Source organism: Aliidiomarina shirensis (assembly GCF_003987345.1).
GTDB classification, from domain to species: Bacteria; Pseudomonadota; Gammaproteobacteria; order Enterobacterales; family Alteromonadaceae; genus Aliidiomarina; species Aliidiomarina shirensis.
In genome coordinates this window covers 748,433-806,103 of record NZ_PIPP01000001.1, presented here as the reverse complement: position 1 = coordinate 806,103, position 57,671 = coordinate 748,433, and the positions used below count along the sequence as shown (strand labels likewise).

The window sequence follows — 57,671 nt, the reverse complement described above, 5'->3', positions numbered from 1 at the left end:
TGTGATATACTTCGCGACGAGATGACTGCAAGAAGCGCATCTTCCGATGCGCTTTTTTCATGTTGATGGTTCAACAATAGCTGGTGGAAAGAGTAAAACGATGCTCGATAGGATACGTGAGGGCACACAGGGCCCGGTGGTAAAAACCATCCTGTTTATAATTATTCTTGCTTTTGCGTTTACTGGGGTGAGTGCTTACCTCGGTGGTAGTGTTGATGATTACGCTGCTAAAGTGAACGACAAAGAAATTTCTCGTGCTGATTTCGACCGTGCTTATCAAGGCCAACGGGCGAGAATGGAACAGCAGTTCGGTGAAATGTTCGAAATGCTTGCTGCAGATGAAACCTACATGCGTGAAATGCGTGTTGGTGTGCTCGAACAGATGATCGAAGAAGAGCTAGCTGTACAACTTGCCAGCGATATGAACTTATCGCAATCAGCCGACGCGCTGCGAAATGCAATTCGGCAAATGCCTGAATTTCAGATTAACGGTCAATTCAGCAATGATGCTTATCTTCGTCAGTTGAATTCAGCTGACTTTACACCAACTGCGTTCCGTGACTATCTGCAGTTGCAAATGAATCGCGTTGCATTAATGCAGGGCGCATTTGGTAGCGAGTTTGTATTAGACAATGAAAGCGAACGCTTGCAAGTACTGCAAAATGAACGCCGGAGTGGCCGCTACGCTTTAGTTTCAGCAGATGACTACATGGATCTTGTGGAGTTAAGCGACGCTGAAATCGAAGAGTTTTATTACGAAAACCAAGATGCTTTCCGTCAAGAAGAACGCATTAAGTTAGCTTATGTAGAGCTTAGTTTCACCGATGTTCTCGAATCAATTGATGTCGATGATGCAGAAGTTCGCGCTTACTATGATGCTAACCCAGCGTCTTTTCGTAGTGAAGAATCGCGCTCTATTGCACATATCTTGGTAGAGTTTGGTGACAATGAAGATGCAGCATTAGAACGCATTCGTGAGATTCAATCGCGCTTAGAAGCAGGTGAAGACTTTGCTGAATTAGCGGCAACCGAATCTGATGATATATTTTCAGGTGAAGATGGCGGCGAATTAGGGTTATTGGAGCGTGATACATTAGATCCTGACCTAGAAGACGCTGGCTTTGCGCTTGCAGCTGAAGGCGATGTATCTGATGTGGTTCGTTCAGAATTTGGTTTTCATTTAATCAAACTGACTGACCTTACTGAAGCAGAAAGCACAAGTTTTGCCGACGTAGCGGATGATATCCGCGCTAATATTGCGCAAGCAGAAGCTGAACGTGTTTACTTTGAGCAACAGCAAGAATTGGCTCGGATTTCTTTTGAGGTGGATAACACCTTAGATGAAGCAGCGGCAGCGCTTGGCTTAACTGTGCAAACTTCACCTTGGATTAGCCGCAATGAACCAGTAGAAGGTTTCGACGACGCTAACCTACTTCAGCAAGCATTTTCTGACGATGTAAGTGAGCGTGGTTTGAACTCAGAGCTGATTGAGTTGGACGATCGAAGCCTTGTGGTGCGCTCATCGGAGTATCTAGCACCGCAAGTACTTGCTTTAGAAGATGTACGTACTGATATCGAAGCGTATTTAAGCGCTGATAAAGCAGAAGCACTCGCCGCGGAACGTGCCCAAGAAATTTTGGCGATGGTAGAGGCTGGCGATAATGTGGCAGATATCGAATTTGTCGATATTGAATCAGCTTCTCGTTTTGGTAGTAACTTGCCGGGTGCGGTACGTCAGCAATTATTTAGAATGCCTGTGTCTGATAGCCCAGTATACGCGCAAGTAACCCTTAGTAATGGTGATGCTGCGGTTATCGAGTTAACCAATATGCAGCCAGGCGTTGTCGACGCAGAGGATGCTGAGCGTTCTAAGCGTCAATTAGAAAGCCAATATGCTGAATTAGCTTATCGTGCGGTTATGGATGCGTTAAAAGCTAAAGCTACTATTGAGCGCCGTCTGTAATTGGATTGTTGGCCGTTAGCTAGTTGTGCCGTGGATGTTCATTGAACCGAGCACAATATAGATAGCATTGGCAATTACATCAGCGATCATGAAAAGGGCCCGATACATGAAAATGTATCGGGCCCTTTTGTATTGGTGAAGAATAGATTACGTGTTGGGATATAAACTGGGGAGCTCTGATTCCGGTCCAGTTTTAACCTGATGTAACCGTTGAATTTCAGACCATAGCGCTTTGCCGGAACTCCAATCCTGAGTATTTTTACTATAGAGTGCCGCCTCTAACTCTTGAATACGCTGATGCAAATCTGAACTTTCGAATGATTTGGCTACTGCGAACAAACCATGGACTGTTTTCCCAGTTCTGGCATGATGCCAAGCAAGTAACGCGCTTCGTGCTGCCGCTGCATTATTGGTGCGGCAGGCCTGCTTAAGTTCGTGCAAAGGCTTTCTTACCTGCTGTGGTACCACAGGTAGAGAGCTTGGTACCTTGGAATTCATTCTATTTTTGTACTTTAAGCGAATAAGCCATATTAAAGTTAGCAGCCAGAGCGTGCCGAATGCTGCAGCCGCATACTGCCAGTAGGTGAGCAACTTCTGCTGTTGCGCCAATTGCGCTTCATACTCCGAAATAGCTACCGTTTGAGCGGGTTGCTCGGTGTTCTCGGAATCCGTTTCAGTAAGCTCAGGTTCGCTTTGCATTGTTCCTGGTACCGTGAGCCCTCCGGGCGGCGATAGTACCTTTACCGAGCGCTCAGGAAGCTCTGCGTACTCTATTTGGTTGGTACGAGTATTCCACCATGGAACTTGTATCGCCGGAAGTACAAATTCCCCTGCGCTCGCAGGCACGATAGCTGTTGTATAGCTAGCGCGTGCAACCGATTTTCCACGGATCACACTTGCTTCGGTTTGCCCTCGATCTGGATAAACACGAAGCTCCGGCGGATACTCTAAATTAAGCTCAGGTAATTGCTCTGGCCGCACGCCAACAGCAGTTACTACAACTCTTCGGGTAATGGGTTCACCAACCGTAAAACTCGAACTATCTGGATCCCAGTGTTCTTCAATTGTTACTTGCTCGCTTGGAAGCCACGTACCTGTGTAATTGCTAGGGCGCGGTTGAACATTGATGTTGATGTCGTCTGAACGTGCGCTAACCGGCTCAATTCTCCCTAATGCGCTAAACCCAGAGGTCGGCATGCGCCGCACCTGACCATCAAAACGTACACCGGGAATAGTTAACTCACCGCTGCGCCTTGGGGTTATTCCATAAGTACGAGTCAGTACTTGAAATCGTCGACCGTCGATAACTTCTTGCGATTGTCGGTCTTGCCCGAGTTGCTCGACGGTGACATGTTCCATACTTGGAAAACCTAAGCTTCCGCTTTCTAATTGGTCAGCGACATAGAGCTTTACCGTGTAAGTGAGTTGCTGTTGTACATAAACAGAATCGCTATCCAGAGTGGTTTCAATAAAATAATTCCGTTCTTCCGGAGCTTGTTCGCTTGCCGCGATCACTCGCACTTGAATCGGAGCTGTTTGCGCATTCCCAACGGTAATTGCAGGGATTTCGTAGGTACCGGCGGCGGGCGCCACCAAAGAAACACGCCATTCAATAGAGCGAGAAACTTGATTATTAATAGTTGTTGCACTGCTATTAACCGCAGTGCCTCTAATTTCAAAATCACTAATCCAACGCTCCGGTGAAAATGTATTGGGAGCTAAACGTTCATCGCTGGTAATCGTAAGCACCAGTGCGCCATATTCAACAACTGGATTTTTATCAACACTCGCCGTTGCCTGTTGTCCGTAACTAGGCAAGTTAAAAAGTAGGAGTGCTATAACAGCGATATTTTTTTTCATGTTCCAAACCTCTAATGCGATATCTCGCAATGTCGTGATACAGCAAAAAATAGAATACTGCGGCTGCGGATTAACAGTTTAATTACTCCGCGGCGGATTTCTTAAGCGGCGCCGCTGAGCTTCGAGCAATAGTCGGTTCCGCAACAATATAGCGGGGTCATCGTCAACCTTGCGCAATAGCTGTTCAAGTTCTTCAGCCTCCTCAGTCGATAATGCTTCAAGTTGTGCGGCTAAAGCTTCTTCCTCGCTTAGCGCTTCATCAGTATCAGGTAAAACCCCTTCACGTTCTTCCGCACTGCTACCTTCTTGCTCGTCAGTGCCGCGGTTGTCTGCGTCCGCTTCATCGCTACTATCAGGTTGATTTTCTTGCTGATTTGATTGTTGTTCACTATCGGTAGTTTCGTTCTCGCTACCGTCTTGCTCGCCCGATTCTGATTCTTCAGCGTTAGGCTCTCCATCTTCAGAGCTTTCGTTACTATTTTCTTGCTCTTGCTGTTCTAACATTTCTTTGGTTAGCGCTAGGTTTTCACGTGCTTCTGTCCAATCAGGGCGTTCAGCTATTGCGTTTTCATAAGCTGCGATAGCAGATTCTAACTCACCTAAATTTACCAATGCATTGCCTAAGTTGAAGTCGCCTTCGGGTGTTCTTACTTGGGCAAAACTCTCTGCGGCGTTGGCATAATCTTCAGCCCGATACCATGCCATGCCTTGTGCCATGGGATCGGTATAATTTTCCGCTGCAACTCGATAATTGCCAGCTCGAAATTGCTCTTCGGCATATTGTGCACGGTTGCTAAACGGGAGCTTCCAACCCGGAACACGCTGTTGTTTATCGGTATCTGGTGCATCAGCTACTGATTGCGCAATAACAGGTTCAGGTGCGAACAGGAACGCCAAAAGTAGAGCCCAGAGAACGCCTTTGCGCGCCGCAAGTATTACCAAAGGTATCAGTAATAAAACGAACCAAGGCCCCGCATCACGCCATTGCTCTCCTTGTTGAACCGATTCCGAGGTGTCGTTTTGCTGTCGGGAAAAATCCATGATGGTTGTTACGTCGCTACCATCTACGGTAGCTAACACATAACGGCCTCCGGTTTCAGAACTAATACGCTGTAGATATTCTGGTATTAACCGGGCCAGAATTACACGACCAGAATTATCACGCAGTAATTCACCTTCGCTATCACGAATCGGGGCGCCATCTTCAGTACCCGCAGCTAGAATCGAAACTCGATAGTTATTGGTGCGGAAAAATTGCCGTAAATCTTCCATATCACGTTGGTCAATACCACTGGTGAGCCAGATTATTTCGCCTTCTGCATAGCCCGCCGCTGAAAGTAATCGAGCGGCTTCTTGCATGGCCAAAAGCGGATCATTTCCCGGCGTGGGCATAATTTCCGGAGTGAGAACCTGTAGGCTTTGCAAAATGGTGGCACTATCGCGCGTTAGCGGGGTTACGGTAAACGCATCACCGGCATAAGCGATAAACCCCAGTTGCCCAACATTGAACTGATTAACAATATCGGTAGCTTTAAAGCTCAAGCGGGTAAAGCGATCTGGGTTGGTATCCTGGGCTCGGGTTTGCATGCTCGCATCTAATACGATCACTGCACCTTGATCTTGGTTAAAAAGCGGCACAGAAATTCGCTGCCAGCTTGGCCCAGAAAGGCCGATGATAGTGATCAACAAACCGCTAATCAACGCATAAAACGGCCACTGCGAGGTTCGAGAGGTGCTGCCTTGCATTAACCGTTGGCTCAGGTGTGATGCAATTAAATGCTGCCAATTGGCGCGTTTGTGCATGTAAGTACGCAGCCACGGTAAGCAAACGAGCCAAGGTATCAAGAGCCAAAGCCACTCAGGGCGAAGAAAATGAAATTCACTCATTTACTACCACCTGCTAATCGTTGCCAAACTAATTTGCCCCACGTAATACCAATAATGTGGAAAAGGAACAGCAGTAATCCAATAGCCAATGGCCAGTGAACTAAGCTGGTGTGGGGGCGAAAGAACTGTTCATCGGCAGCTATGGGTTCTAAGCTATCAATAGCTGCATAGATTGATTCCATATCACTTTCACTTTTTGCGCGAAAATACTCGCCGCCGGTGGTTTCGGCAACAGTTGCCAAAAAACTCTCATCTAAATCACTACTCGGATTTATTCGCCGCTCGCCAAATAATCCTCTTACCGTTACTTCTTCCGCGCCAATTCCGATAGTATGAATTTTCACATCGTGATTTTGTGCTAAATAGATGGCTTGGTCGGCGGTAATATTCCCAGAATTAATCATGCCGTCGGTAATCATGAGCACCACACGTTCTGAGGTTTCCCGTTCTTCAAAATAGCGAATTGAAAGCGCAATGGCATCACCGAGTGCTGTGCGTTCGCCAGCTAGCCCTATTCGAGCCTCTTCAGCTAACTGCGCTACGGTTTCTAAATCACTAGAAATAGGAACGTAAACATGTGCCGAATCAGCGTATACAATCAGGCCAATACGATCGCCTTGTCGGCGCCGAATGAAATCTGCCAGAATTTTGTGGGCCGCCTCCAAGCGTGTGGCTCTGCGGCCGTTATAGGTCATGTCGTCCATTTCCATGCTCCCGGACAAATCGAGCGCGATCATGATTTCTCGGGCTTCCGGATTCACAGGAATAGGCTCATCAAGCCACCGGGGTTGTGCTGCCGCGGCAAGTATCGAAACCCAAACGAGTAGGGGCAGTAACCACAAGCGATGCTGGGCCTGAATTGCTGAGCTGTCAGTAGGGCGTAAAAATTGTGCCTGCGGCAACCAAAGCGATGCGTTTGCTCTTTTTGCGGCGGGCAACAGCCAGCGCGCAAGCAAAGGTAGTGGCAATAGTAGAAAGATCCAAGGCCAAGCAAACTCAAACATGCGGCCTCCGTTTTGGCGCTACTTTCGGTAATCCAAACTGTAACCATTGGTGAATGAGTGCCCGGTACGCTTGCACATTATCGCTACTTTCTGGTTGATACATGCGCGCGGTAAATGGTTGTAAACTTGCAGCAAAGGCTTCTTGTTTATGTTTCGGCATGGTTTTTATCAAGAAGCGATGCCAATCGGCACCTTGTAAATGAGCCACTTCTTCTTGCGGCCACACTTGCAGCGCTGCGCGTTTCGCAACACTATTTAATGCACTTAAACTTGCATGTGAGCGTGAAATTTCTACTAGTGCAGCTTTACTGATACGATTCCGTTGCCGATGTTGGTGGCGAGCATACAAAACACTTACTATTAACACTAGTAAAGCTATGGCAATAGCCCAGTATCCCCATGGTAAAGGCCACCAATGAGCGCTTTCTGCCGGTACAATATCATTTAGTTCAGGTAATGCGTTCATCAGTGCTTACCTCGATGAAACCACTGCATATTTGCTGGCAGAGCAGCTGATACAGTTGCTACACGAACGCCAGCTCGGCGCAAACCCTGTTCACGTTCGGATTGCCATTGAATAGCTTGCCGCTGCCATTTTTTATGGTAGTCAGGGTTCGAAAGAAACAACGTATGTTGCTCTTTACCATCATAAATATCGATATCTCGAAACACATTTTGCGGTAAGCGTTCTTCGAACGGATCGGTAATCATGATAGCGGTAACGGTATGATGCTTGCGTAAACCTTGGAGCAACTTGATCGTGGCCGAATCCAACTCACTAAAATCGCTAATAATAACGATATCAGCGCCGGGCCGGCATAGCTTCATCAATCTCCGCAGTTGTTGCCCTAGATCTTGTTGGTTATTGCCGAGATTTGTATTGGAATTATCAGGATTGTTTTCGCTTTCTGCTGGAGCCATTTCCGGATGCAATGCGATGAGCTGCTTTAAGAGCAACAAAGCACCGTGTTGCCGAGCTTGCGGTTTAATTTCGATGTGCTGATGGTTATTGTAAATCAAACCACCAACCCGATCGCCGCGTTGTACGGTATGCCAAGCAATTCCAGCGGCCACGTGTGCAGCTTGCAGCGATTTTAAAAGGAGTTGTGAGCCAAACCACATGCTGTTACTAAAATCGACACACAAAAAAACCGGCCGTTCTTTTTCTTCCCGAAATAACTTGGTGTGGGTTTGTCCTGTACGTGCAGTTACTCGCCAATCGATAGCGCGTACATCATCACCTGCTTGGTAGTGACGCACTTCATCGAATTCCATACCTCGGCCTCTCGTTTTGCTCAATCGTTGGCCTGATTGAGCTGAGTTACCACTGGCTTTGGGAACAGGTAAACGTAAAGGTTGATAGCGATACTTCAGCAATTCGGCCATGCACGGGTATACGCCATCGCTATGCGATTGCATTAGCCACTCGGTCACTTCTTTTGCGCTGAAACTGCTTACTGCTTGCTTTTGCATCATGGATTACGGAGCCGGAACCAATTCAAGAATACGATCGATAACGCGATCACGGCTAATACCTTCTGCTTCTGCCTCATAGCTCAAAATGATTCGGTGGCGGAGGACGTTATGTAGCAGCGCCGCAGCGTCATCGGGAGTAACGAAATCTCGGCCATCTAACCAAGCTCTAGCACGAGAACTGCGATCCAGGGCGATAGTGGCCCGAGGGCTAGCGCCGATCGCGAGCCAACTCGCTAACTCTGCATCATAGTGTTCAGGCTTACGTGTAGCCATAATAAGGGCGACCAAGTATTCCTCAACAGCATCATCCATATGCAATGTGAGTAATTCTTTGCGGGCGGAAAAAATGGCATCTTGCGTGAGCGGTTCTGCCATCTTGCTGGTACCTTGAATACGCTCGTTACGAGTAAGGCGTAATATTTTTTGTTCGGTTTCCGCATCTGGATAATCCAGACTCAAATGCAATAAAAATCGATCAAGTTGTGCTTCCGGTAGCGGGTAGGTACCTTCTTGCTCGAGAGGGTTTTGCGTCGCCATTACCGTGTATAAAGCGGGTAACGGGTAGGTGGTGCTGCCCACACTAATTTGTCGTTCCGACATTGCCTCAAGTAATGCACTTTGCACTTTTGCCGGTGCACGATTGATTTCATCAGCTAGAATAAGATTATGAAATAAGGGGCCTTGCTGAAATATAAACTCGCCGCTTTCAGGGCGATAAATATCGGTACCCGTTAAATCAGCTGGCAGCAAATCGGGCGTGAACTGTACCCGTTGAAAATCGGCTTCAATACCATTAGCTAGCGCTTGCACTGCGCGTGTTTTAGCCAGGCCGGGAGGGCCTTCAACGAGTAAGTGACCATCCGCCAAAATGGCAATTAACAAATGCTCAGTTAGTGTGGGTTGACCTAACACTTGAGTTTCGAGATACGATTGTAACTGCCTAAATGCAACCACTGCTGTCATAACACCCTCATTTATTTCTAACGTGCGAAGTGCTTATCTTACGTCTATGGTTTTATTTTTCTACATTTGTAAGTAGAATCATGAGATAAATTGTGGTCAGACCACTAATTACAGAGGTAATCTATGTCATCTTTACAACAGAACTTACGTACTCCGAAGGGTGATCGTATCGCCATTGTTGCAGGTTTACGAACCCCTTTTGCTAAACAAGCAAGCTTTTTCCATGGCGTTCCAGCACTTGATATGGGTGCAATGGTGGTGCAAGAGTTGATTCAAAGAACAAATCTTGATCCTAGCTTGGTTGAGCAGCTCGTTTACGGTCAAGTTGTGCAGATGCCTGAAGCCCCAAATATCGCTCGGGAGATTGTCCTTGCAACGAGCCTGCCCGTCAATACCGATGCGTATAGTGTAAGCCGTGCATGCGCTACGAGTTTTCAATCAGCGGTAAATATAGCCGAAGCCATGTTAGCGGGTTCCATTTCGGTGGGTATTGCCGGAGGCGCTGATTCATCCTCGGTGTTGCCGATTGGTGTTTCAAAAACGTTGGCGCGAGCTCTTGTTGATTTGAATAAAGCGCGCAGCCTCGGGCAGCGCCTAAATATTCTAAAACGGTTGCGGTTAAAACATTTAATGCCAGTTCCGCCAGCTGTTGCTGAATATTCAACGGGGCTCAGTATGGGGCAAACCGCTGAGCAAATGGCGAAAACTCATGGGATTAGCCGTGCTGATCAAGATAAGCTTGCTCACCGCTCGCATCAACTCGCTCACGAAGCTTGGGAGTCAGGCAAGTTAGCGGATGAAGTAATGGTTGCGCATAGTGCGCCTTATAAAGAATTTATGGAGCGCGATAATAATATTCGCGCTAATTCTGACGTAGCCAGTTATGCAAAATTACGCCCTGTATTTGATCGCAAACATGGCACAGTAACGGCTGCTAATGCTACGCCATTGACGGATGGAGCATCAGCGGTACTGATGATGACCGAGAGCCGGGCCAAAGAATTAGGTTACAAGCCACTTGGCTACATCCGTAGTTATGCATTTGCGGCAATTGATGTATATGAAGATATGTTAATGGGGCCTTCGTACGCAACTCCGTTGGCGCTAGATCGAGCCGGTATGACACTTGCGGATTTAGATATTATTGACATGCATGAGGCCTTTGCAGCGCAAACGTTAGCAAATATGAAGATGTTTGCGAGTAAGAAATTCGCCCAAGACAAGCTGAACCGTAGCAGTGCAATTGGCGAAATTGATGAATCGAAGTTTAACGTTCTGGGCGGATCGTTGGCGTATGGCCACCCATTTGCAGCAACGGGAACGCGAATGCTTACACAAGTATTACATGAGCTTAATCGCCGAGGTGGCGGAACCGCATTAACCACAGCTTGTGCTGCCGGTGGTTTGGGTGCAGCAGTAATCGTGGAGACAGAATAATGGAACAGAATCAAAAGAGCGCATTTAGTTTAGACATTCGCGATAACGGCATTGGTATTATTACCATTGATGTGCCGGGTGAGAGTATGAACACATTGAAATCAACTTTTGCCGATGAAGTTGCGAAGTTGATGGAAAATATAGAGGGAAATCGTGAGCTCAAGGGGATTGTTTTTATAAGCGGTAAGCCCAGTTCGTTTGTTGCTGGTGCCGATATTCGTATGATTAACGATTGCGAAACCGCAGCTGATGCCGAGAGTTTAGCGCGCCAGGGGCAGGCGCTGTTCGATAGAATCGAAGCGTTGAAAATACCAGTGGTTGCCGCAATTCATGGGCCAGCGCTTGGCGGCGGCTTAGAACTTGCGTTGGCATGCCACGTGCGTGTTGTGAGTGATTCGGCAAAAACGGTTCTTGGTCTCCCTGAAGTTCAGCTTGGTTTGTTGCCTGGTTCGGGTGGTACGCAACGTTTACCTAGGCTTGTTGGCGTGCAACAAGCGCTAACCTTAATGCTCACGGGCAAGCAATTACGAGCTAAGCAAGCACTTAAAATGGGCCTCGCGGATGAAATGGTGCCAGAAAGCATTTTGCTTGAGGCAGCCGTTGAGCGAGCGCTAAAAGGTAAGCCAAAAGCGAAGAAGCCGAAGTTAAACTTGGTGAGTAAAGTTTTAGAGGGGCCATTAAGCTCAGTTTTATACAAGAAAGCGCGCGAACAAGCGCAGAAGAAAGCCCATGGTAATTACCCCGCAATTGATAAAATTATTGATACTGTAGCTCAGGGTATGAACAAAGGGATGAAAGCAGGCTTAGCCTATGAAGCCAAGCAATTTGGTGAATTGGCGATGAGCGATGTTTCTTATCAACTTAGAAATATTTTCTTTGCAACTACCGAGATTAAAAAGGAAACCGGCGCCGACGGCGTAAAACCTGAGAAAGTAAAAAAAGCGGGTGTGCTTGGTGGCGGTTTAATGGGCGGTGGTATTGCTCATGTATCGATCAGTAAAGCAAAGGTTCCGGTTCGTTTAAAAGATATCAATCAAGAAGGCATTAAAAATGCTTTGGCTTATCACCACAAGCTTTTACAGCCTAAGGTAAAACGTAAAATTATTCGGCCTACTGATTTGCAGAAGCAAATGTTAATGCTTACAGGAACGGTTGACTACAGTGGCTTTAAAGATACCGACATTGTTATTGAGGCAGTGTTCGAAGATTTAGATTTGAAACAAAAAATGGTGGCTGATGTGGAGAATAATGCTGCAGAGCACACGATTTTTGCTACCAATACATCGTCGTTGCCGATTACCCAAATTGCGGCTAAAGCTTCACGTCCCGAACAAGTGATTGGGTTGCATTACTTCTCGCCTGTAGAGAAGATGCCATTAGCTGAAATTATTACCCACGAAGGTACTTCAAAAGAAACGATTGCAACAACAGTAGAGTTTGCCAAACGCCAAGGTAAAACGCCGGTAGTAGTTAAGGATGGTGCTGGTTTTTATGTCAATCGTATCCTGGCACCATACATGAACGAAGCGGCGCGGTTATTGCTTGCCGGTGAACCTATCGAAGTTCTGGATAAAACATTCGTTAAATTCGGTTTTCCAGTAGGCCCCATAACCTTACTTGACGAAGTTGGCATTGACGTGGCGGGTAAAGTGGCACCAATTCTTACCGATGCGCTTGGCGAACGTTTCCGTGCGCCTAATGCCTTTAATAAACTGCTAGATGACGGCCGTAAAGGGCGCAAGAGTAAGAAGGGTTTCTATCTTTACGATGGTAAGAAAAAAGGTAAGCACGTTGATAGTTCGGTATATCAAGTTGTGGGTATTACGCCTTCGGCGTCGTTACCAGCCGATGAAATGGTAGAACGTTGCGTGTTGCCAATGCTCAATGAGGCCGCCTGGTGTTTGCAGGATGATATTATCCGTTCTCCACGTGATGGCGATATTGGTGCTATTTTTGGTATTGGTTTCCCACCGTTCCGTGGCGGACCTTTCCGTTACATGGATAGCCTCGGGATTGAGCATGTTGTTGCGCGTTTACAGCATTATGCTGAAAAAGAAGGCGATCGATTTAAACCGTGTGATTTATTGTTAGAAATGGCTGCTAAAAACAAGCAGTTTTATAGTAAGTAACAGGTTTCGATGCCGCCAATACATTTAGTTGTTTGTTTACTGTTAGCTATTGTGTTGGTGGCATAACACCTGTGTAAATGCAGTTCGTTATGGCTTTTTGTATAATGAAACTGTATTTATTAAGAAATAAGGGGAATAGTGAATGCTATTTTTTATCCTCCTAGCTGTTATTTCTGCCGCATTTTATTATATCCAAGCATGGCAACATGCGTTGGGCCCACGCCGCTGGGCTTTAATGGGGCTTTTGTTTGGCCCTTTTATCCTTCCTATGTTTCGAACCCATAAGCGCATGCGCCGAATGAAAGCGCAAGGTAGAGCCGCAATTCACTTTAATGCTTGAACCTATTTAGAGGCTTTTTTTGACGAGAGTGCCATCGCCGATAGTTCTTCACCCAACCTAGATTGACAGAACTTGGTGAATTGCTCGCGTGTTGAATTTTGCACTTCCGTAGCTACTTCGCCCGCTAATGCAAATTGACCCTGATTATTGATGATGGAACTCCAGTAGCGCTGGGCACGAACGCGCATACTTGGTGCGGAATCGGTTAAATGGCTTAGAACAGCCGTTTGCGCATTTGTAAACACAGATTCTTCGAGCGTTTCGAGTTGTTTAATAAACGCATTAATGAAGCTTTTAATTGCGCTGCTGATCTGCTCTGTGTTGTGGCTGGGCGATTGCACATAGCATAGTAATCCGGGAAGCCCATGCATGGGAATATAACTTGAGCCAACTAGATATCCGAGTTGTTGTTCTGTTCGCAACGCATTAAAAAAACTTGGGTTGAAAATATGGTTGAGCAGTAAAAAATGCGCTTTTTCGCGTAGTGATGTACTTTGCCCTTGAATAAAAAGAGCAAAGGCGTAATCGCTGTGTTCATTGCGGAATTGGGTTTCGGTTATGCCCGTATTTAGGCGCTTCACCGAACGCAATACTTTTGATTTCTGCGTGGTTACTACGGGTAATGTATTTCTCACCCATTGCGCGAGCTCTTGCGCGGTTTCAACGCGAATATCACCGTGAATTAAAAGCTTTACTTGCGCATCTCGAAGCATCCCGGGAAGTAAATTACAGTAGTGTTCAAAATCCAAATCTTCGATGCTCGCCGCCAGCTGTTCAGCGGTGTAGGAGCCATATTGGAGCTGATGATGCAGTAATGAAAACAAGTGGTTCACTGGCTTGTTTTGATGAATCGATTGCCAATTTCGTTGCAGCTGTTGCCGTACCGATTGAAAATGCTGTTCACTTGAACGTAACGCCGCAAGAGAGCGCATTAGATCTTTAAATAATGTTGGTTGGCGATCAGAAAAACCGGCTAAGTGAAGCGTGATACCTGATTGCTGTGGATATAAATTAAAGTGCATTCCAGCCACTTCAGCATCATAAAACTGCTCGCTCAAGAGCTCCTGGCCAAGCTCGCACCAAATGCGGCTAATAGCGTTGTTACGAGCACTTGCATTTGCTAACGGCAGTTGTAGCGATAAATATATATGCGCTTGCGGCTCGCGAAAGTGTTCGTCCTGTAAGTGCCACAATGAAACCCCGTTGCTGCAACTTACTTTGGTAGGGCTATAGCCACTGCGTTCGCAATTCACTTTTGTTGTTTTGCTGTCATGTCCAGCGATTGGTTGCGGTGTAATACGTTCGGGAATATAGGGGTTCGCTGGCGGTATGGTAAAGCTTGCTGCGAACTTTTCAGCTAATGGCTGTTGAAATTTGGCGAGTTGTTGTTTCGAAAACCGCTCAAAACTGTAATCAGCAGCATAGAAATGTGTTTTTTGGGTGGTTACCACATCATTATGAATAAGCGTTGCTCGTGTATTATCAGGGCTCATTTTCGCTAGCATTTGTTTTGCTAAAGAGGGTTTTAAACCGTCCATACGGTAATCGCCACTGACAACATGTTCAGGCCGATAGTGCAGCATGTTAATGGATAACTGGGATGCTAAATCAACTACACGAATAGATTCCGGAAACTGATACGCAAGCGAAATCATTTGCTGGCGCTCGTGGTATAGCCCGTCGCTTAGTCCGTCGCTAGAAATGAGCGCAATGTATTGGTAACAGGCTTGCATGATTTCTTCTATGTGCAACAAGCCATCATCGGTAAGCTGCATATTAATGTTGAAGTCTTTGAAATTATAGCCACTCATCCCGCCGCCAGCAGAGAGTTCATTAATCCAATGTTGTTGGCGAAGGAAAAAACACAAACTGCCAGGGCCTTCGTGGCCTAAAAGGTGAGCAATGTAGCTCGTTGTTTTATGCAGATAATCACTATTAATTTCATTCAGTGGAAAGGTGAGAATCAGCCGAGCGGCTTGTTTAATTGGGCGTACTTTAATAAAACAAGACTTCTGCTCTTCGAGATAAATAGGTTCGTTCGGTAACGGGTGCGGTTGTTCGCCGGCGTTGAGATCTTGAAAGTTATCAGTGGCTAAGGTTTCAAGCTCATCAAGTGTTGCGGGGCCCGCTAAAACTAATGCAGCATTTTTTGCGACATAATAACGCTGATGGAAATCTTGTAAACGCTGACGAATCTTTACCGTATCGCTATCTGCCAGCGTAATTGCATTTCCCACTGAGAATTTAGAGAACGGGTGGGCAGGGTTCGCAGTGGTTTTGTGAACCTCATACAAGCGACGTAGCTCGTCTTTTAGCTTTAACCGATACTCAGCTTCAATTGACTGCCGTTCCTTTTCAACCCATTCGTTAGCGAGTAGAGGCTCTTTAAATAGACTAGCGAAGTGCACCAGGGTTTCGGCAAAGCCAGCATTTCCTGTGGTGAAGTAGTAGTTGCTGTGTTCCGTACCTGTCCAAGCGTTAAAGTGCCCACCATGCGCATTTACCTGTTTCGCAAATGCATCGGCTTGTGGGAACTTTTTGGTGCCTAAAAATAATAAATGTTCGAGGAAGTGGGCAATACCGGGGGCTTCTGCAGGATCTTGAAAATGCCCGGCATTAATTGCAAACGCAGCTGCGCTTTGTTGGCTACATGGACTATGAACTAACAGCACTTTTAGACCATTAGGCAACCGCAGCCACCGATAGCTGTGGCTATCGGCAATACTCGATTCTGGTGTAAGAATGGTGTTGCTTAGGTTCATCTGCGGTAGCGCTCTCAAATCGAACCAGTAGCTTAGGCTACTGGTATGAATTAGGTACGGATTACAGTTCTGTATCTACGTGAGCAACACCAATTATAAGAAAGTAAACAGAACTTACGCTAAGTCAGCGCCAACAGGTTACGATTCAAGTGGTGTATAAAAATCTTCATGAGGTTCAAAATCGCCCGCAATCGATGCTACCACATCGTCTTCAAATCGAACCGTTAATGCTCTCGTTATAACGTCGCCACGACCAGGTTTCATTCTAAAGATATAATGCCACTCGTCATCGCGAAATATATTTTCAGAAACTGGTGAACCTAATACGAAGCGAACTTGATCTCGGGTCATACCAACACGAAGATTATCGACATCTCGTTGCTCAAGGTAATTACCTTGCGGAATATCAATTTTATAAACCAATGGATCAATAACTGCACAGCTTGTAACTGCGGTTGCAAGGGCAAGCGCTAATAAAATTCTCATAAAAAACCCGAATTACCTATTTCAGACATTTGTGTCAGAAGTGAATCTTAGCTTAAAAGGAGCCTCGGATGCCACCCATCCAAGGCTTTTATTCGTCTGTTATCTGTAATAAAAGTTCCCAACATTAAAATTAAATCATGGGGAGCCTATCCAGCGAGTAACTCACGGGCATTTGCAAGCGTATGATTTGTTATCGTATCACCACCTAAAAGCCGGGCCAGCTCTTCAATGCGAAGTTCATCGGTAAGCGCACGCATAGAGGTGATGGTTTTACCTGCTTCCGTATGTTTGCTTACAAACATTTGTTGATGCGCCCGGGCTGCTACTTGTGGTAGGTGGGTAACACACAATACTTGGTTATGTTGCCCAAGCTGACGCAATAACTTGCCTACAGTTGCCGCCGTTGGCCCGCTCACGCCTACATCTACCTCATCAAAAATCATCGTTGGTAAATTATCTTGCCCAGCGGTGAGAACTTGAATCGCTAAACTAATACGTGATAGCTCGCCCCCAGAGGCAACTTTATTAATTGCTTGCTGCGGTTGCCCGGCATTTGCAGAAACGAGGAAACGGACATGGTCGATGCCCTGCGCAGACGCATATTCTTTACTATTTGCATCAACGGTTACCGAAAACTCACCATCAGGCATATTCAGTTTATGCATGGTTTCTGTAACATGGGCGGCTAATTTAGATGAGGCTTTTGCCCGATTTGTACTGAGTTGGGTAGCTAATTTAACGAAAGCTTCCTCGGCATCTTTAATTTCAGTATCTATTAAATCTAAGCGTTCAGTTGATGCGGTTAACCCTGCAAGTTCTTCGCGCAGTTGTTCATGCAGTTCAGCGAGTTTCTCCGGGGCAATTTGATGTTTCTTAGCTAATTGCATCGCTAAACTCATACGTTTTTCGCAATCTGCTAAAAGCTCTGGATCAAGATCAACACCATCTTGGTAATGACGAAGTTCACGCGTGGCTTCTTCTATTTGTACACCTGCATCATTTAGCATGGCTACGATAGGTTGAATATTGCTATCTAATTCAGCACTACCGTTTAATCGCTCGATAACCGATTGCAACAACGTAAACGCATTATTATGCTCGCCATCATAAAGACAATTTAAACTGAACTGACTATCTTCCAGTAAGCCGGAAGCATTTGCTAAGCGTTTATGATCTGATTCCAGCTCATGGAATTCTTCGGCCGATAGATTAAAATCATCGAGCTCGCTAACTTGATACTGTAGCAACTGCCTCCGGGATTCTTGCGCATCTTGTTGTTCAACCAACTTCCGCTGCTCGCGAACTAACGCGCGCCAATCACGAAACGCTTTACCCACTTTATTGAGTAAATCGCTATGATTGGCAAATTGGTCAAGTAACGAAAGCTGATATTCAGGTTTCATAAGTAAATGGTGATCATGCTGACCATGCAAGCTCACCAGCATGCCACCTAGTTCGCGCAATAAAGATACCGGAACAGGCGCACCGTTAATAAAACCTTTAGAGCGGCCTTCGGCGGTGAGTGTGCGGCGAATAATACAGTTATCTTCGTTTTCATCAGCATCATCGAGCATTTCATGCTCAGTGAGCCACTGCATAACAAGTGGAAGTTGATGCACATTGAAACTTGCCGTTACTTCGGCACGTTCACTGTCTGGGCGAACCATAGTACTTTCAGCTCTGGCACCTAAGCAAAGGCTTAATGCATCAAGTGCAATTGATTTGCCAGCGCCCGTTTCGCCCGTTATAGCGGTCATACCTTGGTGGAAATCAATTGTTAGGTTATCAACAATTGCGAAGTTTCGAATGTGGAGTTGTGTCAGCATGGTTGCCTCCCAGAGCAGTTACTGGAATACGTTACTGTTTATTTATACAGTAAATATACAGTAGTTATCCAGTAGTGCAAGTGGGTGCTGAAAAAATATGCAAAATTTTTCGCTGATTAGAATAAACGGCTACCCCAGTTAAGCTTATTCCGCAGCACGTGATAATAGTTGTAGCCTTTTGGGTGTATCAGCCGAAGCGCTTGTTGTTGCCGGGTGATATAGATTTCAGCCGCAGTAGGCACTGGCAGTTTCACGTGGCCATCACAGCTAATATGAAGTGGTTGGTCATCGGGCGCCACGCGTACGCGAATCACGCTATCGCCGCCAACAACTATCGGACGGCTACTTAGCGTATGCGGAAACATAGGCACGAGTGTAATGGCATTTAGGCCTGGGTATAGAATAGGGCCACCGGCAGAGAGTGAATAAGCAGTTGAACCGGTTGGTGTTGCTATAATTAAACCATCTGAGCGTTGGCTGAACACAAACTGGCCATCAACTTCAACCTCGAATTCAAGCATATGGGCAACTTGATCGGAATGCAGCACTACTTCATTCATTGCATTGGCGCGATGTAACGTTTCGCCATTTAATTCGATCGTTGCGTCCAGTAGAAAGCGGTGCTCAACGTTGTAGTTACCTGCAAGTACATCAAGCAGTTTTTCACTGGCTTCGTCTGGCGCTAAATCTGTTAAAAAACCCAAATTCCCGCGGTTTACGCCGATAACTGCAATATTGTGTAAGCTCAACTTTCGAGCCGCACCAAGCATTTTACCATCGCCGCCAATCACAATCGCAAGTTCAGCTTGCTCACCAATTTCTGCAAGGCTAGCGGATGTTACTTGTGGTGGCAATTCAGCTTCAGGGCCCGCGCTATCGGCAAGCACTTGATAACCACTGGATACCAACATGCGCGCTATTTGCTCAAGCGTTTCTAAGGCCGTTTCTGAATCTTTTTTGCACAACAAACCGATAATCCGAAACGGCGGATTAACGGGTGCTTTGGGTTCGGACATAACAATCTCCGCATGAAGGATAAGCGTTAAGCTACGGTTTTTAGCGCAATAGATCAATAAGTGAGTTATTACAAAATTTATCCTTGAATTTGAATTTGCCGCCCCCATATTCGAAAGCAAGCAAAAATGAGCAATCGACAATTCAACATTGCTCGCACTCGCAAAGCACAAAATACGATGAATATGGAGCACGGCATGAGCGATAAAAGCCAATCGGAACAGCAACAACAGCAAGAAACAAAAGTTGAAAGCGCAGAAGAGCAAGTGCTTGATGCTGCTGAGCAAGTAGAGGTTCCAGACGAGGATTTCGAAGCTGAGCTCGATCCAGAAAGCTTGCAGCAGGAAGTAACGGCTTTGCGCGCGGAAGTGCAAATAGAGCGTGAAAAAGCGCTACGGGTTGCCGCAGAAGCTGAAAACGTTCGCCGCCGTGCAGCGCAGGAAGTTGAGAAAGCTCGAAACTTTGCGCTTGAGAAGTTTGCAGGAGAGCTACTCGCGGTAATCGATAATCTCGAACGCGCTTTGCAAACAATAGATCGTGAAGATTCTGCCCAAGCTAATCTAGCGGAAGGTATTGAAATGACCCATAAAGGATTCATTCAAACCATCGAGAAATTTGGTTTAGAAGTTGTGAATCCGGAAGGGCAACCCTTTAACCCACAGCAACATGAAGCTATGGGAATGCAAGAAAACGCAGATTTACCGCCGAATACGGTAATGCATGTGATGCAGAAAGGTTATCTGCTAAACGGCCGCTTATTGCGCCCGGCAATGGTAATGGTTTCGCGCGCCGCGAATTAAAAATCGGCAAATAAAAGCGAAAGACCTTGTAATTAGTATTGAAATTCTAGCAGGTCGTCCCCACTTAAAAGACATCCTGGTAACAAATTGAACGTTTTGGAGAAAGACATGGGTAAAATCATTGGTATCGATTTAGGCACAACAAACTCTTGTGTAGCCATCATGGATGGCGATAAAGCCCGCGTAATTGAAAACGCAGAGGGCGATCGTACAACTCCTTCTGTTGTCGCTTTCGCTGATGATGGCGAAGTATTGGTTGGCTCGCCGGCAAAACGCCAGGCTGTTACCAACCCGCAGAACACATTATTTGCAATTAAACGATTGATTGGCCGCCGCTTCGAAGATGAAGAAGTGCAACGTGATATCGGCATCATGCCTTACGGCATAGTGAAAGCCGATAACGGTGATGCTTGGGTGGAAATCAAGGGCGATAAGAAAGCGCCACCACAGATCTCTGCTGAGATTTTGAAGAAAATGAAAAAAACAGCAGAAGATTACCTTGGTGAGAAAGTAACGGAAGCAGTAATTACCGTTCCAGCTTACTTTAACGATGCGCAACGGCAAGCAACGAAAGATGCCGGCCGTATAGCTGGTTTAGAAGTTAAGCGTATTATCAACGAGCCAACAGCGGCTGCGCTTGCTTACGGTATGGATAAGAAAAGCGGCGATCGCACGGTTGCGGTATACGATTTAGGTGGTGGTACCTTCGATATTTCAATTATCGAAATTGATGAAGTAGATGGCGAACACACCTTCGAAGTACTTGCTACAAATGGTGATACTCACCTTGGTGGTGAAGATTTTGATAACCGTGTAATTAACTATCTAGTGGAGCAATTCAAGAAAGATCAAGGTATTGATTTGCGTAAAGATCCACTCGCGATGCAACGTTTGAAAGAAGCAGGTGAGAAAGCGAAAATTGAACTTTCTTCTGCGCAACAAACGGAAGTTAACTTGCCATACATTACGGCTGATAGTTCAGGTCCGAAGCATTTGGCGATCAAACTTACGCGCTCTAAGCTCGAATCACTTGTTGAAGATATGGTGAAGAAAACGCTTGAGCCAGTAAAACAAGCCCTTGCGGATGCAGGCCTGAAAGTTGGTGATATCAACGATATTATTCTTGTTGGTGGCCAAACTCGCATGCCGAAAGTACAAGAGTTAGTAGCGGATTTCTTTGGTAAAGAAGCACGTAAAGATGTAAACCCTGATGAAGCGGTAGCTGTTGGTGCTGCTGTGCAAGCTGGCGTATTACAAGGCGACGTGAAAGACGTGTTGTTGCTTGATGTATGCCCTCTATCACTAGGTATCGAAACTATGGGTGGTGTGATGACGCCACTTATCGAGAAGAACACTACGATTCCAACCAAGAAATCGCAAACCTTCTCAACTGCGGAAGATAACCAAAGTGCGGTAACGATTCACGTGTTACAAGGTGAGCGTAAGCGTTCAAGTGATAACAAATCGTTAGGCCAGTTTAATCTTGAAGGTATTCGTGCAGCGATGCGTGGCCAGCCACAAATCGAAGTAACCTTCGATATAGATGCGGATGGTATTTTGCATGTATCTGCGAAAGATAAAGATACAGGTAAAGAACAGAAAATTACCATTAAAGCTTCTTCAGGCTTATCAGATGATGAAGTAGAAAAAATGGTACGTGATGCTGAAGCGAACGCTGAAGAAGATAAGAAGTTCGAAGAAATGGTGCAAGCGCGCAACCAAGCTGATGGTTTGATTCATGCAACCAAGAAGCAAGTTGAAGAAGCGGGTGACGATCTGCCAGCGGATGATAAAACCGCTATTGAAACCGCTATCAATGAACTTGAGGAAGCGATGTCAGCCAGCGACAAAGAAGCGATGGAAGCAAAAACGCAAGCGCTTATGGAAGCTTCAGCTAAGTTGATGGAAATAGCCCAGCAAAAAGCTCAACAGCAACAACCTGAAAGCTCAGGTGATGCTGCGAGTGATGCCGCAGATGATGTGGTAGACGCTGAGTTTGAAGAAGTAAACGACGACGAAAAAAAGTAAGTTGAAGCGTTGATTTACTATCTTGGCACGGGCGTTACCTTCGGGAACGCCCGTGTGTGTGTCTGACAGACTGACAGAGAACACAAAATTATGGCAAAAAGAGATTATTACGAAATTCTCGGTGTAGCTAAAGACGCAAGCGATCGCGATATTAAGAAAGCGTATAAAAAGCTTGCGATGAAGCTCCATCCAGATCGCACGAAAGGCGATAAAGATCTCGAGATTAAGTTTAAAGAGGTAAAAGAAGCCTACGAAGTGCTTATCGATGATGAGAAGCGCAGAGCATATGACCAGTATGGCCATGATGCATTCGATCAGGCACGCGGCGGGGCAGGTGCTGGCGGCTTCGGCGGTGGTGCAGATTTTTCCGATATATTTGGCGATGTATTTGGCGATATTTTTGGTGGTGGCCGCCGTGGTGGCGGTGGTGGCAGACGCGCTCAACGCGGCTCCGATCTTCGCTATGATTTAGAAATGACGTTGGAAGATGCGGTACGCGGGAAAGAAGTTGAATTAAAGATACCACGGTTAAGTACCTGTGATGATTGCGATGGCACCGGCTCTGCAGATAAGAGTAAGCCGAAAACTTGTGATGTGTGTCACGGTGCAGGGCAAGTGCAAATGCGCCAAGGTTTCTTTGCTGTTCAGCAGGCGTGTCCACAATGTCATGGCCGCGGAACTATTGTCGAGAATCCTTGCGGCAGTTGTCATGGGCACGGGCGCAAAGAAAAAACTAAAACGCTGAATGTAAAAATTCCAGCCGGTGTAGATACAGGTGATCGCGTGCGTTTAACCGGCGAAGGTGAAGCCGGCGAGCATGGCGCACCAAGTGGCGATCTGTATGTTCAGGTTCGAGTGCGTGAGCATGATATTTTCCGCCGTGAAGGGAATAATTTATACTGTGAAGTACCGGTAAGCTTCACCCAAGCTGGTTTGGGCGGTGAAGTTGAAGTGCCTACGCTGGATGGCCGAGTAAAGCTGAAGATACCTGCAGAAACCCAAACCGGACGGATGTTCCGCATGCGTGGTAAAGGTGTTAAATCGGTACGTTCCGGCTCGGTTGGCGATTTAGTATGCAAAGCCGTTATTGAAACGCCGGTGAATTTATCCTCTAAGCAAAAAGCACTATTGAAGGAATTTGAAGAATCAATGGGTACGGGCGATGAGGCGGCTAAGTATCGGCCAAAAGAACGTGGCTTTTTTGATGGTGTGAAAAAGTTCTTTGATGATTTAACGGGAAGTTAATTTATCAAATATAGCGATTAGTGCGGGTGCAATTGTTACCGGCATTGGTGAAAGGAGCGTATGTTCGGAGAACTACGCTCCTTTTTCGTATCAAGGCACACCTTGTGAAAATTGATCTATAAATACGTGTGCAAATATTTTGCAACATCTAGTGATTTGATGGGTAAATTTTCCTGAACTTGCTATATTGAAGCTTGAAAGCCTTAACGTGAAAGGAACGAAAATGAAATCTATAGGTTGGTTATCATTAATTACCCTAAGCGCTGTTGTTTTGGTGGCTTGTACTACGTCGCCAACCGGGCGTAGTCAATTGAATCTATTCTCTGGTGGCGCCTTAAACTCATTAGGGCAGCAATCATTTGCCGAAATGAAACAACAAGAAAAGGTATCCAACGATCCTGAGTTAAATGCTTATGCTCAGTGTGTTGCTGATGCCATTATCGAAGTTTTACCTGATGAGTATGCAAATATTGAATGGGAAGTGGCCGTTTTTGATTCTGAGGCTATCAACGCGTTTGCGCTTCCTGGTGGCCATATCGGCTTTTATACTGGGATTATGAAGCTTGCAGAAAACGAGCATCAGCTTGCCGCCATTATGGGGCATGAAATAGGGCATGTAATGGCGGAGCACAGCAGTGAGCGCATGTCGACAAACCTTGTTATAAGTGGTGGTTTACTCGGTGCCGATATGTTGCTTTCTGAGCGTCCTACCGAACAACGTGCAATGATTATGGGAGCTTTGGGTATTGGTACGCAGTTGGCAGTGGCATTGCCCTATAGCCGCACCCATGAATCTGAAGCGGATGAAATTGGTTTAGATCTGATGGCACGAGCCGGTTTCCGCCCCGAAGAAGCACCTAAGTTATGGGAAAATATGGCAGCGCAAGGTAGTGGTTCAACACCCGAGTTACTGTCAACGCATCCATCCCCAACGAGCCGAATTCGTGATTTAAGTTCACAGGTTCCCGGCGTTATGCCGCTATATCAAGCACGGGTTTCTGCAGGCTCTCTTCCGAAGTGTCCGCGACCACGAAAGCTAAATAATTAGGCGCAATCATAAAGTTCTAAGTAAGAACGAACCATTCTTTTCGGAAAACCGTTGATGTCGTTAAGCTTTACGATATTAACGGTTTTTTTGTGCTCAAAATATGAGTAGTACAGGAGCAAAAGCGATGAAAACGTGGTTCAAAATTCCTTTCTGGCAGCGAGTTCTGGGTGGCTTCATTCTCGGGGCATTACTTGGATTAGTTGCTGCTGATTTTGCGATCACGATGCAGCCACTTGGGCAGCTATTTATTCGTGCTATTCAAATGTTAGTAGCACCACTCGTTCTGTTTGCTATTGTGAGTAGCATCACGAGCATGCAAAACCACGGAAATCTTGGACGCCTGGCTGGGAAAACTGTGGGTTTGTTTCTTATCACTGCGCTAATTGCCTCTGCAATTGGGCTCGGTGTCGGTACGCTTATGGATCTCGCACCAAGCGTTGAGCTTACTGCAGGCTCTGTTACGGAGCGAGATATCCCACCGGTTAGCCAAGTTTTACTTTCTGTTGTGCCTACTAATCCGTTCGCTGCGCTTGCTGAGGGGAAAGTTCTGCAAATAATCTTTTTTGCAGTGATGCTAGGGGTCGCAATCAACGCGCTGAAAGAGAAAGCTGCCCCCGCTAAGCGCTTTTTTCAAGGTGGAGCAGAAATCATGTATCAGATTACTCGATACGTGTTGGAGCTGACACCTATTGGTGTATTTGGCCTTATGGCATGGGTAGTGGGCAGTTACGGAATCGAAATGCTGTTGCCGCTTGGTAAGTTTATCGCGGCGATTTATATAGCCTGTGTCATTCATATTTTGTTGGTTTATGGAGGTTTGGTGCGCTTTGGGGCAAAAATGAACCCATGGCAGTTCTTTCGCGCTATCTTTCCAACTCAATTGATTTCCTACTCTACATCGAGCAGCTTTGGCACATTACCATCAACTTTAAAAACGACTACAGAACGATTGGGCGTTAACAAAGAATATGCGAGTTTTTCGTTACCCCTAGGAGCTACCATTAATATGGATGGTTGTGGTGGCATTTATCCTGCTATTGCGGCAATCTTCATTGCACACCTTTACGGTATTCCGCTAGGTGCTTTGGAATACGGTATTATAATGGTTACGGCTACGATGGCTTCAATTGGTACCGCAGGTGTGCCTGGTTCAGCTATGGTTATGCTTACGGTAACCTTATCGGCAGTTGGTTTGCCGCTAGAAGGTATTGCCTTTATAGCGGCTATTGACCGGATTATTGATATGATGCGAACAGCGACCAATGTTACCGGTGATATGGCGGTTTCGTTAGTCGTCGCCAAATCTGAGAACATGGTTGACGAGAGTATTCTGGCAACGAGTATGGAAAATAACCAAGTATCCGTGCCGAAAGAGGTATTCACATCGAAATAAGGCAGGATTCTTTAAAGATGGGTGAAGAAATGAAACCAATCAATTTAGCGGTAGTTGGCGCGAGTGGACGAATGGGGCGGCAGATTGTTGCCGCCATTGAGCATGCTACTGATTTTAAATTAGTTGCCGCGCTGGGGCGCGCGAACTCTGCGGCTGAAGGTGTTGATTCTGGCATTCTTGCGGGGTGTGGCGAAAACGGTATTAAAGTATCCGCAGATTTTGCGGTTTTAGATAACGCCGATATAGTTATTGATTTCGCCTTACCTGAAACGCTCACTGAACGCTTAGAAACCTACAAAAACTATGGCGTAGCAGCGGTTATTTGTACTACAGGCTTTGATGATGAAACGGCAGCCAATATGCGGGCAGTAGCGGCTCAGTTGCCGATCTTGTATGCCGCCAACACGAGTGTTGGGATTAATTTATTGGCGGCGCTTACTGAAAATGCAAGCCGGGTGCTTGGCAGTGATGCGGATATCGAAATTCTGGAAGCACACCACACTAAGAAAAAAGATGCGCCTTCAGGTACGGCGTTGCTCCTCGGTGAATCGGCCGCCCGTGGCCGCGGCAAGAACTTAGACGAAGTAGCAGCCTATGATCGGAATGGCGTTGATCAGGTTCACAAGGCTGGCAGTATTGGTTTTGCCAGTATTAGAGCAGGTGATATCGTAGGTGAACATACAGTTTATTTAGTGGTGGCGGGCGAACGTATTGAACTGACACATCGAGTTGCGAATCGCAGTACATTTGCTGATGGAGCCCTGCGCGCTGCGGCATGGCTGGCGAAACAAAAAAATGCAGGTTTTTATGCCATGAAGGATATGCTCGGGCTAGACTGAAAACCGCTTTTTTAGTATCATAAGAACAATTTGCCGAACGCCGGCAAGCACAGGTGCAGCCATCCGCAGAATACAGTGAAAAAGCGTACAACACGCTTGTAGTTGTAAATGATGAGGGTCTGGCTGTGCATGATTCGGTGTAAAGCGGGGGAGTGATATTCAACTTGCCCGTTTTTTTATGTTCGGAGGTACCCTTGAGTATTTCGGCGAGTAAGACCAAACGCAGGGCAATCCTGGTTCTCGCTGACGGCACTGTTTTTAATGGCACAGCAATTGGTGCAGATGGGCAGGCTGTTGGTGAAGTTGTTTTTAATACAGCGATGACAGGTTATCAGGAAATATTGACCGATCCTTCATACGCAGAACAGATAGTTACTCTCACTTATCCCCATATTGGCAATTACGGCACCACCCCCGAAGATTCAGAATCTTCTCGTATTTGGGCCAAAGGTTTAGTGATCCGCGATTTATCTCCCATAGCTAGTAATTTCCGTAGTACTCAATCCCTCAGTGATTATCTTAAAGCGCAAAACATTCTTGGCATCGCGGATATCGATACCCGCCGATTAACCAATCGTTTGCGTGAAACTGGGGCACAGAATGGTTGTATTATTACCTATGCTGCAGGCAGTGAAGCGCCAATCGCGGAAGCGTTATCGGCTGCTAAAGCATTTCCAGGCCTAGCGGGGATGGATTTGGCTAAGGTAGCCACGTGTGATACCACTTATCCGTGGACAGAGGGCACTTGGAAGCTCGGTGCTGGCCACGCTGAACAAGGTGAAACGCGTTTTCATGTAGTTGCTTACGATTTTGGTGCGAAATTAAATATCCTTCGTATGCTCGCCGACCGCGGATGTAAAATCACAGTGGTGCCAGCGCAAACATCGGCGGATGACGTTCTTGCTCTGCAACCGGATGGTATATTTTTATCCAATGGCCCTGGGGATCCGGCGCCGTGTGATTATGCGATTGCAGCGATCAAAGTATTTCTGGAGAAAAAGCTACCGATATTTGGCATCTGTTTAGGGCATCAATTATTGGCTTTAGCCACCGGTGCGAAAACAGTGAAAATGAAGCATGGGCATCATGGCGCGAATCACCCGGTGCAAGATCTCGCCACGGGAAGAGTTATGATTACGAGTCAAAATCATGGTTTCGCGGTTGATGAAGCAAGCTTACCAGAACATTTAAAGGCAACCCATAAATCCTTATTTGATGGCACCTTGCAGGGTATTCACCATACTCAACTGCCGGCATTTAGCTTCCAAGGGCATCCGGAAGCCAGCCCAGGCCCCCATGATGCTGCTGAGTTGTTTGATCACTTTATTGAGCTTCTCGATGTTGCTAGTAGTTCGAGTTCCGCCGCCACCCGTTAATTGAGAAAGAGTTGTCACTATGCCAAAACGTACAGACATACAGAGTATTTTGATTATCGGCGCTGGCCCAATTGTGATTGGGCAAGCTTGCGAGTTTGATTACTCGGGCGCACAAGCGTGTAAAGCACTCAGGGAAGAAGGCTACCGGGTAATTCTAGTGAACTCGAACCCGGCAACGATAATGACCGATCCAGAGATGGCCGATGCAACATATATCGAGCCTATTCATTGGGAAGTGGTTGAAAAAATCATTGAACGCGAGCGGCCAGATGCGATTTTGCCAACGATGGGCGGGCAGACTGCGCTAAATTGCGCTTTAGAGCTTGATGCGCGCGGTATTTTAGAAAAGTACAATGTTGAAATGATTGGCGCTACCGCTGATGCGATTGATAAAGCAGAAGATCGCGATCGTTTCGATAAAGCCATGAAATCGATTGGTTTAGAAACGCCTCATGCAGAAATCGCCCATAGTATGGAAGAAGCTTTTGGCGTGCTCGAGCGCATTGGCTTCCCATGCATTATCCGCCCTTCGTTTACCATGGGTGGCAGTGGTGGTGGTATCGCCTATAACCGCGATGAATTTGAAGAAATTTGTAAGCGCGGTTTAGCTTTATCGCGTAATAACGAATTATTGATTGATGAATCATTAATTGGTTGGAAAGAGTATGAGATGGAAGTGGTGCGGGATAAAAACGATAACTGCATTATCGTTTGCTCGATTGAAAACTTCGATCCAATGGGTATTCATACCGGTGATTCCATTACCGTAGCACCGGCACAAACACTGTCCGATAAAGAATACCAAATCATGCGCGATGCATCGATGGCGGTATTGCGTGAAATTGGTGTAGAAACTGGTGGTTCGAATGTGCAATTTGGTATCTGTCCAGATACCGGGCGCATGGTTATTATTGAGATGAACCCGCGAGTAAGCCGTTCTTCTGCGCTTGCTTCGAAAGCAACCGGCTTTCCAATAGCGAAAGTTGCTGCGAAATTGGCTGTGGGCTACACCCTCGACGAACTTTCTAACGAAATTACCGGTGGTGTTACCCCGGCTTCGTTTGAACCTGCAATTGATTATGTGGTTACTAAAATACCGCGTTTTAACTTTGAAAAGTTCCCCGGTGCCAATGATCGCTTAACCACACAAATGAAATCTGTGGGTGAAGTGATGGCGATTGGCCGTAACCAACAAGAATCGCTGCAAAAAGCATTGCGCGGCTTAGAGCTCGGCATGAATGGTTTAGATCCAATGCTGGATTTAACCGATAAAGACGAGGCTCGAACGCGAATTATTCGTGAGCTTAAAGAAGCTGGCGCTGAGCGTATCTGGTATATCGGCGATGCCTTCCGGTTGGGCATGAGTGTTGATGAAGTATTCGATTTAACCAAAATTGATCGTTGGTACTTGGTACAACTCGAAGAGATCGTTTTACTGGAAGCTGAAGTAGCGCAAGCTGGCCTAGCGGGCTTGGATGCGGATAGTTTGCGTTATCTGAAGCGCAAAGGATTTTCCGATGCACGTTTGGCGGATGTTCTCGATATTCATGAAAATGAAGTGCGCAAGCGCCGTGAAGAGTTTTCAATTTTCCCTGTGTACAAACGAGTTGATACCTGTGCTGCGGAATTTGCTTCTGAAACCGCATACATGTATTCCACCTATGATGAAGAGTGCGAAGCACGGCCATCGAACCGAGATAAGATCATGGTCATTGGTGGCGGGCCAAACCGTATCGGTCAAGGCATCGAGTTTGATTACTGTTGTGTGCATGCTTCGTTGGCGTTGCGTGAAGATGGTTATGAAACCATTATGGTGAACTGTAACCCAGAAACAGTTTCTACCGATTACGATACATCCGATCGTTTGTACTTCGAACCCATTACGCTGGAAGATGTGCTTGAAATCGTTCGCATAGAACAACCTAAAGGTGTGATTGTTCAATACGGCGGACAAACACCGCTGAAATTGGCGCGTGCGCTTGAAGCCAATGGCGTACCTATTATCGGTACTTCTCCAGATGCTATTGATCGGGCTGAGGATCGTGAACGTTTCCAAACAGCCGTTGAGCGTTTAGGCTTAAAACAGCCAGAAAACGCAACGATTACCAATATTGAACAGGCCATGATTGAATCGGCTCGCATTGGCTTCCCATTAGTTGTTCGTCCATCTTATGTATTGGGTGGCCGGGCTATGGAAATCGTTTATGATGAAGCGGATTTACGCCGTTACTTAACCGATGCCGTGAAGGTTTCGAATTCAGCTCCAGTGTTGTTGGATCGTTTCCTCGATAATGCAATTGAAGTCGATATCGATGCTATTTGCGATGGCGATAATGTGATGATTGGCGGCATTATGCAGCACATCGAGCAAGCTGGGGTTCACTCGGGTGATTCGGCATGTTCATTACCACCGTATTCGTTAAGTGATATGTTACAGGCTGAATTACGCGAGCAAGTTACCAAATTAGCGTTTGAATTGAATGTTCGTGGTTTGATGAATACGCAGTTTGCAATTCAGAATAATGAAATTTACCTGATTGAGGTGAACCCTCGCGCTGCGCGAACGGTTCCGTTTGTTTCCAAAGCAACGGGTATTCAGTTAGCGAAAGTAGCGGCTCGGGTTATGGCTGGGCAATCACTGAAAGAGCAGAACTGTTTGTTAGAGGTGATACCACCATACTACTCGGTGAAAGAAGTTGTGGTACCATTTGCTAAGTTCCAAGGTGTTGATCCTATTCGTGGCCCAGAAATGCGCTCTACGGGTGAAGTTATGGGTGTAGGTGAAAGCTTTGAAGAGGCTTACGCCAAGGCGAACTTAGGTGCAGGACAAGCGTTACCATTAAAAGGAAAAGCGTTACTATCGGTGCGGGAAGGTGATAAAAAACGCGCAATCGATTTAGCACGAGGCCTTACAGCCCTTGGTTTTACTGTAGAAGCTACGCGAGGAACCGCGAAGATTTTGCAAGAGCAAGGAATTCACTGTAGCGTAGTTAATAAGCTGCAGGAAGGCCGTCCGAATATTGTTGACGCGGTGAAAAACGGCGAATACAGCTATATTATTAACACGGTGGAAGGGCGCCAAGCGATTGAGGATTCCGTTTATATTCGTCGTGAAGCGTTATTGAATAATGTTAGTTATACCACCACATTAAACGCAGGATTTGCTGCTGTGAAAGCACACACAGTAAACGACCGAGCTCGTGTAAGTTCGGTCCAGGAGCTGCACAAGAGGATTTTAAATCAATGAGTAATATTCCAATGACAGTTGCAGGGGCTGAATCTCTGCAAGCTGAATTAAAACGTTTGAAAAGTGAAGATAGGCCGCGGATCATTCAAGCAATCGCAGATGCGCGTGAACATGGTGATTTAAAAGAAAATGCGGAATACCATGCCGCTCGCGAGCAACAAAGCTTCTGCGAAGGGCGTATTCAAGAAATTGAATCGAAGTTATCAAACTCACAAGTTATTGATGTTACGAAAATCCCGAATAACGGCAAAGTTATTTTTGGTGCAACCGTAACCGTGTTTAATACCAGTTCTGATGAAGAAGTAACTTATCGAATTGTGGGCGATGACGAGGCTGACATTAAGAAAAACCTAATTTCAGTAAACTCGCCGTTATCACGTGGTTTGATTGGCAAAGAAGTTGATGATTCAGCTATTGTTAATACACCGGGTGGCGAAGTTGAGTATGAAATAGTTAAAGTTGAGTATTTGTAACGCGCTGATTTTTAACTAATCACCTATCTCAAAGCAAAAATTGAGTAAAAGAAAAGCTCTACAAGATAAACTTGTAGAGCTTTTTTAGTTTAAAAACTAACCCCTTACCATCACGTTTGGTTTAACTTTAAGCCATTATTTATCTTTTAATAACTTGGCTAATTGTTCTTTACGTTGCTCGCGCTCAGAGTTACTCGTTGCTTTAGGGTGATGATATTCAACAACATCTGGAAATATATCGCGAATATCGGTATCCAAAACTTTGGCTATCGCGTTGGCAATAAGCCGAGAGCGCGCCTGACGCGCCGCTACCTTAGAAACTAGCGAGGGGCTTCGCTCCATTACTTCCGCTAGCATGCTGAAATCGTATCCTTTCTCAGCTAACGCTTTTTTTATTTGATTTCTATCCATTTTTATATTTACATACAGGTTCACATTTAACTCAAACGTAACTCAAATGAATATTCTAATTCCTCATTTGAGTTCGGGTAAATAAAAGCACACCAAATGAGTAAAAGCAAGGATATTGGGCTCACTATTGAGCAGGTTCTAGAGTATGCGGGAGTTGCATCCGGACTCAAACGCGATGCAGAAATCGCCAGTTGGTTGGGGCTGGGTAAATCAGCTTTGAATAATTGGCGAACGAGAGGGACGGTTCCTTATAAAACGCTTATCCCTATTTTATTAGAAAAAGAAATTTCACTAGATTGGTTTTTCGCCCCAGGCCGCAGCCTGAAAGTTCCGCAAGCGCTGCTGCAACATCATTTACGCAAAGAGCTGGGAGAAGCGGCAGCCGCTTATCACGGCGATAATCTGCAATTAAATAAAGTGTTAGAGGCACTTCAATACATACAAGCAATTTTTGCTCGCCATGATTTGCAAACGAGTGAAGATAATATGCAGTTATTTCTGAGTGTGTATGAATCGTTAAGTGCTGAGCCTGAGTTACGCTCGGTAACGTTGGAACGAATGGCTGAAACACTGAAGGAATGAGCATCCAAAATACTACTGTGGCATGGAAGTTTGAAAAAAAATCGAGCGGTTAAGCGCTCGATTTTTTATTTAAGGTTCAATTACGTTGCAATGTTTACTTTGGAAGTTTCAATTTTGGTTCGCGAGCTGGGCGATATAACACCAGCGTTTTACCAATTACTTGAACTTGCACGCCAGCTGTCTCCCGTACAATCGCATCGTAAATAGCTTGGCGCATTTCACGGTCTTCCTCAGGAACTTTGATTTTAATGAGTTCGTGATGTTCGAGTGCGAGTTCGATTTCAGCTAGAACGCCCTCAGTTAGGCCATTCCCACCGAGTAAAACTACCGGCTTTAATGGATGTGCGAGGCCTTTTAGGAATTGCTTTTGTTTATTGCTCAGTTGCATTGTTTGCTGCCCTTGGATTCTTGTTTAGAATCAATAATAGAATTAAATGATAGCTGCAATCGTATTGCTTTGCGACAGAGAACGAGCAGACTACTTGAATTTCCTGTATTCTAACGCCATCTGAGTATACGAGCCAGTAAGAGTTAAAATAGTTGAGGTTTCATGACCAAGAAAAAACGCTCAGCCAGCAGTAGCCGCTGGTTGAAAGAGCATTTTGATGATCAATATGTACAGAAAGCGCAAAAGCAAGGTTTGCGCTCGCGTGCGGTTTTCAAATTAGAAGAGATTCAGAAACGCGATAAGATCCTTCGGCCCGGCCAAACCGTAGTAGATTTAGGTGCTGCACCTGGTGGGTGGTCGCAGTATGTTGCCGCTATGCAAGATGGCCAAGGTGAAGTTATTGCCTGCGATATTCTTGAAATGGACCCGATTGCTGGTGTGGAATTCTTGCAAGGTGATTTTCGCGAGGAAGCGGTACTAAACGCTTTGTTGAATCGTATCGGCGGCGCAACTGTTGATGTATTGCTTTCAGATATGGCACCTAATTTCAGCGGCACCGATGCTGTCGATCAGCCTCGCTCTATGTATTTAGTTGAGCTGGCATTAGAAATGTGTAAGCAAGTGTTAAAACCTGGCGGTGCTTTTGTGGTCAAAGTATTTCAGGGTGAAGGGTCAGATGTGTTCTTAAAAGAGGTTCGGCAAGCATTTACCTCTGTGAAAGTAAGAAAGCCGGATTCATCACGAGCACGGTCAAGGGAAGTGTATCTGGTAGCTAGTGGATACAAAATATAGTAACCTTACACTTAGTATTCTGAATGAGCCAATTGGTTTGTTCTGCAACATGTTGAGAGGTAATAACGTTGAGCGACATGGCAAAAAATCTCATTCTTTGGTTGGTCATCGCCGTAGTGCTGATGAGCGTATTCCAAGGGATCAATCCGGGTAGTAATGAAACCCAAGCTTATGCCTATTCTGAATTTGTTCGTGATGTAAATCGCGGCGATGTTCGCGAAGTAACTATTAGCGAATCGAAGCGCTCGATTGAAGGTGTACGCCGTAGCGGAGAAGAATTCCGTACGGTAATGCCAGCACAAGATCAAGATTTGTTAAACGAGCTGTTAAGCCAAGGTAATGTAACGGTTAAATACCAAGAGCCGGAATCACGCAGCCTGCTGGGTACTATCTTTATTTCTTGGTTCCCAATGCTCTTGCTCATTGCCGTATGGATATTCTTTATGCGCCAAATGCAAGGTGGTGGCGGTAAAGGCGCCATGTCGTTTGGTAAAAGCAAAGCGCGCTTGATGGGTGAAGACCAAGTTAAAACAACATTGGCAGATGTTGCTGGCTGTGAAGAAGCAAAAGAAGAAGTTGCCGAATTGGTCGATTTCTTGCGCGATCCAGCAAAATTCCAACGTTTAGGTGGCCATATTCCGAAAGGCGTATTGATGGTAGGTCCTCCGGGTACTGGTAAAACCTTGCTTGCTAAGGCAGTAGCTGGTGAAGCGAAGGTTCCGTTTTATACTATTTCTGGTTCTGATTTCGTAGAAATGTTTGTGGGTGTTGGTGCATCGCGAGTGCGCGATATGTTCGAGCAAGCGAAAAAAGCTGCACCATGCATTATCTTTATCGATGAAATCGATGCAGTAGGCCGTCAGCGCGGTGCTGGTCTAGGTGGTGGTCATGATGAACGTGAACAAACCCTAAACCAAATGCTAGTAGAGATGGATGGCTTTGAAGGCAATGAAGGTATCATTGTTATCGCTGCTACTAACCGCCCAGACGTATTGGATCCTGCATTGTTACGTCCAGGTCGCTTTGACCGCCAGGTTACCGTTGGTTTACCTGATGTTCGTGGCCGCGCGCAGATTCTAAAAGTGCATATGCGCAAAGTGCCAATTGCTGACGATGTTGAACCTAGCGTAATCGCTCGCGGAACACCTGGTTTCTCGGGTGCTGATTTGGCCAACTTAGTGAACGAAGCTGCGTTATTTGCGGCACGTGAAAACCGCCGCGTGGTTTCCATGGCTGAGTTTGAAAAAGCGAAAGATAAGATATTGATGGGTGCTGAGCGCAAATCAATGGTCATGACGGAATCGGAAAAAGAGATGACGGCATACCACGAAGCAGGCCATGCAATTGTAGGCCGCTTAGTGCCAGATCACGACCCAGTATATAAGGTTTCCATTATTCCTCGTGGCCGTGCTCTAGGTGTCACCATGTATTTACCAGAGCAGGATCGCGTAAGCCATAGTAAGCAGCATCTAGAAAGCATGCTTTCTAGTTTATATGGTGGCCGTATTGCCGAGCAATTGATCTACGGTGATGAGAAGGTAACCACCGGCGCTTCGAATGATATCGAACGTGCTACGGCAATTGCTCGCAAAATGGTAACTCAGTGGGGCCTATCCACGAAAATGGGGCCGCTGCTTTATGCAGAAGATGAAGGCCAGACATTCTTAGGCCGAGGCGTTGCACAGAATAAGCAGGTTTCTGACGATACTATGCGGGCGATAGACGCTGAGATTCGGACAGTTATCGATCGCAACTACGATCGTTCTTATAAGATTCTTGAAGAAAATATCGATATTTTGCACTCAATGAAAGATGCATTAATGAAATATGAAACATTAGATGCAAACCAAATTGATGATTTGATGGAACGCCGTGAGGTTCGCGAGCCAGCAAATTGGCATGATAACGATAATGGCGATACGGCTAGTGGCACCGGCTCTAAAGTCGAGGAGGAGGCTAAAGGCACGGATTCATCTTTGGATGATCTGTTCCCGGAAGATTCCTCAGATGCAGATGCCCCTGATGGTTCGCCATCGAAATAAGATGTTAAAATGCCCCGTTTTCGGGGCATTTTTTTGGCTAGCATAAAACTCGTGTATTTTCGTTAATTCTGTGTCGAGGAAAATTTATGGTTCATCAACGCCAACGCATTCAAGTCATGGGTATTTTGAATGTAACACCAGATTCATTTTCCGATGGTGGACAATATAATTCGATTGATAGCGCGCTGCGTCGCGCTGCGGATATGGTTTCAGCAGGAGCCGATTGGTTAGATGTTGGCGGCGAATCAACACGACCAGGAGCTGCCGATGTGTCCGAAGATGAAGAACTAGAGCGGGTAATTCCAGTCATCGAAGCTCTAGCGCGCGAATTTTCTGTACAGATTTCCGTAGATACCAGTAAAGCCGCAGTTATGCGAGAAGCGGTTCATGCTGGCGCTCGGATGATAAATGATGTTAGGGCGTTGCGGGAGCCGGGGGCATTATCAGCGGCCGCTGAGAGTAATGCGCAAGTGTGTTTGATGCACATGATAGGCCAACCGCGGACTATGCAAGTTGAACCGGAATACGAGAATTTAATTGCGGATATAAAGGCTTTCTTACAAGAGCGAATCAATGCTTGTGAAGTCGCCGGAATTGCACGAGAGCGAATTCTTTTAGATCCTGGATTTGGTTTTGGTAAAACCGTGAGGCATAATTATGAGCTGCTTCATCGGCTACAGTGTTTTCACGACTTTGAGTTGCCGTTACTTGTCGGGCTCTCGCGAAAATCGATGCTGGGTAAAGTAACCGGTCGCGAGGTCAGCGAACGTTTAGCGGCAAGTATTTCTGGGGCTACGATTGCAATGATGAAAGGTGCAGCCATTTTGCGCGTCCATGATGTTGCGGAAACCAAGGATGCGGTGAAGATTGTTACCGCTACATTAACAGGAGAGTATTGAGCTTTATGGGAAAGTATTTTGGCACTGATGGTATTCGAGGTCGCGTTGGCGATCGTCCAATCACACCTGATTTTGTGTTAAAGCTCGGTTGGGCTGCGGGTAAAGCGCTCGCGGCCGAAGGTAATACGCGAGTACTCATTGGCAAAGATACACGGGTATCGGGGTACATGCTGGAATCTGCCTTGGAAGCCGGTTTTTCGGCGGCTGGCGTGAATGTGGAATTTCTTGGTCCCATGCCTACGCCCGCGGTAGCTTATTTAACTCGAACTTTCCGCGCTGCTGCTGGCATTGTGATTAGTGCTTCACATAACCCGTATTACGATAACGGTATTAAATTTTTCTCTGATAGTGGCCACAAATTATCGGAAAATTTAGAGAGCCAAATCGAAGCTTTTCTAGATCAAGAACTTGATTGCGTGAGCTCAGAGCAACTTGGACGGGCATCGCGTATCGACGACGCAGCAGGGCGCTACATCGAATTTTGTAAAAGTGCTTTTCCAAGTGAGTTATCGCTCAGTAAGTTGAAAATTGTGGTGGATTGCGCGCACGGCGCCACCTACCATATTGCCCCCAATGTTTTGCGCGAGCTCGGTGCGAATGTTGTCGAAATTGGTTGTGAACCGAATGGCTTAAATATTAATGCTGGTTGTGGAGCCACTGATCTAGTTGCGCTGCAGAAAAAAGTTCGCGAGGAAAAGGCTGCGATTGGTATTGCGCTTGATGGTGATGGTGATCGTCTCATGATTGTTGATGCTGACGGTGTTGTGGTTGATGGCGATGAAATTGTCTATGCGTTGGTTCGTCAAGCAATTAAAGATGGCACCTTAGAAGGCGGTGTTGTTGGCACCGTAATGAGTAATATGGGCATGGAGGTTGCGTTGGCAAAGCTGAATGTGCCATTCATGCGAGCCAAAGTAGGTGATCGCTATGTGATGGAAGCATTACGTAGCAAACGCTGGTCTATTGGCGGAGAAAGCTCAGGCCATATCATAAACCTGAAATATCATAGTACTGGCGACGGTATTATAGCCGCGATTCAATTTCTTTCTGCGATGGTGCGAGAAGGTTGTAGCGCGCGCGAGATGCTCACGGGAATGCGCAAATTCCCACAATCACTAATTAATGTCCGCTTTACTCCAGGCACCGATCCGCTCGCTTCCGATAATGTAAAATCGGCAGTTTCAGAGGTTGAGCGAGCACTTGGAGGCGAAGGTCGCGTTTTACTGCGAAAATCAGGAACGGAACCATTGATTCGAGTGATGGTTGAAGGCAAAGATGCTGCAACGGTAAAAGCTTATGCTCAGCAGATTGCTGGCGAAGTATCGGCAATCAATTAAACAGCTAAATTCTTTCTTCGTTCTATTGCGTTTTTTTACACCGTGAACCTTGTTGCTTATGCAATGAGCAATCGGTAATTTTTTCCATGTCGGCGCTTGTATCAGACCACGATGTCAGGTACTATCTGCGCCGCTTACAGAAGTGGACAGGGGTGTCAAAGTGAGACAAACACTGGTCATTGCAAACTGGAAGTTGAACGGCAATACAGCGTTGTTGAAAACAATGGCTGAACACTTTCATCATGTAGATATTCAAGAACAGGTGGATGTGGTTATATGCCCACCAGCAGTTTATTTAAAAACCGCAGCAGTGTTGTTTGAGCCTACGGGAATCAAGCTAGGCGGTCAAAACTGTAGTGAACACGGTAGTGGCGCCTTTACGGGCGAAATTAGCGCTGAAATGCTCAGCGATATCGGCTGCAGCTATGTGATTATTGGTCATTCTGAGCGCCGGGCTATTTTTGCCGAAAGCAATGAAATGATTGCAGGCAAGATTAAGCAAGCTCAGAAAGGTAAGTTATGCCCTGTGTTATGTGTTGGCGAAACGCTAGCCGAACGCGAAGCAAATGATGTAGAATCGGTGATTCGCGAACAGCTCGAAACGGCATTGGTTGACGCTGATTTTGATAATCTAGTGATAGCGTATGAACCGGTTTGGGCTATCGGCACCGGGAAAACAGCTACGCCGGAACAAGCACAAGAAGTACACAAAATGATTCGTGATTGGGTGGCAAAGAAAGCACCTGAAAGCGCTCAGAAAATTCAGATTTTGTATGGTGGCAGTGTGAAAGCGGATAATGCTTCTACGTTGTTTCATCAGGCGGATATTGATGGTGGCCTGATTGGCGGTGCCAGCCTTGATACCGAACAGTTTGATGCCATTTGCAAGGCAGCAAAGGATATATAAATTTATGTATGAAGTTCTACTGGTTTTATTTCTATTAACAGCTATTGCGTTGATTGCATTAATTATGGTGCAACAAGGCAAAGGTGCTGATATGGGCGCGTCGTTTGGTGCTGGTGCATCAAACACAGTATTCGGTGCAGGTGGTTCAGGTAATTTCCTTACTCGAATGACCGCTATCGTTGCAGTAGCATTCTTTTTATTAAGTTTGTTATTGGGGGGTATCGTTGCAGGTGAACGTACTCCAGCTGAAGATTGGATTGATTTATCAGAGCCAACTTCAGAGCAACAAGCTCCTGAAAGCGATTTACCGCCAGGTAATTAAGCGCTTGCAGTTGTAGAGTTGCAGATTATTTTTGACGCCGAAGTGGTGGAATTGGTAGACACGCCATCTTGAGGGGGTGGTGCTCTAATGAGCGTACGAGTTCAAATCTCGTCTTCGGCACCAAAAAATTGTTATCCTGTTGTTAATTCGTAATTTTTCTTTTTAGTTAATATGCCGGTTAGGGGTATTAGCAGTTGAATCTTTACCGCAACAGCGTATAATGAAATGTATCGGACGCGGGGTGGAGCAGTCTGGTAGCTCGTCGGGCTCATAACCCGAAGGTCGTAGGTTCAAATCCTGCCCCCGCAACCAGTTCGAGTTTAACGGTACTACTTCGGTAGTCATGCGTTTAGTCACATGTATGTAGTATTCTTCGGATAAGATACCACATAACCCGGTAAGCTCAGGTCGAAAGGCTCGCTATGAATTAGCCCCGACAATGTCCGGGGCTTTTTGCTATCTAGCCTAACTGACATTAGTTTTTTGACACCTGAGAACTGGGCTTTATGCCCTTTTTTTGTTTCTGGAGGTTGAGTTGGCAACTTTGGTTGAACGACTAACAAATATGCTAGACCCGGCAGTTGCTGCCGCCGGCTTTGAACTTGTGGGCGTAGAATTTCTGCGTGCAAAGCAATCAACGCTGCGTGTTTATATAGATCATGAAAATGGTATTACTGTTGATGATTGTGCCGATGTGAGCCATCAGGTGAGCGCGGTATTGGATGTTGAAGATCCAATCACTACTGAGTATTTTTTAGAAGTCTCCTCTCCGGGTATGGAGCGGCCGTTATTTAAAGCGGCTCACTACGAAAGTTTTATCGGCGAAGAAGCATCAGTTCAATTGGCTGTTGCTTTAGAAAATCGCCGGAAGTTCACTGCAGTAATTACTGCGGTGGATAATGAGGTGGTAACGTTTACCATCGGTGGCGATTCATTCAAAGTACCAGTGAGCACTATCAAGAAAGCGCACTTGGTACCAAAGTTTGATTAATTTAGCGGGTTGACGAGGCAAGAGCATGAATAAAGAAATTTTGCTGGTTGCAGAGGCTGTTTCAAATGAGAAAGCAGTTCCACGCGAAAAGATTTTTGAAGCCTTAGAGATCGCGATTGCTACGGCAACGAGGAAAAAATCTAGTGGCGATATCGATGTGCGTGTAGCCATAGATCGGAATACTGGTGCGTTTGATACGTTTCGCCGGTGGCAAGTTGTTGCAGATCCGGATGGGGCACTAGAAAACCCTTATGCAGAGATCTCGTTATCAGCAGCACAGGTAGATGAGCCAGATATCCAAATCGGCGATTATATTGAAGATCAAATCGATTCAATCGAATTCGATCGCATTACAACGCAAACCGCGAAGCAAGTTATCGTGCAGAAAGTACGTGAAGCTGAGCGGGCGCAGGTTGTTGAGCAATATGAAGATCAAGTAGGTACGTTGATTAACGGTATCGTTAAAAAAGCAACGCGCGATAACGTGTTACTCGATTTAGGTAATAATGCTGAAGCGGTAATAGTGCGCGAAGATATGCTTCCACGTGAAAGCGTACGGCCAGGCGATCGCGTTCGCGGTTTGTTATTTGCAGTACGCCCAGAAGCACGTGGTGCACAGCTATTCGTTAGCCGCAGCCACCCAGATTTCTTGATTGAATTGTTCCGCATCGAAGTGCCAGAGATTGGCGAAGAGATGATCGAAGTAAAAGGCGCAGCCCGAGATCCTGGCTCGCGTGCTAAAATAGCCGTTAAAAGTAACGATCGACGCATTGACCCTGTAGGTGCTTGTGTAGGTATGCGTGGTGCGCGTGTGCAAGCGGTATCAAGCGAACTTGGTGGTGAGCGAGTTGATATCGTATTGTGGGATGATAATCCGGCACAATTCGTTATCAATGCCATGGCACCTGCTGAAGTAGTGTCGATTGTAATGGATGAAGAAACGCACACCATGGAAGTAGCGGTGGAAGAAGGCAATTTAGCGCAAGCAATTGGCCGTAATGGTCAGAATGTTCGTTTGGCTAGCCAGCTAACCGGCTGGGAATTGAACGTGATGACAGTAGCGGATTTCAATGCTCGCAACGAAGCTGAGTCTGAGCGTTTAACTTCTCTGTTTGTAGAAGGCTTAGAAATTGATGAAGAGTTCGCTGGGGTATTGATTGATGAAGGTTTCTCAACCCTAGAAGAAATCGCGTACGTTCCGGTTGCTGAATTACTTTCAGTAGAAGGCATGGACGAAGATATTGTTGAAGAGCTACGCAATCGCGCGCGTGATTTCTTAACTACGAAAGCTTTAAAAACGGAAGAATCGTTGGAAGGCGCTGAACCTGATTCAACGTTGTTGGATCTAGAAGGTATGGATAGCCATTTAGCCTACGAACTTGCCGCAATGGGCGTGAAAACGCTAGAAGATTTAGCTGAACAGGGCATTGATGACCTTGAAAGCATTCAATCACTGACGCCAGAAATGGCCGGCGAACTTATTATGAAAGCTCGTAATATTTGCTGGTTCAGTGACGAAGTATAAACAGTTTAAGTGAGGTATGAATTAGATGGCAGAAGTCAAAATCGAAAAACTTGCCAGTGATATCGGAACCTCCGTTGATCGCTTGCTTAAACAACTAAGCGAAGCTGGTATTGAAAAGAAAGATGCCAGCGAAACAGTTTCTGAAGATGAGAAAGCGCGTTTACTTGCTCATTTGAACAAGGCTCATGGTGGTGATGGAAACTCAGCGCCAAGCCGAATGACACTGAAGCGGAAAACCCGTAGTACATTGAGTATTAACGCTGGACCTGGCAAAGCGAAAGCTGTGCAGGTTGAAGTGCGCAAGAAGCGTACTTACGTGAAGCGTTCGCCAGAAGAAGAGCAACGTTTAGAAGATGAGCGTGTAGCGCAAGAAGCTGAACAAGCGCGCTTGGAAGCGGAAGCAGCAGCAAAAGCGGAAGCGGAAGCAAAGGCGAAAGCTGATGCGGAAGCAAAAGCGCGTGCACAAGCGAAAGCAGAAGCTGAAGCGAAGAAAAAAGAAGCGGACGAGAAGCGTAAAGCGGATGTAGCTAAAACCAAGGCACAACCACAGGTAGAGAAATCACCTGAGGAAAAAGCTAAGGCTGAAGCGGCAAAAGTTGAGGCTGAGCGTTTACGCAAAGCACAAGAAGCAGAAACCGCGAAAAAAGTTGAAGAAGCGGCAAAACTGCAAGCTGAAGAAGCGCGCCGTTTAGCGGAAGAAAATCAATCTCGGTGGGAAGAAGAAGAAGCCCGCCGGAAGAAAGCTGAAGCTGAAGATGTTCACTTTACAACATCAACTACTGCTAAGTTTGCTGAAGAACAACAGGACACGGAAGAAGAACGCCGTGGCCGTCGTACCGCGAAGAAAACTAAGCGTCGTGGCAAGGATGATGATAAAGATGATTCTTCACGCCGTGAGCGCCGCCGGAAAGGCAGCAAGAAAGGCCCAGCAAGCATGCAACACGGCTTTAATAAGCCAGCATCGCCAGTTGAGCGCATCGTGCGTATCCCTGAAACTATTACTGTAGCCGAGTTATCGAGCCGCATGGCGGTTAAAGCTTCAGAAGTTATCAAAACCATGATGAAAATGGGTGAAATGGTAACCATCAACCAAGTACTCGATCAGGAAACTGCATCGTTAGTCGTGGAAGAGATGGGCCATAAATTCACGACGGTTTCAGATAACGAGCTTGAGCAATCAGTTCTTGGCGATCGCGGCGATGATGGTGAATTACAACCACGCGCCCCGGTAGTAACTGTTATGGGCCACGTTGACCATGGTAAAACATCGTTACTCGATTACATTCGTAAAGCGAAGGTAGCCGATGGCGAAGCCGGTGGTATTACCCAGCACATTGGTGCTTATCACGTTGATACTGGCCATGGCATGATCACCTTCTTGGATACACCAGGTCACGCTGCATTTACATCAATGCGTGCCCGTGGTGCTAGCGCAACGGACGTTGTAATCCTCGTTGTTGCGGCTGACGATGGCGTTATGCCACAAACCGTGGAAGCGGTTCAGCATGCGAAAGCAGCTAAGGTTCCATTGATTGTTGCGGTGAACAAAATTGATAAGCCAGAAGCGGACCCGGATCGGGTTAAATCGGAGCTTTCACAACACGACGTTCTTTCTGAAGAATGGGGTGGTGAAACTCAGTTTGTACACGTATCTGCGAAAAGTGGTGAAAACATCGATGCATTGCTAGAAGCGATTCTGTTGCAATCAGAATTACTTGATTTAAAAGCGCACGTTGATGGTATGGCCGCTGGTATTGTAATTGAATCACGCCTCGATAAGGGCCGTGGTCCAGTAGCTACTATTCTCGTACAAAGCGGTACATTGAACCGTGGTGATATCGTGCTGTGTGGCTTGGAATACGGACGTATTCGCGCCATGCGCAATGAGCTAGGCCAAGAGGTTGATTCGGCCGGCCCATCTATCCCAGTAGAAATCCTTGGTTTATCAGGAGTTCCGCAGGCAGGTGACGAAGTAGCCGTGGTGAAAGACGAGCGTAAAGCTCGCGAAGTATCAAACTATCGCCAAGGTAAATACCGTGATGTGAAACTTGCACGCCAGCAAAAAGCGAAGCTTGAAAACATGTTTAATAGCATGGAAGAAGGCGATGTTTCGGATATGAACTTGGTTATTAAAGCCGACGTTCAAGGCTCGTTAGAAGCCATTAGCGAATCGCTGAATAAGCTTTCTACTGATGAAGTTAAAGTGAACATTATCGGTAGTGGTGTAGGTGGTATTACGGAAACGGATATCAGCTTAGCCGGCGCATCGAATGCTATCGTTATCGGTTTCAACGTTCGTGCCGATGCTACAGCTCGTAGAATTTCTGAAAACGAAAACATTGAGTTACGTTATTACAGCGTTATCTACGATGTTATTGATGAAGTTCGCCAAGCGATGACAGGTATGTTGGCTCCTGAGTTTAAACAGCAGATCATTGGTCTAGCCGAAGTTCGTGATGTATTTAAATCACCGAAAATTGGCGCGATTGCGGGCTGTATGGTTACTGAGGGTCTGGTAAAACGTTCGGCACCTATTCGTGTGTTACGCGATAACGTTGTAATTTACGAAGGTGAGCTTGAATCATTACGTCGTTTTAAAGACGACGTGCAAGAAGTTCGAAATGGTATGGAGTGTGGTATCGGTGTGAAAAACTACAACGATGTTCGCGCGGGTGACCAAATCGAAGTATTTGAAACGATTCAAGTTGAGCGCACTCTCTAAGCAAAAATTGAATCTCCCCGGCACGGGCCGGGGAGCTTTCTGGAGTTTCAATGAAGAAAGAATATAATCGTACAGATCGATTCTCGCAGCAAATGCAGCGTGAAATCGCCATGATTTTGCAACGAGAAATTAAAGATCCACGGGTGGTTATGCCAACTGTGAACGATGTGGAAGTTTCACGAGATCTCGCTTACGCGAAGGTTTTCGTTACCTTCTTGCAAGATGAAGAAGAGCAAGTAAAAATAGCGCTACAAGTATTAAATGATGCTTCTGGCTATATCCGCTCACTTTTGGGTAAACGTATTAAATCACGTATCACACCCAACCTACGCTTTGTTCACGATTTCAGTTTATCGGAAGGTATTCGCATGGCGAAACTTGTTCGAGAAGCGCGTGAGCAAGATGAAAAGAAAAACCAGCAAGACGATTAATTCAGTTAGGTGATTACGTGGCGCGGAAAACACGCGGCAGAGCAATTGATGGTGTAATTCTCGTTGATAAACCTATTGGCGAATCATCAAACCGTATTCTGCAACAAGTAAAACGAGTTTTTTATGCCCAGAAAGCCGGCCATACCGGCGCTCTGGATCCTCTCGCTACTGGCATGCTTCCTGTGTGTTTAGGCGAATCAACTAAGTTTGCTCAATTTCTACTCGATGCTGATAAAGCTTATCGGGTTGTTGCCGAATTTGGTATTCGTACGAATACCAGCGATGCCGATGGCGAAGTGGTTGAACGCAAAGATGTTCATGTTACTGCTGAACAGGTTCAACAAGCACTTTCCCAGTTTCGCGGTGATATCAAACAGGTACCATCCATGTTCTCGGCTTTAAAGCACGAGGGTAAGCCGCTATATGATTATGCCCGCCGCGGTATTACCATCGAGCGCGAAGCAAGACCAATTACTATTTATAGTTTAGAGGTTGTGAGCATTGATTTGCCCTTCGTTACCCTTGATGTGCGTTGCAGCAAAGGTACCTATATTCGCTCTTTGGTGGATGATTTAGGCCAAGTACTGGGGTGTGGTGCATACGTGAAGAGCTTACACCGCACCGCCGTTGGCGATTATCCAAGTGCAGATATGGTGCCATTAGCTGATTTACAGGCAATGGTAAGTGAACGCGATGATCCCGCTGATTTTGATTATGCGGCTTTAGACGCACTGTTGTTACCTGTTGATGCTCCGGTAACACAACTTCCACAGATGCTGGTTAGCCACGAAGATGATTATGCTTTGCTGCATGGTCAACCACTAAACACACCACCGGAGCCAGTGTATGAAAACGGTGAGCTGGCTATTGAACCAAGCCTAGTGCGAGTTCGGAATAAAGCTACAGGGCAATTTCTTGGGGTAGCGGAGCGCAGACCCAATGGCGAGTATTGGCCGAAACGAGTACTAACTTTACCGGATGCGCAATAAAGGTTTTTTTGGGCCCACAAAGCCTTGTTTTTCATTCTATGGGTGCGTATAATTCGCGCTCTTCGCTTGAGCTGAATTAGTGATTGGCTCGGGCATCATTAAACTGGAGTAACATTATGTCACTAAATGCAGAAACTAAAGCTCAAATCGTAAAAGATTTCGCACGTGCAGAAGGCGATACAGGTTCACCTGAAGTTCAGGTAGCTCTGTTAACCGCGCAAATCAACCATTTGCAAGGTCACTTCAAGAAGCATATCCACGATCACCATTCGCGTCGTGGTTTGTTGCGTATGGTAAGCCAACGCCGTAAATTGTTGGATTACCTAAAGCGTAAAAACGAAGTTAGCTACTTAGACGTTATTAAACGTTTAGAACTGCGTCGTTAATATTGCGCATACAAAGGGGCCTTCGGGCCCCTTTGTTGTTTTTCAGCGCTAGGTTTCGTCAGGATGTTTACAGATGCTTTGCCATTGTATTTCGTTGTTGGCCAAGTATCCGTTATAATGATTGTGAAAATTGAAAAGTAAGAAAGCACAGGGCCCAGAAAAGAAAGGGCGAATTTGAGAAAGTAAGTTAAAGGAAAAAGAAAACGTGAATCCGATTATTAAACAATTTCAGTATGGCCAACACACAGTAACCCTAGAAACGGGCGCTATCGCTCGTCAAGCAACAGGTGCTGTTATGGCAAGCATGGATGACACAACAGTTTTAGTGACCGTAGTGGGCAAAAAAGAAGCCCGTCCAGATGTTGATTTCTTCCCATTGACCGTGAATTACCAAGAGCGTACTTACGCTGCGGGCAAAATTCCAGGTGGTTTCTTCAAACGTGAAGGCCGCCCATCAGAAAATGAAACCCTAACCTGTCGGTTAATCGATCGCCCAATCCGTCCTTTATTCCCTGATGGCTTCTACAATGAAGTTCAGGTAGTGGCTACTGTGGTTTCTTTAAACCCAGATGTTAGCCCGGATATCGTGGCGTTGATTGGTACTTCAGCAGCTTTAGCTATTTCGGGTATTCCATTTAATGGCCCGATTGGTGCAGCGCGCGTAGGTGTGGTTAATAACGAATACGTATTAAACCCAACGCCAGCAGAATTAAGCACTTCTGACCTTGATTTGGTTGTAGCAGGTACTGAAGCCGCGGTACTGATGGTTGAATCTGAAGCAAACCTTTTAAGTGAAGATGTAATGCTTGGTGCCGTAATGTACGGTCATGAACAATTACAATCGGTAATTTCAGCAGTAAATGAATTTGCTGCAGAAGTGAACACTCCGAAGTGGGATTGGCAAGCACCAGCGAAGAATGAGCCTCTAATCGCCGCGGTAAAAGAATTAGCTGAAGGCAAAATTGGTGAAGCGTACCGCATCACTGATAAAGGCGAACGCAAAACTGCTTTAGGTGTAGCACTAAAAGAAGTTATTGCTGAGCTGAAAGAAAAAGATGATTCAGTGAACGATAAAGAAGTTGGCGATATTTTCCACGCGTTAGAATCAAAAGTTGTGCGTACGCGCATTACTGCTGGCGAGCCGCGTATTGATGGTCGTGAACCGGATATGATTCGTGCCATCAACGTAGGTACAGGTATACTTCCGCGCGTTCATGGTTCCTCTGTATTTACACGTGGTGAAACGCAAGCAATTGTTGCCGCCACCTTGGGTACAGAACGTGATGCTCAGAACATTGATGAGATCATGGGTCCACGTACGGATCGCTTCATGTTGCATTACAACTTCCCTCCGTACTGTGTTGGTGAAACCGGTATGGTAGGTTCTCCGAAGCGTCGTGAAATTGGCCATGGCCGTTTAGCGAAGCGCGGTGTGTTGGCAGTGATGCCAAATGTAGATGAATTCCCATACACAGTACGTATCGTTTCGGAAATCACCGAATCAAACGGTTCAAGCTCAATGGCTTCTGTTTGTGGTACTTCATTAGCATTGATGGATGCGGGTGTACCGATTAAAGCTTCAGTTGCGGGTATCGCAATGGGCTTGGTGAAAGAAGGTGATAAATTCGTAGTGCTTTCAGATATTCTTGGTGATGAAGATCACCTCGGCGATATGGATTTCAAAGTGGCTGGTAGCAGCACGGGTATTACCGCTTTGCAAATGGATATTAAAATCGAAGGTATTACTAAAGAAATTATGCAACAAGCGTTGGCACAAGCCAAAGCGGCTCGTTTGCACATTCTTTCTGTAATGGACCAGGCTATCAGCACGGCTCGTGATGATGTATCTGATTTCGCGCCACGTTTCCACATCATGAAAATCAACCCAGAGAAGATTCGTGATGTAATTGGTAAGGGTGGTGCGGTGATTCGTGAACTTACAGAATCAACCGGTACAACTATTGAAATTGATGACGATGGCACAATTAAAATTGCTGCTACCGATGACGCCTCAGCGCAAAACGCAGTTAAGCGTATTGAAGCGTTAACGGCTGAAGTTGAAGTAGGGCGCATATACGAAGGTAAAGTTGCACGTATCGTTGATTTCGGTGCGTTTGTAACCATTCTTCCAGGCAAAGATGGCTTAGTACATATTTCTCAAATCAGCGACAAGCGCGTTGAAGATGTGAATGAGTACTTAACGGTTGGCCAAACGGTTCCAGTGAAAGTATTGGAAATCGATCGCCAAGGCCGTGTGCGCTTGAGCATGAAAGAAGCGCAAGAAGCACCTGCCGGTGAAACTGACGCTGAGTAATTACTGTAGCGTTAATCATTGTCAGTAAACGTAAAAGCCGCGGAAGTTAAATTCTGCGGCTTTTTTGTAACTGGTATCTGTGGTGTAATGATTTAATAGATTTCATATTTGGAGTGCATGTTGTGAAACGATTGTTTTTGAACAAGCAAACAGGCTTGGTTATTGGTTCAGTAATGAGTATTTTGCTGATCTCGGGTTGTACCGTGTCTCCGGATGATCCGGCAGCTACTGATAGCCCAGAAGAAACGATTGAAGTAGCGGGGCACCGCGATGCCCAGCTCTACTTGGTAGAGCCGTTGCCGGCTGATCAGAATATGGAAATCGAATTATTACAGTTAACCGAGATACTCTACAATGCTGAACTTGATGATGAGCAGAAAGCAAATGTACTGCTTCGCCGGGCGGTAACCTTCGATTATTTAGGATTAAAAACCTTATCCTTGGTGGATATAAACCAAGCGATCGAACTTAAGCCGGATATGGCTGACGCGTATCACTCATTGGGTATTTATTTTGCTGAACGTGGTGAATATAGCGGTGCATTTGAGGCATTTGATAGTGTAATCGAATTGAACCCCAATCATGATTTTGTTTACCTTAATCGCGGGCTTGCGGCTTACTACAACGGCCAGTTTGACTTAGCAATGAGTGACTTTGCTGACCATTACTTCCAGAACACCGAAGATCCATTTCGAGTGATATGGTATTACTTTGCAGCGAAAGAGCTTGATTCAGGAAGAGCTGACGAGCAAATACGAGAGCAATGGGAGCAAGCAGATGCCGATCCTTGGGGGCAAAAGATTCTTGCGTACTTGGTGAATGAGGTAACAGAAGATGAGCTCATTCGTGAGGCATTTTCTGGTAGTGAAGATCAAGCGCAACTAAATTATCGCCTATGTGAGGCTTACTTTTACATGGGGAAGGTAGCGGCAGCCCAAGGTCAGAATTACAATGCGCTTAATTTCTTCAAGTTAGCGTTATCAACCAATGTGTATTCCTATCTTGAGCACCGCTATGCTCGCTCTGAGATCGCACGCTTACGTGAAAGTATACGCACTGAGCAGGAATAGTAGGTATTGCGTAGCAAACGATTAGGGCCGACTTCAAGATTATTGGCAGTTTTTATTGCGCTGGCGTTGATACTGACACTCGCAATACTACTAGTGCTTAGGTATACCGGCGATCCAATCGCGATAGAAACGGCGAAGCCTGCAAGTACAGTTGTAAGTGCGCCAAGTTCATCGATGCCAGCCCCGCGGCTGATTGCCCAACCCGAACACTGTGATATACAGTTGAATTTTCATGGTCAGGAAGATGACTTCTTACTTGCTGAGTATTGGCATCAACGTTTGCGAGAAACCCTAACACCAAAACATGAATCTCCCGATGCATTATCGTCAGGAAATACCGCACTGCAGTTTTGCGCGGTTTTGCGCCATGACTCGTATACATCCGATTGCCCTGAGCAATTAGGGAGAGCATGGTGCGAACCTACCACGGCGGAAAATCATCCCGCTTTGAATCTGAACGCACATACGGTGCCGCAGTTGCATGTTGTATTAACCGATTCCGGCCTAGCGAACACCCGTAATGGTGTTATCTATATAAAGCGCAATGCGAACGTACAGGTTTTGCAACATGAACTTGGCCATGCACTCGGTTTAGCTGATGAATATATGATGCATCCTGATCTTGCGCGCCAATTCTGTAATGGTGAATTTAACTTTACCGCGAGCAATTTAGTGATTACCGATAAGCAATGGCTTACACCTGACGAAATGCAGAAGTTTGAGCGCGCATTACCCTGGGCGGAGTTCAGTGAACAACCATTGGCAACGCAAGATCATAATGGCGTTTGGCGTTTAGGTTCCAGCGACAATGATAAAATCGGGTTGTTTCCGGCAAAAACATGTGAAGGAACCGGTTTATACGCTTGGAAGCCGGTTGCAGAAAAAACTTGGATGGAGCAACACGAAATTGGTGAAATACCGCCTCTCTATATACAACTTATTCGCCAACAGCTTGAGCCGCAATAAAAAAGCGCCCCGAAAGGCGCTTAATAATTACATTAATAACTAGATTGATGCGTTCATTACTCGGCGCTTTCTTCTTCAGCGCTTTCAACATCCGCATTTTTCACAAATTCATCTAACCATTCTACGGTTTCCCATAGCATGTGTAACACTGATTCGCGTGCGCGATAGCCATGCGATTCCAATGGCAACATAACCAAACGCACAACACCGCCATTGCCCTTCACCGCTTGATAAAGGCGTTCGCTCTGCATTGGGAACGTGCCGGAGTTGTTATCGTCGGTACCATGAATTAATAGCAATGGTGTTTTGATTTGGTGTGCTGAGAAGAACGGTGACATTGTTTGGTATAACTCAGGGTCGTCCCAAATAGTGCGTTCCTCGCGCTGGAAACCGAAAGGTGTAAGTGAACGATTGTAAGCGCCGCTACGAGCGATACCAGCCTTAAATAGATCAGAATGTGCCAATACGTTAGCGGTCATGAAAGCACCGTAAGAATGGCCACCAAGCGCAAAGCGCTCTGGGTCACTCACACCTAATGAGGCGCCGAAATCGATAACGGCTTTCGAATTCATAATCAATTGTTCGATAAAGGTATCGTTCGGTAATTGTTCGCCTTCACCAACAATTGGCATGGTTGCGCTATCAAATACTGCGTAACCTTGTGTTGCAAGGAACTGGGGGTTCCAGTAGCTAATCCGGTTGAAGCGATAAGGTGAGCCACTCACCTGCGCAGCGGCTGCTGAGCTTCTATACTCGCGAGGATATGCCCAAACAACAGTAGGGAGCGGGCCATCAGTTTCTTTGTCATACCCGGCTGGCAAGAATAAAGTTGCCGACATTGCCAAGCCATCTTCGCGCTCGTAGTTAACTAATTCGCGCGATATCTCTAGCGTTTGTGGCATTGGGTGTGGCGTGTTGGTTAATGCCGTTAGCGTGTTGTCTTTGACATCACGAATATAAAAATCCGGTGGTGTATCAATACTTTCACGCTGGGTGAGGAAGGTAAGTTCAGATGCATCAATAACACTGCGCGGCCGTTCAAAGTAAGGTGCTTCAGAACGCCATAAACGCTCAGTTTCGCCAGTACTAAGATTGCGGCGGTCAATGAATGGGCGATCGCCCTCATCAGACGCACCAGTGCCGGTAAGCAAAATATGATCGTTATCAAGAATCAATACTCGGCGACCGTTTGCGAGTTGCTTGGTAAACGGTGTGCCTGGGTCGTTGTAGCGATCTTCCGAAGAACGGTCCCAAATGAGTTCGGGTTCGGCGTCGCCGTCTGGGCTAATACGCCATAAACGTTCGTTACGATCGGCCCACCAACGTTCCCAAACCAATGCAGTTTCTCCATCCGCGGCCAATAGGCGGCTAAAACGGAAGGTGAGATCAGCTAATTTCTTTGGCTCTGCAGTAAATGGAGCAGCAAGTTGGAAAACTTGATCACGTACTTCCACATCAGCGCGTGGATCACCACCATCAGCCGCATGTGCCCAAACTAAGGTTGCATCGGCATCATTGCGCCAGTTAATACTGCGGCGTGAAGGTACTACGGCATCAAAACCGATAGGCAGATTATCTGCAAGCGCTTGTTCTACAACGGTGTAAACGTTTTCACCACGGGTGTTCCATACCGCAGTAGTGCGGGCAAAACGGAACTGTGGTACTGCGTATGAGTACGGTTTATCTAAGTTAGTAACCAATACAAATTGGCTGTTGGGTGAAAGGCTAATGTTATTAATTACAGCTGGCTCGCCAAGGTTGTGCACGCGGCCACGCTCATCAATACGCGCAACTTGGCTGCTAAAGTAGTAATCGAATAGCGCTTCATCGTGGCTATCGGCAAGCAAATCTTGGTAGGTGCGAGCCGGTGCTGAACGGCCACGAGATTCGGTGATTACCGGACCCGCTGGAACGCGACTGCGCTGTGGTGCAGCGCCACGCTCACTATCAACTGTGAGTGTGTAAACCGATTTGCTGTCACTACTCCATTCTACCTGCACACCCCAAACGGCATTGATGTCGGCTTTCGACCAACGGGCAGCGCGGCCACGTTGTGTATCAATACGCCATAGGTGCGAGGCATTTTGTTCCATTTGTACAAATGCAATGTATCGGTTATCGGGAGACCATGATGCGCTAATAGCCCGAAGGTTTTCTGGTAAACCGCGAATTTGCATGGTTTCACCGGAAGCGACATCAACTAGGCGGAAACCTGAAATATAACGCGCCTGAGCAGTAGTTTGGTTATCAGGGTTGATACGCATACCGGCTAAACGATATTCCGATGCGGCAAGATCTTCCAACATCGGTAGTGCTGGATAATCGAGCACCAACATCATTTTGCCATCAGAGCTTAAACTTGCTCCTGGTGCTGGGGCGGCATCAACGATATCAATAATTTCTTGCGAAGGTTCAAGATAACCGGTTTTTACCGGGTTTGCCCATGCATTGCTGCTGATAAGCAAGCAAAGCGAGAGCAGGGTAATGAGGGAACGCATAGCTTTCTCCAGATTTATAATTAGATGCGGTAACTTGCTATCACACCTTGTTTCCGCTTATAAATCCAGAGAAATGCGATTAAGCGCGAACAATCAACGATTGTAGGCTTATTTTACTTCGATTCCCGCAGCCTGAAGATCGGCATGGTAGGAAGAACGAACCAAGGGCCCTGAAGCAGCTTGGGTAAAGCCCATACGATCAGCTTCGCGTTTGAACATTGCGAACTCGTCCGGCGTTACGTAACGCGCAACCGGAATATGGTGACGGCTTGGTTGCAGGTATTGGCCAATGGTAAGCATATCAACATTGTGGCGACGAAGATCTTCCATGACTTCAAGAATTTCTTCGTTGGTTTCACCTAAGCCAACCATTAGGCCAGATTTAGTGCGTACATCCGGGCGCCGTTCTTTATACAGCTTCAATAAATCAAGCGACCACTGATAGTTTGCACCAGGACGAGCGGCTTTGTACATGCGTGGAACCGTTTCCAAGTTGTGATTAAACACATCAGGGGCTTCCTCGCTAAGAATATCGAGAGCAATGTTCATCCGGCCACGAAAATCAGGTACTAATACTTCTACTTTGATACTCGGTGTATAGGCACGAATTTCACGAATACAATCGGCAAAATGCTGTGCACCACCATCACGCAAATCATCACGATCTACCGAGGTAACTACGACATATTTCACTCCCATATCACGAATGGTTACGCCTAACTTTTCTGCTTCTTTAGGATCCGGCGGCAATGGCCGGCCATGCGCAACATCACAGAAAGGGCAGCGGCGCGTGCAAATATCACCAAGGATCATAAAGGTGGCGGTGCCGTGGTTAAAACATTCGGGCAGGTTCGGACACGACGCTTCCTCACATACAGAATGCAAACCGTGCTTGCGCATTGCCCGTTTGATTTTATCAATCTTCTCTGTAGAGCGCGGTAACTTAACCTTTAACCATTCTGGTTTACGCAGCATTTGCTCGCGCTCAGTTGGCAATACTTTCACTGGAATGAGCGACATTTTATCGGCGTCACGCAGCTTTTCACCGGCTTCGAGTTTAGCCGTTTTGATAGACGTTGCTTGTTTAGACATTACGTTCTGGCAGCCCCGTTTGTTCTTCAATCTGAATGTAACTAAGTTGTTCTGCGAAAATTTGCACAACACGCTCAGCTGCTTGTTCAACACTATCAGGCCCACCGTGGGCCGAAGTTTGTGTCATTACCATACCGGCGTAGCCGCATGGATTAATTCTTAAAAATGGCGATAAATCCATATTTACGTTCAATGCTAGGCCGTGAAATGAGCAACCTTTACGAATTCGTAAACCTAACGAACAAACTTTTTCTTCGCCAATATATACACCCGGTGCATCTGGCCGTGGTGCCGCGCTGATGCCTTTTTCCGCAAGCATAGCTACAATGGTATCTTCAATGGCGGTAACTAACTGACGAACACCGAGCTTACGTCGGCGGATATCGAGCATAAAATAAACCACCAACTGCCCGGGTCCGTGATAGGTTACTTGCCCACCCCGATCTACGGGTACAACCGGAATACCCCCGGGTGCAAGCAAGTGTTCTTCTTTACCGGCTTGTCCTTGGGTAAATACAGGCGGATGCTCAACAATCCACAGCTCATCATCAGTAAGCTCATTCCGAGAATCGGTAAACTGTTGCATCGCTTTCCAAACTGGCTCGTAGGCCATATTTTGGAGTTGGCGGATGATTAACTTGCTCATCGGGTTATTATACTCCGCTGCATCGGGAACTCCACCCGATAAAGGGTGTGGTTATTCAATATTATTTGCGAGTGCGTAAACGTTGGCCGGGAATAGGGTGCTTAATATTTAGGCCTTAGAGAACGTAACGTACTTCTTCGATATCGGATAGGCTGCGATAAAGTGTTTCCACATGGTGCTTACTCGTAACCACAACACACACCGAAATAGACCAATAGTTACCTTTGCTTGAAGGCTTGATCTCTGGGCTGTAATCGCCAGGGGCATGCTTTTGAACAACCGAGATGATTTCATCTGGTAGTGTTTCCGAGGCAACGCCCATTACCCTAAATGTGAAATCACATGGAAAATCTAGTAGTTCATCAAATTTCGTATTCATTGTACTGCTCCTCAAGCCAGCTCCGCTTATTTTGTTAGGCTAACGGTGGCTTGAATAAATCAATTACTTGTTAAATAAACAAAAATCTCCGTTTGAAAGCGGAGATTTTGCATGTGTTATAAGCTTTCTACCCACTATATGGTGTCGATAGGCTCAGATTTAAACTACTCGTCGCTAAATTTTTGCTTAATGCTATCCATTATACGCTTAAAGAACCCGCCTTGCTCGATTGCCTGCAGGGTTACTAATGGAAAACTGGCAACATCTTCGCCATCTAACGTTAGGTTTACAGTGCCAACAACCTGGCCCTCAGCTAATGGTGCTTCTAACACGTTATCAAGTACAAAATTAGCGCTCAAATTCTGACGTTGGCCGCGTGGTAACGTGATCACAACATCTTCGCCAGCACCGAGCATGATCTCATCAGCATCGCCACCCCAGATACGTTGGGTAGCCATTTGATCGCCAGCACTATACGCCGTTACTGTTTCAAAATAACGGAATCCATAGTTTAATAATTTTTTAGACTCTGCGGCACGAGCGGCTTCGCTAGCTGTGCCCATTACTACTGTGATTAAACGGGTTTCGTTATCCACTGCCGACGTTACCAAGCTGTAACCTGATTCATTGGTATGGCCTGTTTTCATGCCATCAACATTTAGGCTTCTATCCCACAATAGTGAATTTCGGTTGTACTGACGAATACCATTAAAGGTAAATTCACGTTCTTTATAAATCTCATATTCCTCAGGAACATCTCGAATCATCGCGCGAGCTAAAATAGCCATATCACGTGCAGTAGTGCGCTGATTATCGGCAGGTAGGCCATGAGAATTGGCAAACGTTGTATTGCTCATGCCAAGCTGCGCTGCGTAGGTATTCATTAGATCAGCAAACGCTTCCTCGGTTCCGGCGATATGCTCCGCCATAGCCACACAGGCATCGTTACCCGACGCAATAATAATTCCATAGTTTAAATCTTTTACCGAAACTTCCTTACCCACTTCGATAAACATTAATGAAGAGCCGGGGAAGTTGCGGGCCCATGCATTTCTACTTACGGTAACCATATCCGTTTCAGAAATATTCCCGCTCTGTAGTTCGCGGCCAATAATATAGCTGGTCATGATTTTGGTTAAGCTGGCAGGGCCGTGAAGCTCATCGGCATTCTCGCTGGCGATAATTTGGCCAGTGGTGTAATCCATCATCACGTAAGCACGCGCATTTACGTTTGGTACCGGGGGCACAACTGATTGTGCGCTGGATACCCCTTGAAAAAGAACCAGAGCAATGCTCACTAGAACAAATAAAATTCGGCTGCTATTCATAATCTCAAAGTTTCTCTTCAGTTAAACGGGCTATTTAAAATCAGCGTGCTGAATGCCACTGTTGTTATGGAAAGGTAATGTTCACCCAGCGATTTCTATCTGCCTTGAAAACACAAGTGCTGAGTATACCAAAAATATGTATTTACCGATATGTGTTTACTGGCTTTGGTTAATCGGAACACGGAAAATGCCATCAAAACCATCGGCCTGTAAACGATTAATCCATTGCATCGTTTGTTGCTCGGTAAACGGGCCTAATAATAAACGATTCAGACCATTCTGTAGCTCAGTAGTTGCATCTAAGGCATAAATTTCTTGTAAACGCTGCTGTAAGTTTTCTAAGTTCGCGACATCTCTTGCTGCAGCTACTTGGATAAAGTGGGTATATTCGTCATCGCTAACTGCTGGTGCAAGAATGTTACTTTCGCGCCCGGGCGTAATCGCTTCAATGTGAACGCGCCCCGTTCCGGTTTTATCAATACCTAAAGCATAAGCGGCTGCATAAGAAAGATCGATAATACGATCTGGGTGAAAAGGGCCTCTATCATTCACACGTACAACGATTTCTTTGTTGTTATCAAGATTGGTAACACGAACCCAGGAAGGCAAAGGAAGGGTTTTATGGGCGGCGGTTAAGCCGTACATGTTGAAAAACTCGCCCATGGACGTGCGGTGACCATGGAATTTTTGACCATACCAAGAAGCGATACCCTCTTCGCTATATCCCTCATTGCTAGCCAGTACAAAATACTGCACGCCATTCACTTGATACGGGAGGTTTCCCACGCGGCTAATCGGTTCGTGCCGAGGCTCAACTTGGTACAATTCAGCAGCAGTAGGCACTCGTGCGGGGGCTTGATCTTGGCTCATACGGTAGCGTTGGCTGTTACTTGCGCTTGCGCAAGCAGAAATAAGGGCTGATAGCAGGCATACCAGCAAAATCCTACTTGCGTTTGTTATGAGCATAATACCCTTACCTTTGCTTGTTCTTATGATTATTATTTTAGTGTACGCACATCACTTTTCAGGTTACCGATGTTCGCGTAACTGTTTGGATA

48 protein-coding genes and 2 tRNA genes (1 of these 50 cut by a window edge) are annotated in these 57,671 nt (G+C 46.1%); 31 read left to right on the top strand and 19 right to left on the bottom strand.

Going from position 1 to position 57,671, the window contains the following annotated elements:
* Positions 1 to 46 precede the first annotated feature (46 nt).
* Positions 47 to 1,963: a SurA N-terminal domain-containing protein gene (locus tag CWE13_RS03770; protein WP_126806024.1), complete on the top strand. Its 1,917-nt coding sequence runs from the start codon at positions 47 to 49 to the stop codon at positions 1,961 to 1,963.
* A gap of 147 nt (positions 1,964 to 2,110) precedes the next feature.
* Here the strand turns inward: CWE13_RS03770 and CWE13_RS03765 are convergent, their stop codons facing one another.
* The 6 genes from CWE13_RS03765 to CWE13_RS03740 form a co-directional block, all read right to left on the bottom strand.
* Positions 2,111 to 3,823, bottom strand: a complete 1,713-nt coding sequence (locus tag CWE13_RS03765; protein WP_126806022.1) for a BatD family protein — start codon at positions 3,821 to 3,823, stop codon at positions 2,111 to 2,113.
* Between the two features lie 78 nt (positions 3,824 to 3,901).
* On the bottom strand, positions 3,902 to 5,710 hold the full coding sequence (locus CWE13_RS03760) for a VWA domain-containing protein (RefSeq protein ID WP_126806020.1): 1,809 nt from the start codon (positions 5,708 to 5,710) through the stop codon (positions 3,902 to 3,904).
* Positions 5,707 to 6,714: a VWA domain-containing protein gene (locus CWE13_RS03755; protein ID WP_126806019.1), complete on the bottom strand. Its 1,008-nt coding sequence runs from the start codon at positions 6,712 to 6,714 to the stop codon at positions 5,707 to 5,709. The genes CWE13_RS03760 and CWE13_RS03755 overlap by 4 nt, the downstream gene beginning before the upstream one ends.
* Positions 6,707 to 7,180, bottom strand: a complete 474-nt coding sequence (locus CWE13_RS03750) for a DUF4381 domain-containing protein (protein WP_126806017.1) — start codon at positions 7,178 to 7,180, stop codon at positions 6,707 to 6,709. Before CWE13_RS03750 ends, CWE13_RS03755 begins: the two co-directional genes overlap by 8 nt.
* Positions 7,180 to 8,190, bottom strand: coding sequence for a DUF58 domain-containing protein (locus CWE13_RS03745; protein WP_126806016.1), 1,011 nt, complete (start codon positions 8,188 to 8,190; stop codon positions 7,180 to 7,182). The genes CWE13_RS03750 and CWE13_RS03745 overlap by 1 nt, the downstream gene beginning before the upstream one ends.
* Positions 8,191 to 8,193: 3 nt before the next feature.
* The gene (locus CWE13_RS03740; RefSeq protein WP_126806014.1) at positions 8,194 to 9,153 is read right to left on the bottom strand and encodes an AAA family ATPase; all 960 of its coding nucleotides are present in this window, start codon (positions 9,151 to 9,153) and stop codon (positions 8,194 to 8,196) included.
* A gap of 123 nt (positions 9,154 to 9,276) precedes the next feature.
* On the opposite strand from CWE13_RS03740, the gene fadI reads away from it, so the two are divergent.
* The 3 genes from fadI to CWE13_RS03725 all read left to right on the top strand — a co-directional run bounded on the left by fadI (position 9,277) and on the right by CWE13_RS03725 (position 13,059).
* Positions 9,277 to 10,590, top strand: coding sequence for an acetyl-CoA C-acyltransferase FadI (fadI, locus tag CWE13_RS03735; RefSeq protein WP_126806013.1), 1,314 nt, complete (start codon positions 9,277 to 9,279; stop codon positions 10,588 to 10,590).
* Positions 10,590 to 12,719, top strand: coding sequence for a fatty acid oxidation complex subunit alpha FadJ (gene fadJ / locus CWE13_RS03730; protein ID WP_126806011.1), 2,130 nt, complete (start codon positions 10,590 to 10,592; stop codon positions 12,717 to 12,719). The genes fadI and fadJ overlap by 1 nt, the downstream gene beginning before the upstream one ends.
* A 142-nt stretch (positions 12,720 to 12,861) precedes the next feature.
* A complete protein-coding gene (locus CWE13_RS03725) occupies positions 12,862 to 13,059 on the top strand; it encodes a hypothetical protein (protein WP_126806010.1) in 198 nt (65 codons plus the stop codon).
* Positions 13,060 to 13,061: 2 nt separating this feature from the next.
* Here CWE13_RS03725 and CWE13_RS03720 read toward each other — a convergent pair whose 3' ends face one another.
* The 4 genes from CWE13_RS03720 to nadK all read right to left on the bottom strand — a co-directional run bounded on the left by CWE13_RS03720 (position 13,062) and on the right by nadK (position 19,149).
* Positions 13,062 to 15,821, bottom strand: a complete 2,760-nt coding sequence (locus CWE13_RS03720) for an insulinase family protein (protein ID WP_126806008.1) — start codon at positions 15,819 to 15,821, stop codon at positions 13,062 to 13,064.
* A 138-nt stretch (positions 15,822 to 15,959) separates the two neighbouring features.
* The gene (locus CWE13_RS03715; protein WP_126806006.1) at positions 15,960 to 16,307 is read right to left on the bottom strand and encodes an outer membrane protein assembly factor BamE; all 348 of its coding nucleotides are present in this window, start codon (positions 16,305 to 16,307) and stop codon (positions 15,960 to 15,962) included.
* Between the two features lie 146 nt (positions 16,308 to 16,453).
* Entirely contained in the window at positions 16,454 to 18,133 is a 1,680-nt protein-coding gene (gene recN, locus CWE13_RS03710) for a DNA repair protein RecN (protein ID WP_126806005.1), read from the bottom strand.
* Positions 18,134 to 18,249: 116 nt separating this feature from the next.
* Positions 18,250 to 19,149, bottom strand: a complete 900-nt coding sequence (nadK, locus tag CWE13_RS03705; protein ID WP_126806003.1) for an NAD(+) kinase — start codon at positions 19,147 to 19,149, stop codon at positions 18,250 to 18,252.
* Between the two features lie 195 nt (positions 19,150 to 19,344).
* On the opposite strand from nadK, the gene grpE reads away from it, so the two are divergent.
* From grpE to greA, 9 genes are all read left to right on the top strand, one after another.
* A complete protein-coding gene (gene grpE, locus CWE13_RS03700) occupies positions 19,345 to 19,947 on the top strand; it encodes a nucleotide exchange factor GrpE (protein ID WP_126806169.1) in 603 nt (200 codons plus the stop codon).
* Positions 19,948 to 20,055: 108 nt separating this feature from the next.
* A complete protein-coding gene (dnaK, locus tag CWE13_RS03695) occupies positions 20,056 to 21,975 on the top strand; it encodes a molecular chaperone DnaK (protein WP_126806001.1) in 1,920 nt (639 codons plus the stop codon).
* Between the two features lie 90 nt (positions 21,976 to 22,065).
* Positions 22,066 to 23,220: a molecular chaperone DnaJ gene (dnaJ, locus tag CWE13_RS03690; protein ID WP_126806000.1), complete on the top strand. Its 1,155-nt coding sequence runs from the start codon at positions 22,066 to 22,068 to the stop codon at positions 23,218 to 23,220.
* A 223-nt stretch (positions 23,221 to 23,443) separates the two neighbouring features.
* Positions 23,444 to 24,268, top strand: a complete 825-nt coding sequence (locus CWE13_RS03685; protein WP_126805998.1) for a M48 family metallopeptidase — start codon at positions 23,444 to 23,446, stop codon at positions 24,266 to 24,268.
* A gap of 124 nt (positions 24,269 to 24,392) precedes the next feature.
* The gene (locus tag CWE13_RS03680) at positions 24,393 to 25,661 is read left to right on the top strand and encodes a dicarboxylate/amino acid:cation symporter (RefSeq protein ID WP_126805997.1); all 1,269 of its coding nucleotides are present in this window, start codon (positions 24,393 to 24,395) and stop codon (positions 25,659 to 25,661) included.
* A gap of 29 nt (positions 25,662 to 25,690) precedes the next feature.
* The gene (gene dapB, locus CWE13_RS03675) at positions 25,691 to 26,500 is read left to right on the top strand and encodes a 4-hydroxy-tetrahydrodipicolinate reductase (RefSeq protein WP_126805995.1); all 810 of its coding nucleotides are present in this window, start codon (positions 25,691 to 25,693) and stop codon (positions 26,498 to 26,500) included.
* Between the two features lie 194 nt (positions 26,501 to 26,694).
* Complete coding sequence (gene carA, locus CWE13_RS03670) at positions 26,695 to 27,876, top strand: glutamine-hydrolyzing carbamoyl-phosphate synthase small subunit (RefSeq protein ID WP_126805993.1); 1,182 nt, start codon at positions 26,695 to 26,697, stop codon at positions 27,874 to 27,876.
* A gap of 19 nt (positions 27,877 to 27,895) precedes the next feature.
* Positions 27,896 to 31,123, top strand: a complete 3,228-nt coding sequence (gene carB, locus CWE13_RS03665) for a carbamoyl-phosphate synthase large subunit (RefSeq protein ID WP_126805992.1) — start codon at positions 27,896 to 27,898, stop codon at positions 31,121 to 31,123.
* The gene (greA, locus tag CWE13_RS03660) at positions 31,120 to 31,596 is read left to right on the top strand and encodes a transcription elongation factor GreA (RefSeq protein WP_126805990.1); all 477 of its coding nucleotides are present in this window, start codon (positions 31,120 to 31,122) and stop codon (positions 31,594 to 31,596) included. Before carB ends, greA begins: the two co-directional genes overlap by 4 nt.
* 135 nt (positions 31,597 to 31,731) lie before the next feature.
* On the opposite strand, the gene CWE13_RS03655 is transcribed toward greA, so the two are convergent.
* The gene (locus CWE13_RS03655; RefSeq protein WP_126805988.1) at positions 31,732 to 32,007 is read right to left on the bottom strand and encodes a helix-turn-helix domain-containing protein; all 276 of its coding nucleotides are present in this window, start codon (positions 32,005 to 32,007) and stop codon (positions 31,732 to 31,734) included.
* A 96-nt stretch (positions 32,008 to 32,103) separates the two neighbouring features.
* Between CWE13_RS03655 and CWE13_RS03650 the strand changes: the two genes are divergently transcribed.
* Positions 32,104 to 32,589, top strand: a complete 486-nt coding sequence (locus tag CWE13_RS03650; RefSeq protein ID WP_126805986.1) for a helix-turn-helix domain-containing protein — start codon at positions 32,104 to 32,106, stop codon at positions 32,587 to 32,589.
* A gap of 94 nt (positions 32,590 to 32,683) precedes the next feature.
* Here the strand turns inward: CWE13_RS03650 and yhbY are convergent, their stop codons facing one another.
* Positions 32,684 to 32,977: a ribosome assembly RNA-binding protein YhbY gene (gene yhbY / locus CWE13_RS03645; RefSeq protein ID WP_126805984.1), complete on the bottom strand. Its 294-nt coding sequence runs from the start codon at positions 32,975 to 32,977 to the stop codon at positions 32,684 to 32,686.
* Between the two features lie 162 nt (positions 32,978 to 33,139).
* Between yhbY and rlmE the strand changes: the two genes are divergently transcribed.
* The 17 genes from rlmE to CWE13_RS03560 all read left to right on the top strand — a co-directional run bounded on the left by rlmE (position 33,140) and on the right by CWE13_RS03560 (position 50,670).
* Positions 33,140 to 33,769, top strand: a complete 630-nt coding sequence (rlmE, locus tag CWE13_RS03640) for a 23S rRNA (uridine(2552)-2'-O)-methyltransferase RlmE (RefSeq protein WP_126805982.1) — start codon at positions 33,140 to 33,142, stop codon at positions 33,767 to 33,769.
* 68 nt (positions 33,770 to 33,837) lie between these two features.
* Positions 33,838 to 35,811 carry an ATP-dependent zinc metalloprotease FtsH gene (gene ftsH / locus CWE13_RS03635; RefSeq protein ID WP_126805980.1) on the top strand — a complete coding sequence of 658 codons (1,974 nt, stop codon included), beginning with the start codon at positions 33,838 to 33,840 and terminating at the stop codon, positions 35,809 to 35,811.
* A gap of 86 nt (positions 35,812 to 35,897) precedes the next feature.
* Positions 35,898 to 36,710, top strand: coding sequence for a dihydropteroate synthase (gene folP / locus CWE13_RS03630; RefSeq protein WP_126805979.1), 813 nt, complete (start codon positions 35,898 to 35,900; stop codon positions 36,708 to 36,710).
* A gap of 5 nt (positions 36,711 to 36,715) precedes the next feature.
* Positions 36,716 to 38,047, top strand: coding sequence for a phosphoglucosamine mutase (gene glmM, locus CWE13_RS03625; protein ID WP_126805977.1), 1,332 nt, complete (start codon positions 36,716 to 36,718; stop codon positions 38,045 to 38,047).
* A 160-nt stretch (positions 38,048 to 38,207) separates the two neighbouring features.
* On the top strand, positions 38,208 to 38,954 hold the full coding sequence (gene tpiA, locus CWE13_RS03620; RefSeq protein WP_126805975.1) for a triose-phosphate isomerase: 747 nt from the start codon (positions 38,208 to 38,210) through the stop codon (positions 38,952 to 38,954).
* A gap of 4 nt (positions 38,955 to 38,958) precedes the next feature.
* The gene (gene secG, locus CWE13_RS03615) at positions 38,959 to 39,276 is read left to right on the top strand and encodes a preprotein translocase subunit SecG (protein ID WP_126805973.1); all 318 of its coding nucleotides are present in this window, start codon (positions 38,959 to 38,961) and stop codon (positions 39,274 to 39,276) included.
* Between the two features lie 36 nt (positions 39,277 to 39,312).
* Positions 39,313 to 39,399 (top strand) — tRNA-Leu (locus CWE13_RS03610).
* A 112-nt stretch (positions 39,400 to 39,511) separates the two neighbouring features.
* Positions 39,512 to 39,588 (top strand) — tRNA-Met (locus CWE13_RS03605).
* A gap of 223 nt (positions 39,589 to 39,811) precedes the next feature.
* Positions 39,812 to 40,267: a ribosome maturation factor RimP gene (gene rimP / locus CWE13_RS03600; protein WP_126805972.1), complete on the top strand. Its 456-nt coding sequence runs from the start codon at positions 39,812 to 39,814 to the stop codon at positions 40,265 to 40,267.
* Between the two features lie 25 nt (positions 40,268 to 40,292).
* Positions 40,293 to 41,792, top strand: a complete 1,500-nt coding sequence (gene nusA / locus CWE13_RS03595) for a transcription termination factor NusA (RefSeq protein ID WP_126805970.1) — start codon at positions 40,293 to 40,295, stop codon at positions 41,790 to 41,792.
* A gap of 25 nt (positions 41,793 to 41,817) precedes the next feature.
* Complete coding sequence (gene infB / locus CWE13_RS03590; protein ID WP_126805968.1) at positions 41,818 to 44,514, top strand: translation initiation factor IF-2; 2,697 nt, start codon at positions 41,818 to 41,820, stop codon at positions 44,512 to 44,514.
* Between the two features lie 50 nt (positions 44,515 to 44,564).
* Positions 44,565 to 44,945, top strand: coding sequence for a 30S ribosome-binding factor RbfA (rbfA, locus tag CWE13_RS03585; protein WP_126805966.1), 381 nt, complete (start codon positions 44,565 to 44,567; stop codon positions 44,943 to 44,945).
* Between the two features lie 17 nt (positions 44,946 to 44,962).
* Positions 44,963 to 45,934, top strand: coding sequence for a tRNA pseudouridine(55) synthase TruB (truB, locus tag CWE13_RS03580; RefSeq protein WP_126805964.1), 972 nt, complete (start codon positions 44,963 to 44,965; stop codon positions 45,932 to 45,934).
* Positions 45,935 to 46,050: 116 nt separating this feature from the next.
* Positions 46,051 to 46,320, top strand: coding sequence for a 30S ribosomal protein S15 (gene rpsO / locus CWE13_RS03575; protein ID WP_007419105.1), 270 nt, complete (start codon positions 46,051 to 46,053; stop codon positions 46,318 to 46,320).
* A gap of 205 nt (positions 46,321 to 46,525) precedes the next feature.
* The gene (pnp, locus tag CWE13_RS03570) at positions 46,526 to 48,634 is read left to right on the top strand and encodes a polyribonucleotide nucleotidyltransferase (protein WP_126805962.1); all 2,109 of its coding nucleotides are present in this window, start codon (positions 46,526 to 46,528) and stop codon (positions 48,632 to 48,634) included.
* 122 nt (positions 48,635 to 48,756) lie between these two features.
* A complete protein-coding gene (nlpI, locus tag CWE13_RS03565; RefSeq protein WP_126805961.1) occupies positions 48,757 to 49,704 on the top strand; it encodes a lipoprotein NlpI in 948 nt (315 codons plus the stop codon).
* 6 nt (positions 49,705 to 49,710) lie between these two features.
* A complete protein-coding gene (locus tag CWE13_RS03560; RefSeq protein WP_126805959.1) occupies positions 49,711 to 50,670 on the top strand; it encodes a hypothetical protein in 960 nt (319 codons plus the stop codon).
* Positions 50,671 to 50,726: 56 nt separating this feature from the next.
* Here CWE13_RS03560 and CWE13_RS03555 read toward each other — a convergent pair whose 3' ends face one another.
* From CWE13_RS03555 to mltB, 7 genes are all read right to left on the bottom strand, one after another.
* Complete coding sequence (locus tag CWE13_RS03555) at positions 50,727 to 53,168, bottom strand: S9 family peptidase (RefSeq protein ID WP_126805957.1); 2,442 nt, start codon at positions 53,166 to 53,168, stop codon at positions 50,727 to 50,729.
* A gap of 108 nt (positions 53,169 to 53,276) precedes the next feature.
* The gene (gene lipA, locus CWE13_RS03550) at positions 53,277 to 54,260 is read right to left on the bottom strand and encodes a lipoyl synthase (protein WP_126805955.1); all 984 of its coding nucleotides are present in this window, start codon (positions 54,258 to 54,260) and stop codon (positions 53,277 to 53,279) included.
* On the bottom strand, positions 54,253 to 54,906 hold the full coding sequence (gene lipB, locus CWE13_RS03545; protein WP_126805953.1) for a lipoyl(octanoyl) transferase LipB: 654 nt from the start codon (positions 54,904 to 54,906) through the stop codon (positions 54,253 to 54,255). The genes lipA and lipB overlap by 8 nt, the downstream gene beginning before the upstream one ends.
* 115 nt (positions 54,907 to 55,021) lie before the next feature.
* On the bottom strand, positions 55,022 to 55,285 hold the full coding sequence (gene ybeD / locus CWE13_RS03540) for a DUF493 family protein YbeD (RefSeq protein WP_126805952.1): 264 nt from the start codon (positions 55,283 to 55,285) through the stop codon (positions 55,022 to 55,024).
* Between the two features lie 164 nt (positions 55,286 to 55,449).
* Positions 55,450 to 56,613 carry a D-alanyl-D-alanine carboxypeptidase family protein gene (locus tag CWE13_RS03535; RefSeq protein WP_126805950.1) on the bottom strand — a complete coding sequence of 388 codons (1,164 nt, stop codon included), beginning with the start codon at positions 56,611 to 56,613 and terminating at the stop codon, positions 55,450 to 55,452.
* Positions 56,614 to 56,769: 156 nt separating this feature from the next.
* Positions 56,770 to 57,579 (bottom strand): septal ring lytic transglycosylase RlpA family protein, encoded by an 810-nt coding sequence (locus CWE13_RS03530; protein WP_126805948.1) that lies wholly within the window; start codon positions 57,577 to 57,579, stop codon positions 56,770 to 56,772.
* A gap of 63 nt (positions 57,580 to 57,642) precedes the next feature.
* On the bottom strand, positions 57,643 to 57,671 hold the 3' portion of the coding sequence (gene mltB / locus CWE13_RS03525; protein WP_126805946.1) for a lytic murein transglycosylase B. 976 nt of this gene lie beyond the right edge of the window; 29 of the gene's 1,005 nt are visible here — the last part of the coding sequence; its start codon lies beyond the right edge, outside the window; it ends in the stop codon at positions 57,643 to 57,645.

Bases quoted from the DNA above. Each gene is read 5' to 3' on its own strand.
- CWE13_RS03770 (WP_126806024.1), top strand. From the start codon at position 47: ATGCGCTTTTTTCATGTTGATGGTTCAACAATAGCTGGTGGAAAGAGT.
- CWE13_RS03765 (WP_126806022.1), bottom strand. From the start codon at position 3,823: ATGAAAAAAAATATCGCTGTTATAGCACTCCTACTTTTTAACTTGCCT.
- CWE13_RS03760 (WP_126806020.1), bottom strand. From the start codon at position 5,710: ATGAGTGAATTTCATTTTCTTCGCCCTGAGTGGCTTTGGCTCTTGATA.
- CWE13_RS03755 (WP_126806019.1), bottom strand. From the start codon at position 6,714: ATGTTTGAGTTTGCTTGGCCTTGGATCTTTCTACTATTGCCACTACCT.
- CWE13_RS03750 (WP_126806017.1), bottom strand. From the start codon at position 7,180: ATGAACGCATTACCTGAACTAAATGATATTGTACCGGCAGAAAGCGCT.
- CWE13_RS03745 (WP_126806016.1), bottom strand. From the start codon at position 8,190: ATGATGCAAAAGCAAGCAGTAAGCAGTTTCAGCGCAAAAGAAGTGACC.
- CWE13_RS03740 (WP_126806014.1), bottom strand. From the start codon at position 9,153: ATGACAGCAGTGGTTGCATTTAGGCAGTTACAATCGTATCTCGAAACT.
- fadI (WP_126806013.1), top strand. From the start codon at position 9,277: ATGTCATCTTTACAACAGAACTTACGTACTCCGAAGGGTGATCGTATC.
- fadJ (WP_126806011.1), top strand. From the start codon at position 10,590: ATGGAACAGAATCAAAAGAGCGCATTTAGTTTAGACATTCGCGATAAC.
- CWE13_RS03725 (WP_126806010.1), top strand. From the start codon at position 12,862: ATGCTATTTTTTATCCTCCTAGCTGTTATTTCTGCCGCATTTTATTAT.
- CWE13_RS03720 (WP_126806008.1), bottom strand. From the start codon at position 15,821: ATGAACCTAAGCAACACCATTCTTACACCAGAATCGAGTATTGCCGAT.
- CWE13_RS03715 (WP_126806006.1), bottom strand. From the start codon at position 16,307: ATGAGAATTTTATTAGCGCTTGCCCTTGCAACCGCAGTTACAAGCTGT.
- recN (WP_126806005.1), bottom strand. From the start codon at position 18,133: ATGCTGACACAACTCCACATTCGAAACTTCGCAATTGTTGATAACCTA.
- nadK (WP_126806003.1), bottom strand. From the start codon at position 19,149: ATGTCCGAACCCAAAGCACCCGTTAATCCGCCGTTTCGGATTATCGGT.
- grpE (WP_126806169.1), top strand. From the start codon at position 19,345: ATGAGCGATAAAAGCCAATCGGAACAGCAACAACAGCAAGAAACAAAA.
- dnaK (WP_126806001.1), top strand. From the start codon at position 20,056: ATGGGTAAAATCATTGGTATCGATTTAGGCACAACAAACTCTTGTGTA.
- dnaJ (WP_126806000.1), top strand. From the start codon at position 22,066: ATGGCAAAAAGAGATTATTACGAAATTCTCGGTGTAGCTAAAGACGCA.
- CWE13_RS03685 (WP_126805998.1), top strand. From the start codon at position 23,444: ATGAAATCTATAGGTTGGTTATCATTAATTACCCTAAGCGCTGTTGTT.
- CWE13_RS03680 (WP_126805997.1), top strand. From the start codon at position 24,393: ATGAAAACGTGGTTCAAAATTCCTTTCTGGCAGCGAGTTCTGGGTGGC.
- dapB (WP_126805995.1), top strand. From the start codon at position 25,691: ATGAAACCAATCAATTTAGCGGTAGTTGGCGCGAGTGGACGAATGGGG.
- carB (WP_126805992.1), top strand. From the start codon at position 27,896: ATGCCAAAACGTACAGACATACAGAGTATTTTGATTATCGGCGCTGGC.
- greA (WP_126805990.1), top strand. From the start codon at position 31,120: ATGAGTAATATTCCAATGACAGTTGCAGGGGCTGAATCTCTGCAAGCT.
- CWE13_RS03655 (WP_126805988.1), bottom strand. From the start codon at position 32,007: ATGGATAGAAATCAAATAAAAAAAGCGTTAGCTGAGAAAGGATACGAT.
- CWE13_RS03650 (WP_126805986.1), top strand. From the start codon at position 32,104: ATGAGTAAAAGCAAGGATATTGGGCTCACTATTGAGCAGGTTCTAGAG.
- yhbY (WP_126805984.1), bottom strand. From the start codon at position 32,977: ATGCAACTGAGCAATAAACAAAAGCAATTCCTAAAAGGCCTCGCACAT.
- rlmE (WP_126805982.1), top strand. From the start codon at position 33,140: ATGACCAAGAAAAAACGCTCAGCCAGCAGTAGCCGCTGGTTGAAAGAG.
- folP (WP_126805979.1), top strand. From the start codon at position 35,898: ATGGTTCATCAACGCCAACGCATTCAAGTCATGGGTATTTTGAATGTA.
- glmM (WP_126805977.1), top strand. From the start codon at position 36,716: ATGGGAAAGTATTTTGGCACTGATGGTATTCGAGGTCGCGTTGGCGAT.
- secG (WP_126805973.1), top strand. From the start codon at position 38,959: ATGTATGAAGTTCTACTGGTTTTATTTCTATTAACAGCTATTGCGTTG.
- nusA (WP_126805970.1), top strand. From the start codon at position 40,293: ATGAATAAAGAAATTTTGCTGGTTGCAGAGGCTGTTTCAAATGAGAAA.
- infB (WP_126805968.1), top strand. From the start codon at position 41,818: ATGGCAGAAGTCAAAATCGAAAAACTTGCCAGTGATATCGGAACCTCC.
- rbfA (WP_126805966.1), top strand. From the start codon at position 44,565: ATGAAGAAAGAATATAATCGTACAGATCGATTCTCGCAGCAAATGCAG.
- rpsO (WP_007419105.1), top strand. From the start codon at position 46,051: ATGTCACTAAATGCAGAAACTAAAGCTCAAATCGTAAAAGATTTCGCA.
- CWE13_RS03555 (WP_126805957.1), bottom strand. From the start codon at position 53,168: ATGCGTTCCCTCATTACCCTGCTCTCGCTTTGCTTGCTTATCAGCAGC.
- lipA (WP_126805955.1), bottom strand. From the start codon at position 54,260: ATGTCTAAACAAGCAACGTCTATCAAAACGGCTAAACTCGAAGCCGGT.
- lipB (WP_126805953.1), bottom strand. From the start codon at position 54,906: ATGAGCAAGTTAATCATCCGCCAACTCCAAAATATGGCCTACGAGCCA.
- ybeD (WP_126805952.1), bottom strand. From the start codon at position 55,285: ATGAATACGAAATTTGATGAACTACTAGATTTTCCATGTGATTTCACA.
- CWE13_RS03535 (WP_126805950.1), bottom strand. From the start codon at position 56,613: ATGAATAGCAGCCGAATTTTATTTGTTCTAGTGAGCATTGCTCTGGTT.
- CWE13_RS03530 (WP_126805948.1), bottom strand. From the start codon at position 57,579: ATGCTCATAACAAACGCAAGTAGGATTTTGCTGGTATGCCTGCTATCA.